We start from the raw sequence: 57,671 nt of genomic DNA, 5'->3' as shown, positions 1-57,671 counted from the left end.
GTAAGGATTTCCAGCTCATAAAGGATTTTAAAATTGCATCTCCCGGAATTTTTCCACTGGCAATTGGGGTTAAAACACCAATGGTTAAAATGATGATGCCAATATTTAAACCGTGTTGCTGCAAGTAAGGGAAAAATTCACTCAGCGGGGTAATGCGAAAGACAATTAAAACACCAGCGGCAATCGTGACTGCACTATTATGACTAAAGATACCGCAAGCCAATAAAACCAGCAGAACGATCAGATTTAAATCTAAATTGGACATTACTTTAAGGAAGAGTGGGAAAAATAACACCTATTGTATCGGGTTTTGAGTATAGATTTACTTTAAAGGGTATGAACAATAAAATTAGCCTGCATTTCAGTATAGAATGCGCCTTTCGTGATAGTTATAGGGTGAGGTTTATGTTTTTGGAAAAGATGTTGCAATCGCAAGGTTTCGGTTCGCGTAAACATTGCCAGCAGCTCATTAAAAATGGAGCGATTGCCATCCAAGGTGAAGTCATCACCAATGCAAAACATAAACTGGATTTAAATAATTTAAGTTTTTCCGTGTATGGCGAAAGTTTTGCTTATCGTGAAAAGGTTTATATCGCTTTAAACAAGCCGCAAGATTATGAATGTTCCCATCAAGCCACTCATCATTTTAGTGTGTTTGACCTTTTTGATGATGTGTTGATGAACCGTGGTTTGCAATGTGTAGGACGTTTAGATCAGGACACCAGTGGGCTTTTATTGCTTACAGATGATGGTCAGTTTCTGCAGGCCTTAACCCATCCAAAAAAACACGTGGCTAAAGTCTATCAAATGCAAACCGCCGATCCGGTGACAGAGCAACAGATTCAGCAATTGCAGCAGGGTGTAGAATTACGCAATGAATCAGGTGTTTTTGCAGCGACAGATGTGATTCAACTTGCAGAAAATGAATTACAGCTGACCATTCATCAAGGTGTTTATCATCAGGTGAAACGGATGTTGGCTGCTGTGGGAAATAAAGTTGAACGATTACATCGTCGGCAAATTGGTGCTTTAGTACTTCCTGAATTAGAGCAAGGGAAGTGGATTTATTTAACGGAACAACAAGTAGAGCTTGCCAAGACACGCATGGTTATTTAAGGAAACAATGATAGATTTTAAATTCATCATCTTTCACAAAACCCATTTGTTCATAGAGTTTATGTGACTGGTAATTGCTTTTTTGAGTTTCCAGGCTAATGCGTAGTGCATTTTCATGGCGTGCAAATAAAATGGCGGTATCAATCAGTTGTTTTGCTGAACCCTGACGTCGAAATGTTGGGGTGACATAAACATCATCTAAAATATAATAGATAGAGCAAGCTACAGAAGAAAAACCTAAATAAAGTAAAATAAAACCGGTAAAGACATCGTCTTTGATATGAATAAAAATCACACTTTCCTGATTTTCAAAGCGTTTTTTTAAGAATTGATAAGATAAATTTATGTTGGAAGAAGCACCATAAAATTGGCGATATTCATCGAATAAAACTGCAAGTGGATGTAAATCTTCTAGAGTTGCGCGTCTTACGATCATTCTATACTCCATGCTTTTTTTATCTTCGCATGAAGCATAACTAATTTTTTATATTCAGTTTTTTAAAATTTGTTTGTAAATGCAACACTGTTAAGTTTTGTCACTTTCGCCCAGAATAGCATTCAGCTCTTCAAACAAATCTAAATGATCATCATCTAAAATAAATTCTTCGTCAGCATCAACCACTTGTTCTGCATCGCCATTTAAAGTGCTTTGCTGTTGCTTTAATTTACGGATTTTATACAGTTGTTCAAGGTTAATACTTTGATTTTCAATTGAAAATGGGATTGATTTGGTTAGAACGACTTGTTTGAAAAAAAGTCGAACCGCTTGTGCTGGCGTAATCCCCAATTGTTTAAACACCGCAAAAGCATGTTTTTTTTCTTGGGAGTCAAGTCTTATTTGATAAACTTCTGTTTTTCTCATGATTTTTTGAATACATCTAATTACTTAACTTTTCAGCATTTATTTTAATCAAATCTAATGTAATTTCAATATTCATACACTATATTTACGAAAATAAATTGTAATGACAAGCATATTACAATGTCAATTCAAACCTGGATGAAAATTCCATCTCTTGAAAAGTGACTGGATCATTGAAACGAATATGCTTTGCTAAAAGTTGCAGGGGTGCTGAAAAATCATCTTCCCTTTTATGCTGTACTTCTGGATAAAAAGGATCGTTTTTGATGGCAATGCCTAAACTGTTCAAGTGAACACGCAACTGATGTTGCTTACCGGTGATCGGTTTAAGTTCATATTTTGCCCAGGCAGAGTCATGTTCAATTAAATGAATTTCCGTTTCACTATTTATTTTTCCTTCAATCACTTGCATCGTATAAAAGGGTTCACCTTTTTCCATTCGATAGCGTGTATAACAGGGGAATGTTAAATCTGCGTGAAAAGGTGCAATGGCATGATAGATTTTTTTAACCTGGCGTTGTGCAAACATTTCTTGATAGATCGCTCGACTAGACACCTGTTTCGAGAATAAAACCACACCTGCTGTTTCACGATCGAGCCGATGAATCGGGGTTAAAAACTCATTTCCTGTCTGTTTTTTTAGTCGTACCAGTAGTGTTTCTTGTACGTACTGACCGGTTGGGCTGATGGTTAAAAAGTGTGGTTTATCGATGACTAACAAGTATTCATTTTCAAATAAAATTTCATGTTCAAAGGGAACGTGAATTTCATGTGCTAGAAAACGGTAGTAAAAGACATGGCTATTTTCAATATAATTAGAATCAAAACTTAAGATATTTCCCAAGGCATCATAAATTAAACCCTCCGCAAAGCGTTGCTGCCATTCATCGGCTGCAATATGCGGAAACTGCTGACACAGATACTGATAGACAGTTGTTGGTGCAGGTTTTATTTTAGGAAGGAATACTTTACTTGCGCTTACGCCATTAATCATTGGCGGAATAAATTCAGAGCTGGTCATGTGGTTTGTCGTGGATCAATCTGTCGTTCATAGAAATTAATGATATTTACAATGAAATGTAAGAAAAGTTACACATTTGGAAGTGTGAGCATGGGCAATAAAGCGGTGCGATGCTATCATAATTAGTCTTTGGAATCATGTCGTGAGTCATATGCAGTATTCATTTAATTTAGCCTTGAACAATGAAGACGATACCCAAAATTTAGCACAGGTTTTGGCGCAGCATTTTAGCACGGGCGTGGTTTATTTAATTGGTGATTTAGGTGCGGGAAAAACCACACTGACACGCTATTTTTTGCAAAGTTTAGGGCACAAAGGTGCGGTAAAAAGCCCTACTTACACTTTGGTTGAACCCTATAATATCAATGGTAAAGACATCTTTCATTTCGATTTATACCGTTTAAATGATCCTTATGAACTCGAGTTGATGGGTATTCGCGATTATTTAGAAACACCGAATGCGCTATTTTTATTTGAATGGCCTTCAAAAGGTGGCGATGAAATTCCACAAGCTGACCTGATTATTAATATTGAAAAGTCCGAAGATGAACTGACGCGTACTGCGAGTTTAAGTTTCTCATCGGCAGCATTAAAACAAGCATTAGAGAGTCAATTGAACAATGCGTGATGATTTAAGTCTACGTCGTATTCATACCCTTAATCCTGCACTGGCGAACCAAATTGCTGCCGGTGAGGTGATTGAGCGTCCAGCATCGGTGGTGAAAGAATTATTAGAAAATTCAATTGATGCAGGTGCGACTGAACTTATTATTCGCGTTGAACAGGGTGGCAGCACCTTAATTGAAATCATAGACAATGGTCATGGTGTTCATCCGGATGATTTGGCTTTGGCAGTGATGCGTCATGCCACCAGTAAAATTCAAACTGCGGATGATTTACAGGCCATTGTCAGTTTGGGGTTTCGTGGTGAAGCCTTGGCCTCTATTGCTGCGGTTTCACGTTTAACCCTGATCAGTAGTCAAAATGATGAAGGAATAGGTTATCAGGTTGAAGTAAACGGAACCGCTTTTGATCATCAGGAAATTCAAGCGGTCGCGACTCAAAAAGGCACCCATATCCGGATACAGGATCTGTTTTTTAATGTGCCGGCTCGTCGCAAGTTCTTAAAAAAGCAGGGCACTGAATTTGGTCATATTGAAGAAATTGTCCGTCGTCTGGCACTCACCCATTTTGATATCCGTTTTGTTTTAGAACATAACAATAATATTCGTTTGAATCTGCCAGTGGCTGATAGTGGCGAGCTCCGTTTCCAACGTGTTCAACAATTATTGGGGCGCCAATTTACTGAAAATGCTTATTGGATCGATGCTGATAGTATCAGCATGCGTTTATCTGGCTGGCTCGGACATCCATCCGATGCGCGTTCACAAGCGGATTTGCAGTATGTCTACGTGAATGGGCGGATTGTGAAAGATAAAACCATTTCACATGCCTTGCGTATGGCTTACGATGGGATTTTGCATGGTCATCAACATGCGGCGTATTTACTGTTTTTAGAAGTTGATCCTGAAAATATTGATGTCAACGTGCACCCAACCAAACATGAAATTCGTTTTTTAAATCAACGTGAAGTACATGAATTTGTGCGTCATTTTGCCAAAGAAACCTTATCTCAGTTCCAAACGGCAAGTGCTGACTTGGCTCAGGTCATGAAAACGCAAGAGGAAACTGTTCATCAACCTCAAATGCAACATCCGCGTTATCAGGAGCAGTTTCAACTCCATCGTGCTGTTGAAACTGCGCAGCCGGTAATGTCAGTTGAGTCATCTCCTGAATTATTAACTGATTTTAATGCTAGTAGTCCACAAACCGTTCAATATTCGTCACAGCCTTCACAAAGTCGTTATACGGGTTCACAGCAGTTGAATAATGCGTTACAAAGCTATTTAGCGCCATTACGTGAATCAACCTCACCGATGGCAGATGCAGCGTTGAATCAATTTGAACAAAGTGCAGCCGTTCATGTTGATGAACATCCACTCGGTATTGCAATTGCACAATTGCATGGCATTTATATTCTGGCTCAGAACACTGAAGGTCTGATTATTGTCGATATGCATGCGGCGCATGAGCGGATTGTATTGCAACAGATGAAAGCTGCGTGGGATAAACCTGAATTCTGGACATCACAACAGCTGCTTATTCCTAAAGTCATCAGTATTAGTCGTATGCAAGCCATGCGGGTAGACGAGCTGAAAGATCAGCTGGCGCGTTTAGGTCTTGAAATTGACCAATATGGGGATGAACAAGTAATTGTACGTGGCGTGCCTGCCATTTTACATAAGGCCGATTTTGAAGCTTTGGTGCCAGAATTACTGAATGATTTAGACCCAGGTGATGAAGCGCAAGGGTTGCTGCAAAAGCGTGACCAAATTTTGGCGGGAATGGCGTGTCATGGCGCAGTTCGTGCGCATCGTATTCTCAGTCTTTCTGAAATGAATGCGTTGCTCCGTCAAATGGAACAAACTGAATTTGCCAGTCAGTGTAATCATGGACGTCCAACCTGGCGTGCATTTCCACTTTCACAATTAGATAAACTTTTTGCTCGAGGAGAGTAGTTGTACATGTCAAATCAACTGCCGGTCATCAATTTAATGGGACCAACTGCAAGTGGTAAAACCGCTTTGGCATGTGAACTTTATGAGCAAGGCCGTTTTGAGCTGATCTCTGTCGATTCTGCGCTGGTTTATAAGGATATGGATATTGGTACAGCCAAACCGACAAAAGAAGAGCAGGCGCGCTATCCGCATCATTTGATTGATATTATTACTCCCCTAGAAGTGTATTCGGCAGCCAATTTTGTCGAAGATGCCTGTGTATTGATTGATGATATTCATGCACGCGGTAAAACACCGATTTTGGTGGGGGGAACCATGCTTTATTTCAAGGCTTTGCTGGAAGGCTTATCCAGTAATTTACCCGGTGCAGATCATGCTATTCGGGCTGAAATCGAAGCGCAAGCCGAGCAGCAAGGCTGGGAGGCGGTGTATGCAGAATTGTGTCGTGTTGATGCTTTAGCGGGGCAGAAATTCAAGATCAGTGATAAGCAACGAATCATCCGTGCATTGGAAGTATTTAAGCTTACAGGGCAGCCGATTACAAAACTACAAGCTGAACAACCTAAAAATGTACCCTATCGTTACACTTTTCATAATCATGCTTTATTGCCCGATCGTGTAGAATTACATAAACGTATTGAACAGCGGCTTAAAACTATGTGGGATATCGGATTTTTACATGAAGTGAAAGGTCTGATTGAAAAATACGATTTAAATGATAATTTACCCTCAATGCGCTCTGTCGGTTATCGTCAAACTTTAGAATTCTTGCAAAAAAGTGATCAAAGTAACGAAAAACGGCAAGAAATGGAGGATAAGTCTTTGTTTGCAACACGACAACTGGCAAAACGTCAATATACCTGGTTAAGATCTTTGCAAGAATCGCATAATTTTAAAACATATTTGACGATAACGCAGGCTCAAGAAGACTTGCGAAACTGTTACGGATAAAGCAAAATTTAGTAACTATCTTTTTATAATTTTTATTTGAATAATAAAGATAGTTTTTTGCGCTGATTTTTAAATTTTTTGGAGTTATAACATGTCTAAAGGTCAAACTTTACAAGATCCGTTCTTGAATTCTCTCCGTAAGGAACGCATCCCTGTTTCTATCTTCCTTGTTAACGGTATTAAATTACAAGGTCATATTGAATCTTTTGACCAATATGTCGTTTTATTAAAAAATACTGTAAGCCAAATGGTTTACAAACATGCGATTTCTACAGTAGTTCCTGCACGTAACCCACGTCCTGCTGGTGCTCCTGCTGGTGCTCAAGGCGCTCCTGGTGGCTTTGGTGCTCAAGGCGGTCAAGGCGGATTCGGCGGTCAAACTGGCGGCTTCGGTGGTCAAGGCGGCTTCGGCGGTCAAGGTGGCTTCGGCGGTCAAGGTGGCTTCGGCGGTCAAACTGGTGGCTTCGGTGGTCAAGGTGGCTTCGGTGGTCAACAAGGTGGCTTCGGTGGTCAAGGCGGCTTCGGTGGTCAATCAACCCCTGGTTTTGAAGGCGAAACAAAATTTGAAGATTCTCAAGACGACGAAAATAATCGTTAATTGTTGATGCTTAAAAACCTCTCCTTGTGAGAGGTTTTTTTATTTCAAAATTTATAGTTTTAAAATGAATGAGGCTGCGAAATTCTTATGTAGAGCTGTGCTATATTTTGATGAAATAAAAAAACCAGTTGCTCATCACAACCGGTTTTTTAAGAATTAAATAAACCAAGTTTATTTATTTTTTTTACGATCCAGACTCGGATCCTTAATCTCCACAAAAGCATTGCTACGAATTTCACGTAACCAGCTATCTAACTCCGCATCAAATTGGCGTTCACCTAGAATTTGACGCGCCATGCGTTCTTGATATTCACGCGTCATGTCTTGTTGGCGAGTATCCATTACTTGAAGAATGTGCCAACCAAATTGTGTCTGGAAGGGGGCACTGGTTTGACCTACAGGTGTGCTTTTCATCTGTTTTTCAAACTCAGGAACCATAACACCCGGGCTAACCCAGCCCAAGCTACCGCCATCGCGAGCAGAACCTGGATCATTAGAGAAAGTTGCAGCCAGTACTGCAAAATCCTCACCAGCTTTTAAGCGATTATAAATACTGTCAATTTGCTGTTTTGCATTTTCAGGACTCACCACTTCAGAAGGTTGAATCAAGATATGGCGTGTTTTATATTGAGAAACAATGGCTTTTTGCTCTGCACCTTTACGGTCTAATAGTTTTAAAACATGTATTCCATCTTGTGCAGGTATGAGGTCAGTTGTTTGTCCTGCTTGTAGAGGGCTTACACGTGCTGCAAGTTCGCCTGGAAGGTTAGATAGATTACGAAAGCCCGTATCTGCACTTTCTACTTTTACACCATTGGCGGTGAATTTTTTATCAATTGCACTAATATCATTACTGTCTTTTAGCGCAGCCTTTACTTGTTCTGCAACTTTTTCAATATTTTTATCACCCGAAATACGAACATGCAGGACATGAACTTGCTGGCCTAATGCTGCTTGACCTTGCGGGGTTTTTAGAAAATTTCCCACATCTTGATCACTAATTTTAATACGTGACATCACCACTTGTTGACGTAGACGATTGATCGCTAAATCTTCTGCAATACGGTTACGCAACGATTCATAAGTTCCGGGCGCAATCCCATCCAGTTTTTGCTGAAACGCTTCTAAGCTTTTGCTGCCAGACTGCGCAGCAACTTTAAGCACAGCTTCATTAAGCTCTTTTTCATTTGGTTTAATGTTATAGCGTTTGACTTGCTCAAGCTGTGCTTGGCGAATAATTAGCTGGTCAAGTGCTTGTTGTTGCAAATATTGCGCTGGGGGAATGGTTTTTTTTTGAGCTTCAAGTTGATGTTTTATTTCTGCAATACTTTGATCTAAATCACTTTTTAAAATAACACTGTTGTCTACCAAAGCAACCACTTCGTCTGTTGGTTGTGCGAATGTAGCCATTGATGAAGAAAGGGCTAAAGCAAGAGCAGTCGCTTTAAAAAAATGTTTTAACTGTATTGTCTTCATTAACGTTCTGTCCAAGATTGATTAATTTTATTAAAACCTAGAATACGATTTTCTAGTAATGATGAAAGCTTTTTGTTGAAACCGCCTAAACCTTTCAGGCTGACTTCAGCCATAATGGCGCGTTTTGCATTTACGCCTTCCGCATTTACATCGTCTAGGTCATTATAATAAGAGCGTCCATACACCGAAATGCCCCAGCAACACGCTTCATAATTTACACCCAATAGATATTCACGCGCGACGTTGTTGTCTATGTCGTATTGAGCATGTCCCATAATGCGCCAGTTGTTAGATACGGGCTGAATGAAGGATGCAACGACTTGGTCATACTGGTCTTGACGGTTGGGAATGTCTTTACGGTAGAAGTAACCTAGATTATAGAGATTACCTTGATCACCGGTGTAATAGAGCTGCAAGTCACGTTGAGCATTGTCGCCGTTCGACATCCATGCCGAGTTTGCACCAATGGTGAAATTTTGGGAAAGCTGGCTCGATACACTGAGAACAGGACCCGTATGACGTTCAGTATCAAACTCATCAGGTTCATTATCTAGTTTTACACGGCGATCTTCGAAGTAAAAGCTTTGTCCAACACTGGTTTTTAAACGTTCCAGACCAATTTCATCAAATAAGCTATAACTTAGACCTAAAGATAAGAAATTGTTGTCTTCTAAACGGTCATGACCATAAAAGCGACGTGGGCTGAACAATTGATCATAGTTGATTGATGCCGTTGCTGAGTCAAAGTTTGGATAGCCATCCTGGTTTTTATACGGTGCATAGGCATAAAATGCACGTGGAGTCAGGGTTTGGAGGTATTTACCTTCTTTTTCAAAGGTCAGGCCGGTATCTAAAGTGAATTGCGGGACAGTTACCGATTGATTTTCATTAGAAGAATTAGTGTTCTGGTTGGCATTAATGGTGTCTTGATCGTAGAATGTATTAATGTTACGAATCGACACTTCTGGAATGACAAATGACCACGGATTACGGTAGTTGTAACGAACAGCAAAGTCATTGTAAATACGTGTACCGCTTGGCTCAAATGAACCCATATTTGTTGAATCTGGAATACTGATGTCTTTTTTAAAGTAGGCAGTATCGTTATTGAATTCGTATTGTAAACCCAGTGGGTTACCCATCTTATAATTTAACAGGAACTGGGGTAAACGGGCATAGGGGCGGTCTTCATCAGAAACAGACTGATCCAATGTTTGGAAATCTTCAACCTTGATCTGTGCTGATAATCCAGGAATTCCATTGGTGTAATTGAGTTGCCAAGCACGGCGCAAGTTTAATGTAGTTTTTGAGCTTGGGTTATTATTTAAATCGGCAAAATAATCTTTATCTGATACATAATTATATTCAATATTGGTGGAAAACTGATTGTTAATTTGCCAATTATGTAATAATTGCAAACCCTTACGGTCTTGGCCCTCATATTGGTCATCCGAAGCTAAATAACCGCCCCAAATCATACCTGAGCCGAAATTTTCTGTTAAATAACGGAATTCGCTTTCAAGCATTGATCCGCGATCAGCAATATATCGCGGAGTAACCGTGGCATCGTAATTCGGTGCCAGATTTAAATAAACTGGAACAGCAAGTTCCATACCACCATCATTGGTAAAGCCGAAACTTGGTGTCAAAATACCGGTGGTGCGGCGGTCATCAATCGGGAAGTTAAAGTAAGGAACCGCTAAAACTGGAACATCTTTAACATACAGCTTGGTTCCGCGAGTTTCGCCGCGACCTGTTTCCTGATTTAAAGTGATTTTATTGGCTTGGATTTTCCAGGTTGGCGTTTCATCCGGCGGGCAGGTGCTGTAAGTTGCATTGTTCATCACCACAACATTTTCAGAGGTGCGGGCAATTTTTTCTGCATGCCCATGTGCATGCTGTTCTTCTGAAATATAGAAACTGTTGTTTAAATCGCCTTGCTGGGTTTTTAAGTTGTAATTGATTTGGTCACTTTGTGCGAGTAATCCGGCTTGCGCCATTTGCACACGACCTTCTGCATTGGCAAAAGTTTGGGTCTGGTCAATGGTAATTTTATCGGCACGAATTTGACGGCCTTGTTGATCAATCAAGACGTTGCCTTGAAGAACTGAATCACCATTAGGATCGTAATGACCATAATCGGCAGTGACGATAGACGTGGCTTTAGCTGCTTCTACGGCTTTGGTTTCTGGGCTAATCGGGGTAACCCAGGCGCCTTGACAATAGGCAGAACTTAAATATTGTCCTTTACGTTGTTGCGCTTCAGGCGATGATTTATCAACGTAATATTGTTCAAAAAATTGTTGTCCAGGATAAGCTTCCTGAAGGCTGTCCTTCATTTTTTGGTTGTCGACAGTCGAAGCTGGAAGTGTGGACTCAGCATAGCTTGAAATCGAGCTGCCACATAAAAGGGTCAAGATAGCAGTCGCTAAAGGATTAAATTTGAACTGATGCTTCATTTGTATCATTAACCAAGTATGCTTAATCGCAATTAATTATTCTCGCATCATAGAGAAAAAGTTGATAAGTGGCTACACTTAGTACTTTAAAAACTCAGCCTGTTTTAGAATTTATCGCAAATGAAAACACAACGTGAACAAATCATACATATATGGATTAAATCTGTACTTGATTCAGATCAATTTGAAATTAATTTTTTGCCAGGCGATGCAAGCTTCCGTCGTTATGCACGAATCAAGCTGAATAATAAAACATTTATGCTCATGGATGCACCACCAGAAAAAGAAGATTGTGTGCCTTTTGTGACGATTGACCAGTTTTTCGATACACATGGTGTTCGAGTACCCCATATCGTTGCTCAAGATTTGCAGCAAGGCTTTTTGTTGTTGGAAGATTTTGGTGATGTTTTGCTCTCAACTTTGCTTAACGATGACACGGTTGATGGCTATTATGCGCAAAGTTTTAAGCAGTTAATTGAATTGCAGGCAATTGATGGGACACAAAAATTTCCGGCTTATTCCTATGAAAAACTCATTTCTGAAATGGAATTGCTTACCGACTGGATGCTGCCTTCATTACAGATTCAACCTACTCAAGATGAGCAAGCCTTAATTAAACGTACTTTTGCGATTTTGGCCAATGCAGCACTGGCGCAACCGCAAGTGATTGTACATCGTGATTTTCATAGTCGTAACTTGATGAAAATTGAAGGTGAGACTGATCTTGGGGTGATTGATTTTCAGGATGCCGTGATTGGTGCGGATACTTACGACCTGATTTCAATCACGCGTGATGCTTATGTGCAGTGGAATGCAGAACGTGTTTATGAATGGTTTAAAGTTTTCTATGATTTGTTGCCTGAAGCGGCAAAACAAGATCGCGATTTTGAACAGTTTAAAAAAGATGCCGACATGATGGCGATTCAACGTCATATTAAAATTTTGGGTATCTTTGTGCGTTTATTTGAACGTGATGGAAAAACAGGTTACTTGAAAGATTTGCCACGTGTGATGTGGTATTTACTTGAAGAAAGTAAAGATTATGCAGAGCTGCAACCCTTTATGCAGTTTATCCAAGCGAAAGTGATGCCGAAATTTGAAGTCAAATATGGCACATATGAGGTTGCTGCATAATGAAAGCGATGATTCTTGCTGCGGGAATGGGAAACCGTATGCGTCCACTGACGCTACATAAACCAAAGCCTTTGCTTGAAGTGGGTGGTAAGCCACTTATTGTTTGGCATATTGAAAAATTACAAGAAATCGGTGTGACTGAAATTGTCATTAATACCGCGTGGTTGGGTGAAAAACTGGCTACAGCTTTAGGTGATGGTTCAGAGTTTGGCGTAAAAATTCTGTGGTCGCATGAAGGCGAAGGCCTGGAAACAGCGGGCGGTATTATCAATGCCTTGGCGTTGTTGGGTACAGAGCCGTTTATTTTGGTCAATGGCGATGTCTGGACCACCATGGATTTTAGTTCTTTATTGAATGTGCAGCTTGCAGAAGATTTAGCACATCTGGTATTTGTAACCAATCCAGAACAGCATCCGAAGGGTGATTTTACCTTGTCGAATGGTCGTGCCTATACCTTTGAACAACAACAGCAGGGTGAATCGCTCACTTATAGCGGTGTGGCGGTGATTCATCCTAAAATGTTTGATGGTCTGGAAGGCGGTAAACGCCCGTTGGCACCCTTGCTGAAACAAGGCATGCTTGAGCAGAAAATATCTGCTTCGAAGATGCATGCGATTTGGGTAGATGTTGGCACTCCGGAACGATTAAATGTACTGGATCAACAAATTAAGCAAGGCTTGTACGCTTAAGTGCGTATTCACTAAGCACTCGCTACTGTGACTTCATGTATAAATCGGTATACTTCACCTAACTTTTTCGAGACGTTAATTGTATATGCATACGTTTTTTCAAGAACTCAAGCAGGGTAGTCAGGCTTTGGGTTTAGAGCTCAGCGATGAGGCTTTAAATTTATTACTCAAATACCAAGATGCTTTGGTATTGTGGAACAAAGCATATAATTTGACTGCAATTCGTGATCCAAAGGAAATGCTAGTTAAGCATTTGCTGGATAGCTTAAGTATTTTAAAAGATTTGCCGCAAGGACGTCTGCTGGATATTGGTACCGGTGGAGGTATGCCGGGCATGATCATTGCATTGTGTCAGCCAGAACGTGAATGTGTTTTGTTGGATTCAAACGGCAAAAAAATTCGTTTCTTGAAGCAATTTATTGCGGATTTAAAACTAAAAAATGTGATTGCAGTACAAACGCGTGTCGAAAATGAAGACAGCATTAATGACTTGGGGCAATTCGATGTCATTACCAGTCGTGCCTTTGCATCATTAACCGACTTTGTTGCTGCGTCGAAACCTTATATGCATGAAAATAGTATTATTGCGTCAATGAAAGGCTTAATTCCTGAAGAAGAAGTAGCCGCCATTAAGCAAGAATTTAGCTGTGACATCATTGCGTTAAAGGTTCCGCGATTGGATGAACAACGTCATCTGCTTTTGTTAAAACGTATTTAATTATTTTCGAAGGATTGGGGTTACCATGGCACAAATTATTGCGATTGCGAACCAAAAAGGTGGTGTAGGCAAAACCACAACCGCAGTAAATTTGGCAGCATCGTTAGCTGTGTTAAAGAAGCGCGTTTTACTTGTGGATATGGATTCGCAGGGGAATGCCACGATGGGGTCTGGTATCCAAAAAAATGATCTTTTGTATTCGGTCACTGATGTTTTGTTGGGTGAAGTTCCCATTGAAACAGCAATTAGCAAAGCGGAAGTCGGTTATAAAGTTTTAGGGGCTAACCGTGATTTGGCGGGTGTAGAGCTTGCGATTGCAGAACAGGATGGTCGTGAGTTTATTTTACGTGAAGCATTAAAAGAAATTGAAGATTCTTTTGATTATATTATTGTGGACTGTGCACCAAGTTTAAGCTTGATTACGGTCAATGCCTTGGCGGCGGTCGATAGTGTGCTGATTCCGATGCAATGTGAATATTATGCACTGGAAGGCTTGGCGGATTTAACTCAAACCATTGACCGTATTCAACAGGCACTCAATCCGGATTTGCAAATTGTAGGTGTCTTGCGCACTATGTATGATGCACGGAATGCATTGACACGTGATGTTTCGGAAGAACTTGAACAATACTTTGGCAAGAAGCTGTATGACACTGTAATTCCGCGTAATGTGCGCCTGGCTGAAGCGCCTGCACATGGTTTGCCGATTATCTATTTTGAGAAAAATTCAAAAGGTGCAGTTGCTTACTTAAATTTAGCAGCTGAAGTATTAAAGAAAAGTAAAGTGAAAAAAGGAATTAAAGCATGACCACAAAAAAACGCGGATTAGCTAAAGGTCGTGGTTTGGATGCCTTGCTTGGTTCAATCCAAAAAGAAAAATTACAGATGGAAGCTCAAGGTTTAGATCATGGGCAGTTGAAACAGATCGATGTTCACTTGCTTAAACGTGGTGAATATCAACCGCGTCGTTTTATTCATGAACCCGATCTTCAAGAACTCGCGGCTTCTATTGAAAAACATGGTGTGATGCAGCCCATCGTCATTCGTCCAATCGATGATGAAAAATTTCCCTATGAAATTATTGCCGGTGAACGTCGTTGGCGTGCTGCACAACTCGCGGGCTTAACTGAAATCCCGGCAATTGTGCGTGATTTGACCGATCAGGTTGCGATTGCATTAGCCTTAATTGAAAACATTCAACGTCAAGATTTGAATCCAATTGATCAAGCGATGGCATTACAGCGTTTTCATGAAGAATTTGGTTTAAGTCACCAGGAAATTGCGGACACCGTCGGTAAGGCACGTACGACTATAAGTAATTTATTGCGTCTTTTGACTTTGGCTGATTCAGTCAAGGACTTCATGCAGCAAGGTCTGCTTGATATGGGGCATGCACGCGCCATCTTAACTTTAAAAGCCAAAGATCAGCTTAAAGTTGCAGAGCATGTGATTGAAAAGAGTTTGTCGGTACGTCAAACCGAGCAACTGGTGCGTGATTTAAACACGCCTAAACAAGAAAAAGCCAAAGTGGATGTTGCACCAGATATCCAACAGTTGACGCAGCGTTTAGCCGAGCGTTTTAGTGCAGATGTAAAAATTGATCATAATAAGCAAGGTAAAGGGAAACTTGTCATTCAATATCATTCACTGGATGAATTGGATGGTATTTTGAATATTTGTTTCGCAGAATAATTTTTTGTTGGTTTTATTGGGGAAAAACAGATGTGGGAATTAGTCAAAGCAGGTGGGTGGCTGATGCTTCCCCTTGTTTTATGTTCGATTTTTACAGTAGCAATAACCATTGAGCGTTTTATTCGATTAAAAAAAACAATGATTTTGCCTAAAGCATTGTTAATAAATCAAACTCAAAATGCCGATGTTGTCATGCAACAATTGCAACAAGATAAAGCGTTGCAAAGTAGTACCTTGGGTCGCATCTTTGCTGCCGGATATCAAAGTAAAAATAAAAATGAACAGTATGCTCGCGCACAAATGGAAACCACTGCATCTCAAGAAATTGGTTATTTAGAAAAAAATATTAATTTCTTGGGTACATTAAGTGCGGTAGCCCCGCTTTTGGGTTTGCTGGGTACAGTTCTGGGGATTATTGAGTCATTTTTGGTGATTGATTTAGGAACCAACAGTAATCCAACATTGATGATTCCGGGGATCTCAAAAGCGTTGATTACGACTGCAGCGGGTATGTTTATTGCTATTCCTGCATTGTTTGCCTACCGTTATTTTCAGCGTTTGGTGCAAGAGTATGTTGCTGAACTTGAGCAACAATCGACCTTATTCCATGCAGCACTTTTCTATCAAAATTCTACAGATGAAGAACAAGATATTAGAAAAGCAGGTTAGGGTGGAAAATGAAATTCAAACGCACACAAGTTGAAGATATTCATATTAATTTGACACCCATGATCGACTGCTTATTGTTTATCCTGGTTTTCTTATTGTTATCCACCACATTTAACCAGTTTAGTCGTATGAATTTGACCTTGCCTGACGCGCAAGGTGTCCCGCCTAAACAATATGATCATAAAATTGAAGTGGTTGTTGATGCTTCAGGGCATTATTCAATTAACGGGCAATCACTTGCAAGTAAAGAAGTTGCAGATTTAAATACTGCAATTAAACAGATTTCTAATGATCGCCGTGATTTAATGTTTGTGATTGCCGCGGATGCCAAATCTACTCATCAGGATGTTATTCGGGTGATGGATGTTGCAGGTCAACTGGGTTTTGTTAATATCAATATTAGTACTAAAGTTCCGTCTAGAGGTTATTAGTGAAGCAAGATTTTAAAGTCTATCTCCGTCTTTTGGGCTATTTGAAGCCTTTTTGGGGTGTGGCGATATTGGTTTTTATCGGTTTTGCAATTAGTGCTGCCACAGAAGTATCTATTGCAAAGCTGTTAGAAAAAATCATTACCGCAATCCAGCATAGAGACCAAGGCTTTACTTCGATATTTCCTTTCCTGGTTATTTTGCTGATGTTTTTCCGTGGAGTAGGTTCCTTTATTGGGGGGTATTTCACGGCAGTAATCTCTCGGAATCTAGTCTTTAATATTCGTCAGGAAGTTTTTTCAAAACTATTAAAGCTTCCATCTCAGTATTATTTGGATAATACCAGCGGTCATATCACCGCTAAAATTATGTACAATGTGGAGCAGTTAACTGCTGCTTCATCAGAATCCCTCAAAACCATTGTGCAACAAGGTCTGATTACCCTTGGATTGCTCGGCTACTTGTTATATAGCAATTGGCGACTAACCCTGATTATTCTGATTTTTGCGCCGCTGATGGGCTTTCTGGTTCGTCAAGCATCAAAACGTATGCGTAAATTATCTTTGCAAGTTCAGGACACCATGGGCGATGTGAATCATGTGGTGCAAGAAACGGTAAATGGCAATTTAGTGGTCAAGGGTTTTGGTGGGCAAGAGTATGAGCAAACCCGTTTTAAAGATCACTCGCTTAGAAATTTAAAACGTGGTTTGAAAATGGTGGTGGTGCAGCAGCTCAATAGCCCTGTTGTACAATTCATTATGTCGATTGCAATGGGGATTATTATCTGGATTGCGTTACGACCAGAAATTTTACGTGATACCAGTGCAGGTGAGTTTGTTGCATACATTACAGCCGCAGGTATGTTAAGCAAACCAATCAAAGCCTTAACCGATGTAAATGAAAAATTACAACGCGGTATGGCGGCAGCACATTCAGTTTTTGAATTGCTCGATTTACCTGAAGAGCAAAATATAGGAACTTTAACTCCGGTACTTAAAGGTAATATTCAATTCCAAAATGTGAATCTAATTTATTCAGATGGTCATCAAGCGATTCACGATTTTAACTTGAATGTTAAAGCAGGTGAAACCGTTGCACTGGTTGGGCGTTCGGGCGCAGGCAAAACATCTTTAGTGAATCTGCTGGTGCGTTTTCAAGAAGCGAGTTCAGGTCATATTTATTTGGATCAGCACGATATTCGAGATCTGGATATGAATACCTTACGAACTCAGATTGCAATGGTGAATCAGCAAGTGGTGCTATTTAATCGTACTGTGCGCGAAAATATTGCCTATGGGCAGCTTGAAGGTGCAACTGATGCAGAAATTATTGCTGCCGCAAAAGCTGCTTATGCGCACGACTTTATTATGGCTTTACCGCAAGGTTACAATACGCCATTAGGTGCACAGGGTTTGAACTTATCAGGTGGTCAGCGTCAGCGTATTGCCATTGCACGTGCAATTTTGAAAAATGCACCCATCTTGATTCTTGATGAGGCGACCAGTGCACTCGATAACGAGTCGGAATACTTTATTCAACAGGCCTTTGATACAGCAATGCAAGATCGTACAACCATTGTGATTGCGCATCGTTTATCGACCATTGAAAATGCAGATCGTATTGTGGTGATGGATAAAGGTACAATTGTTGAACAAGGTACACATGTGGAATTGATTGCCAAGCATGGGGCTTATTACCAATTGCATCAGCGTAATTTCGAGGAAAATTGATTTATGTCAATTGCACAATTTATTCAGGATGCTTGGAACAAACAGGCCAAGTGGTTAATTGTGCTTCGACCTTTGACATGGATTTATCGTGGTGGTTTTTTATTAAATAAAAAACTTTACCAAATCGGTATTAAATCAAGCTATCAAGCACCCGTCCCGGTGATGGTGATTGGTAATATCACAGTGGGTGGCAGTGGAAAAACACCACTCTTAATCCAACTGGTGAATTATCTACACAGTCAAAATGTTCGGGTGGGCGTGATTAGCCGTGGTTATGGTGGGAAAGGCCCTTTTCCAGCCTATGTCGATTTGGAATCTGTGCCGGAAATTGTCGGTGATGAACCCTGTTTGATTGTTCAGTCCACTGGGGTTCCCATGGTCGTGGGTTCAAATCGACAGCATAGTATTGAGTATTTATTATCCAAACACGATCTAGATTTAATTATTAGTGATGATGGTTTGCAGCATTGGGCTTTAGAACGTCAAATTGAGTGGATTGTACTGGATCGGAATCGTGGCTTAGGTAATCAAAAGTTATTGCCTGAAGGATATTTGCGAGAGCCTCCAAGTCGGTTAAACACAGGCACAGTCATTGAGCATGCCGCAGAACCTGCATCTGTTTTAAATATGCATTTAGAAGTGGCTACTCCGTATTTGCTCAATGCTGTAGAAGAAAAACCATTCAATCCAGCTGATAATTTTTATGCAGTTGTGGGCATTGGTTTTCCGCAGCGATTTTATCAAACTTTAGATTCAATCGGGATTGATCAATTTCAATGTCATGAATTTCCTGATCATTATGATTATGAAATCACCGATCTTCAATTTGAAGATGGAAATCCAATTATCACCACCGAAAAAGATGCAGTGAAACTTTTGCCATTATTAAAGCAAAATCCAGATTTCAATCGGGAAATTTGGGTGGTTCCGGTTGAGGCTGTACTTTCACCAGCCTGTTATGAAGTCTTACATCAGCAATTACAGCAATTCGGTATTCAAATTTCTTAAGGTTCATTGTTTATGAAACATATTGTTATCCCCGCACGTTTTGCAAGCTCACGTTTACCTGGCAAACCATTATTGGAAATTCATGGTCGTCCCATGATTTTACGGGTGGTTGATCAGGCGAAAAAAGTCGCGGGTTTTGATGATTTATGTGTTGCAACCGATGATGAGCGTATTGCTGAAGTTTGCCGTGCAGAAGGTGTGGATGTTGTCATCACAAGTGCAGATCATCCATCAGGAACGGATCGTTTAAGTGAAGTTGCCCGGATTAAAGGTTGGGCCAGTGAAGATATTATTGTCAATGTACAAGGCGATGAACCTTTGCTTCCTGCTCAATTGGTACTACAGGTTGCACAACTATTAGAATCACAACCTGAATCTTCAATGTCGACCTTGTGTGAGCCGATTCACAGTCTGGACGAATTCCAACGCGACAGTATTGTGAAAGTGGTGATGTCTAAATACAACCAGGCTTTGTATTTTAGTCGTGCGACCATTCCTTATGATCGTGATGGTGCGAAACAAGAGGTACAAAAATTACATTCGCAGGCTTATCGTCACTTGGGTTTATATGCCTATCGTGTGAATTTACTTCAAGAATATGTGTCTTGGGATATGGGTGTATTGGAACAACTGGAAAGCTTGGAACAATTACGTGTACTTGAAAATGGACATCGTATTGCGATTGCTGTTGCAGAAGCGAATTTACCCCCGGGTGTAGATACGCAAGCAGATTTAGATCGTCTCAATGAAATGGATGTTTCCTGCTTTGAGTAAAATTTGGGATAAGGTTGGGCTTTAATTCAATGCAAAATGATGTGGTCGCACACGTTTATCCATGGCAACAAACCGTTTGGGATACGCTAACAGGGCGTTTCCCCAAACTTGGGCATGGCTTGCTTTTTTATGGCAAAAAAGGCTGTGGCAAAGAAGCCTTTGCGCAATATTTTTTGGCTTGGGTCTTATGTGTCAATCGTCATGCCAATAATGCACCTTGTGGGGAATGTGGCAGTTGTTTATGGTTGAAATCGGATACGCATCCGAACTATGTGCATATCAGCACAGATGAAGAAAATAAAAAGCAAAACGCTAAAATTAAAATCGAAAAAATTCGTGATTTATTACCCTTTGTGCAACAAACGGTAGATGGTTGGCGGGTGATTGTGATTGAGCCGGCAGAAGCGTTAAATATTGCTTCTGCGAATGCGTTACTCAAAACACTTGAAGAACCCGGTGATCGTGTTGTTATTATTTTATTGGCTGATCATTATCTAAAACTTCCTGCGACGATTCGCAGTCGTTTGCAACATTTTGCTTTGGATCGGATCTCTGAAGCTCAAGCAGGTGAATATTTATCTCAACATTTACCTGATTTAGATCAAACACAAAAACAATTGTTGCTGAACTTGTCCAATCAAATGCCTTTACAAGCCATGCAATTGGCACAAGCTGAATGGCTAAATAAACGCCAAGAATTTTTGGGGGATTGGCTGAAATTAGTCACTCAAAAAAATATGCCGATGGCAATTGCGACCAAGTGGAACAAAGCCTTAGGTTTTAGTGACTTTTCGCACATGTTTGAATACTTGTTGTCCGATTTAATTTGTGTCAAGCTCAATCAGCAAGTTAAAAATCCGGATTTGGATTTAAGTGAATTATCAAAACAATATTCATTGGAATTTTTATTTACGATTTATTCCGACTTGCAACAATCTAAACAGTTTATCGAGCAGAATGTACAAAGTAATTTGGTGCTTGATCAATTGTGTATAAAACTTATGAACATTTGAATATTTAAAAGGGGAAGATGATGCAACCACGTATGGGCGGTATTATTCAGGCGAATATCCCGGATAAAGACACTTTGTATGCCAGCTACATGCCTTATGTTGTCGGCGGTGGATTATTTGTTCCGACCAAGCAACCGGTAAAAATTGGTGAAGAGGTCTTTGTATTGGCCACTTTGCCTGATCAATCACAAAAAATTCCTTTGACCGGTAAAGTGGTCTGGATTTCTCAAAAACAAAATGGCATCAAATTACAAGGCTTTGGTATGCAGTTGACGGGGGAAAAAGGCGTTTATTACAAATCAGAAGCCGAAAAGTTGCTTGTAGGTATTAAGTCTGAGGGGCGAACTAGTTACACTATGTAACTGTTTAACCGATTTAGGATCTCACCGTGTTTGTAGATACTCACTGCCATTTAACCATGCTGGATTTAACGCCTTATGATGGCAACTTAGATTTAGCATTAGCACAGGCGCGTGAAGCGGGTGTATCCAAATTCATGAGTATCTCGGTTGATCTGGATGACCATATCGAGCTGGCTAAAATTGCAGCACGTCATGTGGATGTTGGATACAGTGTTGGGGTTCATCCCTGTGAAGATTCTGCGACCATGGCGCGCGCAACCACGGATTATTTAATTGAACTGGCGCAGCCTGAACAGGTTTGGGCGATTGGTGAAACAGGCTTGGATTATTTTCATAGCACTGATTTTATTACTGAACAAAAACAATGTTTTGCCCGTCATATTCATGCCTCGCAGGCGGTGAAAAAACCTGTAGTGGTGCATACCCGCTCAGCCAAGCACGATACAGTGGATATCATTCGTGCTGAAAAGTCGACCCATGGTATTTTGCATTGCTTTACTGAAGACTGGGAAACCGCCAAGGCAGTGCTGGATTGTGGTTATTACGTTTCATTTTCCGGAATTGTGTCTTTTAAAAATGCGCAAGACTTGCGTGATGTGGCGAAGCAGGTTCCACTTGATCGCGTACTGATTGAGACGGATAGTCCTTATCTGGCACCGATGCCCTATAGAGGAAAGTCTAATGAACCAAAATACGTTCCTTATGTAGCCAAAGCCTTAAGTGATGTATATGATAAGTCCGTTGAGGAAATCGCTTTCATTACCATGCAAAACTTTGAAAACCTCCTCAATTTAAAGTAAATAATTCGAATTGATACAAGCGCATAAGAGAGTTACAGGGTGAAGATGGATCGTCAGGCTCAGTTTCGAGCAAGAGAAGCGTTAATTTTTCAGGTTGCAGAGCAACTGTTATTAGAAAATGGCGAATCAGGGATGACGCTTGATGCGTTGGCCGCAGAACTCGATCTAGCGAAAGGGACTCTATATAAACATTTCCAAAGTAAAGATGAACTCTACATGCTTCTCATTATTCGTAATGAGAAGATGTTGCTGGAGATGATTAAGGATGCAGAGAAAGCCTTTCCAGAACATTTGGCTTTCTTTATGTTGCATCATTTACATCATCCGGAACGTACCGTGCTATTTCATCAAATTGAAGAACGTCTTTCAACCACGGGTGTAGGCATTCATCATCTGTTTAGTGAACTGTATCAGGTGAGAAAACAGCGCTTACGGATTATTTTTCGTATGACTGAAAGCTATTTAGAAAGCATTCAAAGTAGCATGTCGGTACGGGATTATTTGGCTTCAATCTGGGCGCTAACCCACGGTGCAGCGGCAATCCTGAATTCCAGTTTTTATCAGCGTTATTTAGGTTCACGAGATACATTGCGTGTGGCTTATATTGACCAAGCCTTGGCGATGCCGAAACAAACCCGTTCTACGGAACAATTTGCCTAAAGGTATGCCATGAAGCACACAGCATCATCATCAATTCGTGGTTTTACTCTTATAGAATTGATGGTGGTGATTGTGATTATGGCGATCATGGCCTCTTTAATTTTAACCAATATCAATGGTGTTGATCAGCGTAAAGCCATGCAGGCACGTGAAGTGTTTATTATGGATTTACGCAGGATGAATCGTGAAGCGAATGATCAGGCACGCATTTTTGCCCTTGATGTTCAAACTGCCACAGATGTATCGCCATTTCGTTATGGTGTTGTTGAATATTTGGTTCCATCCCTGCAAGCTACACAAAATTCAGTACTTAATGAAAATAAAAAATGGCAAGACTATTCAGAATTTACCAAGCGCGCTTTACCCGAGCATGTTTCCTTCAATGTGCAATCACTCGATTATGCATATGAAAATGCCAATAATGGTGATTTGCTGAGTGCAAATGCACCGAAATTACTGTGGTTAGGCAATGGCGAAGCGAAACCTGTGCGGATTCAATTTTATTTCGAGCAACGTCCGATTGGGGAAGAAATCGAGATTGATCATTTGGGTAAAATCAATGAAAGCTAGATCCTCCAAGCATAGGTCTTGGTCTTGCGCAGCGGTGAAACAGCGTTTCACTCATCGCTGCTCAGGTTTTACCCTACTAGAAGTGATGGTTGCTTTAGCAATTTTTGCCACGGCTGCAATCGCTTTCACCAAAGTGGCGATGCAATATACCCAAGCGACATCGAATGCAATTTTACGTACCAAAGCACAATTTGTGGCTTTAAACGAAGTTGCGGTGATGGAAATTAACCAAGAGTGGTTGCAAGGTACTCAATCGAAACAGATTAGCCAGCAAGGTGAAACTTGGCAAATTGATAAATCTGCACAATCGACGATTAGTCCAAATGTACAGCGTATTGAAGTGCAGGTTAGTTTGTTTAATGCTGAATCAGGTAAGGTTGAGTCGGGCATTACGAATTTGGTTTTCTTTAACTATAAGGCCAAAGTTTGATGCAAATGAAAAATAAACAAAATCAAACTCTACATTCACAGCATCGCTCAGGATTTACCTTAGTTGAATTATTGGTGGCGATTGCCATATTTGCGGTACTTTCGGCATTGGGCTGGAAAGTTTTTGATTATCTGATCAAAGTCAAAGAGCGTAATACTGAACATGAAGTGAATTTGGGGCAATTACAAGAAGCCTATCAACAAATTTTGCGTGATACCGTTCAGGCTGTGCCACTCAATGCGAATATCAATAACGATATTCAGCCTGCTTTGGTTCTACAAAATGGTCGCTTTAATTTTAGTAAAACTGGCGTAACGGATCCTTTGCAGCAGGGTATTTCCCCGGATGAACGTGTTGAATACCAATATCGTGCAGATGAAAAAAAACTCTATCGTTTGAAATATCGTAATTTAAACAGCAGCGGACGTGATCAACCCGAATCCAGTGTGTTGTTAAATGATGTTGATCAGTTTGAAGTTGTGGTGCTGAATCCGAGTGAGTCAACTTCGTGGCCGGATGGGCAAGTAGATTTAAATGATGCCACGCAAAAACAAATCTTGCCCAAAGGGATTAAAATTAAATTAACCGTGAAAGATGTTGCTTATGAATGGATTTTTAGTCTATTAAACACGGACTACTTAAAACAGCAGAACAATAATCAAAATAACAATTCAAATAATCTACCATAAACAATTCTAAAGAGATTGAGCATGAAGCAGCAACAGGGTATTGCCTTAATTACGATCTTGGTGATGGTCGCATTAGCAACGATTCTTGCTGCGACGATTGCCAAACGTCAGGCCAATACTGCTGAAAATACCGCATATCTGATGCGTCAAAATCAATCCTTGCTATATGCAAAAAGCGCAGAAGCCTTTTTTTCAGAGCTTTTGGTGGATGATGCTGAAAATGCAGGTGATGTCGATCATCTGCAAGAAAATTGGGCGAAACCGATGCCGGCATTTCCGGTAGAAGATGGCTTTGTATCGGGAACGTTGCAGGATGAATCCGGTAAATTTAATTTAAATAGTTTAGTTAATAATGACGGCACGCCAAATCCTCAAGCAAAAGTCTGGTTTGAAAAACTTTTAGTACGTGTCGGTTTGCCTGAAAAGTTGAGCGAGGCGGTGATTGATTGGCAAGATGCTGATGATGAAACCATTGGTGCGATGGGAGCAGAGGCTAGCTACTATCAAGGCTTGCCACAAGGTTATTTAGCGCCAAACAGTAAATTTCATAGCGTTGATGAACTTAAATTAGTACGTGGCTTTGAAGGTCAAAAATATCTGCAAATTGCAGATTATGTCAGTGCTGCGCCTACATCAGACAGCAAAGTTAATATCAATACAGCGCCAGCAATGCTGCTTGCAAGTCTTGATCCCCAGTTGGATATCAATGCAGTTCAACAAGCGTTGCAGCAACGTCAGGCAAAGTTAGAGTATTTTTCAAATATTAATGATCTTTGGACTATTGAGCCTTTTACTCAAGTCAATACGGATGTCCGTAATGAAGTGAATGATTTGCTGGGTGTGCAATCTAATTATTTCAAAGCCAAGATTGAAGTGTTGTTAAGTGAGCGTAAACGTCAGTTTAGTAGTGATTTGGTGCGTAAAGATAATATGGTGTATGTGGCATATCGCAGTATGGCGCCATTTTAATCATATAAACCAATAAGCTGAAATATAATCCATCTCACTATCTTGTTTAACTTGCATATGTTTTACCAATTGCTTTGAACAGTAAAATTAATGCCCAGACTTTCACTTTTGCTTTATAATCAGATTCAATTCACATATTTTTGATTGCATCACGGCACATGTTAATTCGTAAGTTATTTAAGTTTGAAAATGCCCATATTGTGCGGAATTGCACATCGGATCGCTGTAAGCGTTCGATTCATGGCCATAGTTATAAAGTTGAATTATTGCTTAAAGCTTCGAAGCTAGATCATGGTCAAATGGTGTATGACTTTGGATTGTTGAAGGGCGTAATCAAGGACATTTTTGACAGTTTTGATCATGCCATTTGTTTTTGGCAGCATGATGATGCTGAATATATTGAAGCCTGCAAAAAATTTAGTGCACGTTGGGTATCTTTACCGGTTTCTCCTTCAGCGGAACAATTTTCACGTATTTTCTTTTACTTAGCACAACAAGTACTTGCCTCAACCGAAACCCAAAATGGGGAAGGTGATGTAGAGGTTTACTCGGTGATTGTGCATGAAACAGATACCGGTTATGCACAAAGCTTTATCGAAGATATCGAAAATGAGCAAATGGGTGTACTAAGTCTTGAACAAATTGTGTTCTCTGAACAAGTTCAAGCTGAATGGACTGACCTCGCTATGTATGAAAAATTACAACAAGGAATTAAATTCCAAAACCCGAGTGTTGATCTACAGGTACACATCTAAAGATCATTGAATCACGTGGTAGGTTTTCAAAAAGGATTAGGAAGCAGTTATGTCTTTAACGGAACAACAGCAAGCTCAACTAGATAAAATTCAGTTAGATGCGAGTTGGAAAGGTGTCTTGAGCGATTTTTTGCTCAGCCCAAGAATGGATGACTTAAGGCAGTTTCTGATTGCTGAAAAACAAGCAGATAAAGTGATCTATCCCCCAAGTTCACTGATTTTTAATGCGTTAAATAAAACCCCATTAAATCAGGTAAAAGTCGTTATTTTGGGGCAAGATCCTTATCATGGCCCCAACCAAGCACATGGATTAAGTTTTTCAGTGCAAAAGGGACTTGCATTACCGCCATCTTTACGTAATATCTTCCATGAGTTGAATGCCGATCTGGGTATTCCTATTCCGAAACACGGTGATTTAACCCGTTGGGCTGAACAAGGTGTGTTATTGCTGAATGCAGTTTTAACTGTTGAAGCGGGTCAGCCCACTTCGCATCAAAAACAGGGTTGGGAGGATTTTACCGATCATATTATTGATGTGTTAAATGAGCAGTGTGAGCATATTGTTTTTATCCTATGGGGCGCCTATGCGCAACGTAAAGGTCAACGGATTGATCCGAATAAACACCTGATTTTAAAAGCTGCACATCCTTCGCCATTGGCAGCAAACCGTGGTGGTTTTTTTGGCTGTAAAGTATTTTCAAAAGCAAATAATTATCTGAAACAAAATGGCATTGAGCCGATAAATTGGCAGCTGGACGCATGACACAATCTCCTGAATTAAAAAATTATCATCCCGATCTTATTGTAGAAGAAGCAAAAAACGGCTGGCGCATTGTTCGTCTGAACCGTCCGAAATCTCTGCATGCTCTGGATGAATCCATCGTTACTGCACTTTTAGAAGTGTTCCAAGATTTTCAGCATGATGATGCTGTTAAAGCCATTTGGTTGGATTCAACTACACCCAAAGCATTCTGTGCAGGTGGTGATGTTCGTAAACTTCGTCAATTGGTCATTAATAATGAAGTAGAAACAGCAAATAAATTCTTTGAACAAGAATATGCTTTAGATTTACTGTTGCATAACTATGCTAAGCCCGTGCTGATTTGGGGTGAAGGTTATGTAATGGGTGGTGGTCTAGGGCTATTCATGGCTGCACCATTCCGTTTAGTCACGCCTTATTCACGTTTGGCGATGCCTGAAATTAATATCGGTTTATATCCGGATGTCGGCGCGACCCGTTTCTTGGCGGATCGTGGTGCTATAGGCTTATTTACGGGCTTAACCGGTTCGATCATGACTGCAGCCGGTGCCTATGGTATTGGCTGGGCGACGCATATTTGTGATGCGCAGCGTGATAATGTGTTGGAAAAAGTCATCAATATTGATTGGGGACATTACCCAGCCGGCGATTTTCGTGCCATTGATGACACTCTAAATGGTATGCACCGTCCAGTGGGTCCAGGTCCGTTGCAAAACTCGTTAGATGTAATTCACAGTGTTTGCCGTGGTGTGAACTTTGAGCATGACTATGAATCGATTATTGGTTTAAGTGATGCACGTAGTGACTGGTTACGTCAGGCAAGTGAAAATTTGCAAAAAGGTTCACCTACAACCGCTGCTTTAACCTGGTTATTGTGGCAGTGGGGTAAGCAGATACATTCCTGGAATGAGATTTTTGAACTGGAAATTCAAATTTCAGACTGGAAAATCCGCCATCATGACTTTGTTGAAGGTGTGCGAGCGCGTCTGGTCGACAAAGACCTCTCTCCTGAGTGGAAAAAGGGTACAGCTATGAGCTTAAAAGGGATTCTCTCTGAGAATCCTCCGGTCACCACAATTGAAAGCTGGAATAATCTGTTGAAACACTATGGTGTGATCGGTTAAGAATGACTGATGCAACACAATTGACAGATGAATACTGGATGCAGTTTGCTTATGAGCAAGCTGCGATTGCAGCATCGAAACAGGAAATTCCTGTCGGTGCAATTATTGTCAGTCAAAATCAAATTATTGGCGCAGGGTATAATGCGCCAATTTCTTTGAATGATCCGACTGCACATGCAGAAGTTCAAGCACTGCGTCAAGCCTGTACAAATCTTAATAATTACCGACTTCCGGAAGATTCAGTTCTTTATGTGACTTTAGAGCCTTGCACCATGTGTGTCGGGGCTTTGATTCATGCACGAATCTCCAAAGTGGTTTTTGGGGCAACCGAGCCCAAGGCAGGGTCCTTGATCAGCGCGAGAAAGTTATTTGAAACAGGGTATTATAATCATCAGTTTGATGTTGAGGCTGGATGTTTGAATGAACAATGTTCCAAACAACTCAGTGATTTTTTTAAGATGCGTCGTGAGCAAAAACGACTGCAGAGATTACAAGAAAAATCCTTAAATGATCAGAATCATAATTCAAACTATGTAAAATAGAATGACAATAAGTATTGTCAATTAAAATGTAGGATAAATCATGAATTCCATTCAGGTAAAAAAAGAATTTAATGCACCCCTCGAGAAGGTTTTTGATTTGTTATCAAAACACTCAACTTATAATGTTGCCTTCGCACCGATTCAGGTAGAACGAATTAAAGACTCTGTAGAGCCTGAACGTCCAGATGGAGTGGGTTCAGTGCGTCGTATGGGGTTTGGTCCAGTCAAGCCGCTGCAAGAACAAATTACCTTGCTGGAGCTTAATGAACGCATTGAATACCAAATTATTAAAAATCCTTTGGTGAAACATCATTTAGGGGTTATTGAGTTTGAAGCAAAAGATGCTGACACAACTTTAGTGACTTACACCATTGAATTGCAGGCACGGGCACCATTTGTAAGTAAATTAATTCTTGCACAGCTTAAATCTGCGATTAAACTAGGTTTTTCAAAATTAGCTAAAACTGTATAGCGTAAAGTGGAAAATTAATGACAGTTCAAATTATTACTATCGATGGTCCAAGTGGTTCTGGAAAGGGTACACTTGCGGCTAAACTGGCAGCGCACTATCAATTTCATTTGCTGGATTCTGGTGCTTTATATCGCTTGCTGGGGCTGTCATTACATCAACAAGACTTGCTGGATTGCCTGGCTTCAGAACTTGATCAATGCATTAAAATTGCAACAAATTTAGACATAAAATTTGTTACAACTGAAACTGGAACTCAGGTTCAACTTGATGGTGAAGATGTGACTCAAACCATTCGTACTGAACGTGTGGGTGAATTTGCTTCAAAAGTTGCTGCAATTCCTGAACTTAGAACTGCACTATTAGAGCGTCAACGTGCTTTTGCGCAAGAACCAGGTTTGGTTGCGGATGGTCGTGATATGGCCACTTCTATTTTTCCTCAGGCTCAAGCCAAGATTTACCTGACTGCTTCGGCTGAATCCCGAGCGGCGCGACGTGTAAAGCAGTTGCAGGGTATGGGGCTAGATGTTAAAATAAACGACATTTTAGCTAATATACAAGCTCGAGACAAACGAGACATGGAGCGCACAGTAGCTCCACTCAAGCCGGCAGCAGATGCATATATCATTGATAGTTCAGAATTGGGCATCGATGAAGTATTCAAGTTGATGACCAACTTTGTCGAAAAGCAATTAGCAAATTAACGAATTTTCAGCCAAAGCATAGCTAGATCAGTTTATTACGGACTATGTGGAAGCTTTATTAAACCGGCCTTGTCTGATCCAAGACCGCTGAACTTTATCAGGTATATCATGACCGAATCTTTTGCAGCCCTCTTTGAAGAAAGCGAATTAAACCTCAACGTTGAAAAGGGTGCTGTCATCCAAGGCGTTGTCGTAAGCATCGACTCTGACTGGGTAACAGTTGACACTGGCCTTAAATCAGAAGGTATTGTTGACCGCGCTGAATTCTTAAACGACCAACGTGAACTTGAAGTTCAAGTTGGTGATACTGTTGATGTTGTTGTTGAAGCTCTTGACAACGGTATGGGTCAAACAGTTCTTTCACGCGAAAAAGCAAAACGCGCTGAAACTTGGACTAAACTTGAAAAAATCTTTGAAGACGGCGAAATCGTTACTGGTGTTATCTCTGGTAAGGTTAAAGGCGGTTTCACTGTTGACATCGGTCCAGTTCGTGCGTTCCTTCCAGGTTCTTTAGTTGATACTCGTCCTATTCGTGATACTACTCACTTAGAAGGCAAAGAGTTAGAATTCAAAGTAATCAAACTTGACGCTAAACGTAACAACGTTGTTGTTTCACGTCGTGCTGTTATGGAAGCTGAATCTTCAGCTGACCGTGAAGCTCTTCTTGCTCAGCTTGAAGAAGGTCAAACAGTTACAGGTACAATCAAGAACCTTACTGACTACGGCGCATTCGTTGACCTTGGCGGTATCGATGGTCTTCTTCACATAACTGACATGGCTTGGAAACGTATCAAGCACCCTTCAGAAGTTGTTGAAGTTGGTCAAGAAGTTACTGTTAAAGTACTTAAATTTGACCGTGAACGTAACCGCGTATCTTTAGGCCTTAAACAATTAGGCGAAGATCCATGGTTAGCGATCATGAACCGTTACCCTAAAGGTTCAATCGTTAAAGCTCGCGTAACTAACCTTACTGATTACGGTTGTTTCGCTGAAATTGCTGAAGGCGTTGAAGGTTTAGTACACGTTTCAGAAATGGATCACACTAACAAAAACATCCACCCATCTAAAGTTGTTCAGATTGGTGACGAAGTTGATGTTATGGTTCTTGAAGTTGATGAAGAACGTCGTCGTATTTCTCTTGGTATCAAACAAACTCGTGCTAACCCATGGGAAGAGTTTGCTAAAGACCACGACAAAGGCGAAAAAGTTTCTGGTACTATCAAATCTATCACTGACTTCGGTATCTTCATCGGTTTACCAGGCGGTATCGATGGTCTAGTTCACTTGTCTGATATTTCTTGGAACGAACAAGGCGAAGAAGCTATCCGTCGTTACAAGAAAGGTGACACTGTTGAAGCGGTTATCTTGTCTGTAGATGCTGAAGGCAACCGTATCAGCCTTGGTATCAAACAAATGAACAACGATCCGTTCAACGATTTCTTGGCGACTAACGAACGCGGTGCTTTGGTTAAAGGTACTGTGACTGCTGTTGATGCTAAAGGCGCAACTATTAAGTTAGCTGACGAAGTTGAAGCGTCTCTTAAAGCTTCTGAAATCAACCGCGATCGCGTTGAAGATGCAACTAAGTTCCTTGAAGTTGGTCAAGAAGTTGAAGCTAAAATCATCAACGTAGATCGCAAATCACGCTCTATCAACTTGTCTATCAAAGCGAAAGACGAAGCTGAAGAGAAAGAAGCAGTTGCTAACTTGAAAACAGCAACAACTACTTCAGAAAATGGTCCTAAGACTATTGGTGATTTGATCAAAGCTCAAATGGGCAACTAAGTAGGCGTTAAAATGTATTGTTAATGTAAATTAACTAATACTTTTTACAGAAATACTGTAAACGGTAGCGTAGTATTAACTTATTGCGCTACCGTTTTGTATTTAAACACGTTATTATCGGATCATCTACAAAGTAGCTTGATAATTAAAGAGGTCGCAGATGACTACGGAAGCACTTAATAAGTCTGACTTAATAGAGCGAATTTCCCTTAAAAATCCACACTTAGCAGAGCCTTTAGTTGAAGAAGCTGTTAAAATTATGATTGATCAAATGATAGCCGCTTTATCATCTGATAATCGTATTGAAATTCGTGGTTTTGGCAGTTTTGCTTTGCATCACCGTGATCCACGTGTGGGGCGTAATCCTAAAACAGGAAAGTCTGTTGAAGTGGCTGCAAAAGCAGTTCCACACTTTAAACCTGGTAAGGCGTTACGTGATGCAGTAAACGAATCTGCACAGTAATAAAGAATTCCAAAAGGGGTATTTATGCGTTACGTACTGGTCGCTTTGCTCGTTGTGCTGTTTGGCTATTCATTGGCTTTGGTTTTACAAAATGGTACTGAGTTAAGCGTAGATCTGCTATTTACTCAAGTTCCTGCTATGCGTTTAGGCTTGTTGTTATTGCTAACTTTAGCTTTGGGTGTGGTGTTGGGTTTATTGCTGGGTGTGCAAATTTTCCGAGTATTTCAAAATAATTGGGAAATTAAACGACTGCGTAAAGACATTGAATATCTCCGGAAAGAGCAAATTCAAACTGCCCAATTGGCGGCTGCTGAAGCTGCAGCCCATACTAGGCATGAAAAAACTGTATTAGATATTACCAACGAAAATAAAAGCCCATTATAATGGGCTTTCTTTTTGTCTGACTGAAGGTAAATTCTCTTGAGTATCATTGTTGCACTGGATGCTAAAAGCCAATATGACGCGTTAACCATTGCAGAGCAATTAGATCCTGCATTATGTCGAGTAAAAGTTGGTAAAGAGTTATTTACCCATGAAGGTCCAAGTGTAGTTAAAGCATTGCATGACAAAGGCTTTGAGGTTTTCCTGGATTTAAAATTCCATGATATTCCAAATACAACGGCTCAAGCAGTATGTGCGGCGGCTGATCTTGGTGTATGGATGGTGAATGTACACGCATCAGGTGGTCGTAAGATGATGGAAACCTGTGTGGAGCGCTTAAAAGCAGGCAACTATACCACTCAACTGATTGCTGTGACTGTGTTGACTTCAATGGGTCGTGAGGACTTAAAAGATATCGGTTTGGATATTGAACCATTTGAACAAGTAGAACGCCTTGCTAAGCTTACTCAAGACAGTGGTCTGGATGGTGTGGTCTGTTCTGCTCAAGAAGCCAAAATGCTCCGTGAAACATTAGGTCAGGATTTTGCTCTAGTTACTCCAGGTATTCGCCCGGCGGGTTCTAATGCAGATGATCAAAAACGGATTGTGACACCAAAGCAAGCGATGCTTGATGGTTCAACGCATTTGGTGATTGGTCGTCCGATTACTCAATCAGAAAACCCAAGTCAAACCTTGCGTGATATTTTAGCGACAATTTAATCTGAATTTGATGTATTTAAAAGCCGACTTAATGTCGGCTTTTTTGTTTTAATACTTTTAAATCCAGCCTAATCCTCCTTTGAAAAAGGAGGATATAATCCCTAAATGGAAGTGAATAATCGAGTCAGATTATTTATAAAGCTGCTAATACACTCACTGCAATCGGTGCAAGCACAGAAAGAATAAAACCACTGACCATGGCATGCGGAATAAATGCATTGCCACAGGCTTGTTTAACCATAGGTAAGGTGACATCCATGGCGGTTGCTGCAGCGGATGAAATGGCTGAGCGTGGATAACGCCAACCAATGCTATACATCAAAAGAATCGCAATAATTTCTCTAAATAAATCATTCATCAGTGCAATGCTGCCAAGCTCGGCATTTTTTAGTTCAGTCACCACAATGCCTGTCATGGAATAAAAACCATAACCTTGCGACAGCATAATCAGGTCTTTGAGGCTAATATCTTTCACAATTGCTGCGCTAAAAAAAGCACCCGCTAATGAACCGACAATACAACCGATCGGTACCAGCATAATTTTCCAGTTCAGCCATGAGCGGTCGAGTGGGGAATACGCTAAATCTAAGCCAATCAAGAACATGAAGATGAGCAGTAGATTCCATGTGCTCACATGCAAACTGTAATCAAAATGATTAAACATTTCAGCAAGTCCATATCCTAATGCGAGTGCAATAAAAGCATAACTAATATTAAGTAGCGATTTAACCAATAACTCTGCGGATACTTTACCTTGCGTCGGTTGGTAGCCAATACTTTTAAACAGGATATAGCAGCAGAGAAAAGCACCCAGTGATGTTGCAATAGAGAGTGTTAGTGCATTGGATAAAATTTGCAGCGGACTGTTTATGCTGTGGAGTGTTTGAGAAAATTCAATCGCGATGGCAATTAGCAGTATGTAAGTAAAATAGGGTAAAACTTTAAAGGCTAGATTTTCTAACCAGCGAGGAAGTTTACGTGCAAGAACAAATCCAAGGAATAAACAGAGAAGAAGCTGGATGATCAACCAGAGCGATTGCATACAAAAAGTCGGCAGGTGAAAAGACACTTGCTTATTATGATCATTAAGTATTTAGGCTGCACGACTTCCAGATGTTTTATTTAGCAAGCAGTCATCTGCGGGATTAAGTTTTTTGGTTTTTAACCCATATTTCCATGTATAAGTAGGCCAAAGTGTAAAGTTTTTGCCCTGATCTTGCTGATACCAGTTCACACATCCAAATTGCCAAACAGTTCCCTTAAGAAGGTCTTGCATCTCTGCATTGAATTGAACTTGGACTTTCACCACAATTGTATGGCTATGGGTGTGTTTAACCCGCTGAATCAATTATAAGATGTAATGGGTTTGTGACTCAATCATAAAGATAACCGAGTTGTGCGCCAAAACGGTATTGGGTCCTAATCATTGGAATAAATTTGGAAAATGTTTGGTGCAAATTTCTAAAAACTTTCTGCACCATCATGTCAGACCTTTCGTAAATCAAGACCATTTTCTCCGGTACATTTAAATGATACAAAAAAAATTGATAGATTCGGCAATTTGCAAGAGTGAAATTTTATAGTAAAAAATGGTCATATTCTTTTAATTAGAAAATGCTATGAAACGATCAATTCTTGGCTTGATGTATTTAATTCAAGGCATGCGTAAAGCTGGGATTGCAGTTGATCAAAAACTTCAAAGTATTGGGCTGCGTGCTGAGGCATTGGATCCAAGTTCAACTATTCATCCCAGTCTGGAATGGGATATTCTAAAAGTTATTGGGCAAGATGTTTCGCCTGAAAAAGGATTATTTATTGGGCAACATTATGCGCTTGCTGGTTATGGCCCTTTACTCATGTTGTTGGTCAGCAGTGAAAATGTGCGTACAGCTTGGGAACAAGGCATTCAGTATCAGTCTTTAACCCATCTAATTGGGGCTTTAAGCCTGAAATATACCGAGCGAAAAGTTGCTTTATGCTATGAGCCACAAGATTTAAACAGTGATCTCGGGTTGTTGCGCGCTCAATGTGAAATTTCAGGAACCTATAAGTTTATTCAAGATATTTATAAAATGATGGGCTTGCACATGCCTCAAATTCGGATTGAATTACCATTTGCGCAACCAGAAAACCAAGATTTTTTAACAACCTATCATGATTACTATGGTTCAGAGTTACAGTTTGGTTCAAAGTGTGCAGAATTTTGGTTTGATAATACAGTACTGAATGTTCAGATTCCTTCTGCAGATAAAATGAGTTTTAAGATCTATGAAAGTAAATGTATTGCTGAATTAGAGCGCTTAAGAATAGATGAGCAAGTGCCATCTTTGGTGCAACGCGTGCAAAATTATTTAGAGTTACAGCAAGGGGTAATGCCAACGATGGCGGAAACGGCACAAGCTTTGCAAATTCCAGAGCGAACCTTGCGCCATCAATTGCAGCAACTCCAAAGCAGTTATAAACAAATACGTGAAAAACTGATTAAAGATAAAGCATTAAGGCTAATAGAATATAAAGAGTATTCTATTGAAATGATTGCAGAGTTACTGGGCTATTCAGAGCCGGCGGCTTTTAATCATGCCTTTAAACGATGGTTTGGGTACAGTCCACGCCAGTACTTTAAATAGCCTAAGTCTTTTATTAATGCCAAAGTGTTATATATATTCCATCCCCAACTTCGCTATACTTTCAATAGCCTAAAATAGTATTCAATCATATGTCAGACTTAAATTCTAAGCACAGCACCGCCTTTATTCCTTTGTCACCTGCAGAACGTTATGCGCAAGCGATCTCTTCTGGTCAGTTCATGCCGGATGATGCACAGGCGCAAGCTGTCCATGAATTGGATCGTGTTTGGCAAGAACTGCTGCTGCGTTTTAAGGCATCAAAAAAAGCCTTTCGTCGTTTCCGTCGTCAAACATCTCCTAAAGGCGTGTATATGTGGGGCGGTGTAGGGCGCGGAAAAACCTGGCTGATGGATCAATTTTTTGATTCGATTCCTTTTCGCCGAAAAATGCGTATGCATTTCCATCATTTTATGCAGCATGTGCATCGTGAATTGAACAAATTATCGGGACAGCGTAATCCACTTGAGTTGGTTGCTGACCAGATTTACCAACAAGCCGTGGTCATCTGTTTTGATGAATTCTTTGTATCGAATGTTACAGATGCGATGATTTTAAGCGAACTGTTCCAAAAATTATTTGAACGTGGGATTACACTGGTTGCAACATCGAATATTGCCCCAGATGGTCTGTATAAAAATGGCATTCACCGTGACCGTTTTATCCCAACGATTGAGATGGTGAAAAAGAACTGTGTCGTGCTGAATGTGGATGCAGGCGTGGATTATCGTCTGCGTGTGCTCAAACAAGCGCAATTGTTTAAATCACCATTGACTCATGATCATAGAAACTGGATCGCACAGCGTTTTACTGCTTTGACCCAAACTCAAAAAATTTCCCAAGAGCCGATTATTATCAATAACCGTATTGTGGAAACAGTTGGGCATACTGAAGATGTTTTATGGTGTGAATTTTCAGATTTGTGCTTTAAGCCGCGTAGTCCAGCAGATTTTATTGAGATCGCCAATATTTACAATACCGTGCTGGTGAGTAATGTTCCGCATTTAACCGACTATTTGTCGGAAGGTGCACGTCGTTTTATTTATCTGGTCGATGAATTTTATGATCGTGGGGTAAAATTGTTGTTGACCTCTGAAGATTCAATTATTGATATCTATCAAGGTGAAAAACTAGCCTTTGAAATTGAACGCACGCGTTCACGTTTACTGGAAATGCAGTCCGATGAGTATCTGAATGCAGAGCATAAACAAATCCAGAAAACAGAATCCCAAGCGAATTAAAATCAAGCGCCAGAAATGGCGCTTTTTTTATTGCTAGAAAATGTGTATTTAATCGACATTTAAGGCTGGTTATTGTTTAATCTTTGCTCTATAACTATACCAATGTCGGGTTTAAGTGCTGTTTTATCTATAAATCTGAACTTAAGTCTAATTTCGACATTTCAAAAACTTTATAAACTGTAAAAAGGTATTCAAGTTGATGATGACATCGCATTGGTGAGCAGTATTTTATTTAATAATGTGCATATTTATTTTATAAAAAATGATCACTATTTAGCATTGTGATAGTACTATTCAGCTAGATTTAAATCGGTATACTAGAATCTCTTGTTATAAAAAGTAGCAATATCAGGAAAGACAATGACTGCACGTATTCAAAAAGGCAAGTTAGCGATTGCTAAAGAACTTTACGATTTCATCGAAAATGAAGCATTACCAGGTTCTGGTTTAGACAGCGAAACATACTGGAAAAACTTCGAGCAAGTCGTTGTTGATCTTAGTCCTAAGAATAAGGCGCTTTTAGCTAAGCGTGATGATCTTCAGGCTAAAATTGATGAATGGCACCGCAACAACAAATTTGAATTAGAAGCTTACAAAGCTTTCCTTACAGAAATTGGCTACTTATTACCAGAAGTAGAAGATTTCAAAATCAGCACAGAAAATGTCGACGAAGAAATCGCACTTTTGGCTGGTCCACAACTTGTAGTACCTGTACGTAATGCACGTTATTGCTTGAACGCGGCAAATGCGCGTTGGGGTTCTTTATACGATGCACTTTACGGTTTCGACGTGATCCCTGAAGAAGGTGGCGCGGAAAAAGGTAAGGGCTATAACCCAGTCCGTGGCGAAAAAGTCATTGCATTCGCGAAAAAATTCTTAAATGAAACTTTCCCGTTGGTGAATGGTTCGCATGCAGATGCAACAAAATACACAGTAGAGCACAATGCACTGGTTGTGACTTTAAAAGATGGTTCTACCACTACTTTAGTGCATCAAGCACAATTCGTTGGTTATAACGGCGAAGCTGCTGCACCGACTGAAATCGTATTTAAAAATAATGGATTGCATGTAATTGTTGAAATTGATGCAAGCAGCACGATTGGTCAAACAGATGCAGCTGGCGTTAAAGATTTAGTACTTGAAGCTGCTGTAACGACCATCCAGGATTTAGAAGATTCGATTGCTGCGGTTGATGCAGAAGAAAAAGTTGAAGGCTACCGTAACTGGCTAGGCTTAATGCGCGGTACTTTGGAAGAATCAATCGAGAAAAATGGTAAAACTGTTACTCGTGCATTGAACAAAGATCGCACTCATAAAAACCTGATTGGTGGCGTGACATCTATTCACGGTCGCTCACTTATGTTACTTCGTAATGTTGGACACTTGATGACCAATCCAGCCATCCTTGTAGATGGTGCAGAAATTTATGAAGGCATCATGGATGCTTTGGTTACACCATTGTTGACTTTCGCGGACATCAAGGGTGAAAATGAAATCAAGAACTCGCGTAAAGGTTCGATGTATATCGTTAAACCAAAAATGCATGGTCCTGAAGAAGTTGCTTTTGCCGTTGAATTGTTTGAGCGTGCTGAGCAAGCATTAGGTTTACCGGCTAAAACGCTTAAAATCGGTATCATGGATGAAGAACGTCGTACATCTGTAAACTTGAAAAACTGTATTGCTCAAGCGAAAGACCGTACTATCTTCATTAATACGGGTTTCATGGATCGTACTGGTGATGAAATTCACACCTTCATGGAAGCTGGTCCTTTCGTTCGTAAAGGTGAAGTGAAATCTCAAATCTGGTTCCCAGCTTATGAGAACCGTAACGTGATGATCGGCCTTCAGGCTGGTTTACGTGGTAAGGCACAAATTGGTAAAGGCATGTGGCCAAAACCAGATATGTTGCTCGACATGTACAAGACCAAAACTGAACATCCAGAAGCGGGTGCAAGCTGTGCATGGGTGCCATCACCAACAGGTGCGGTGATTCACGCGATTCACTACCATCAAATCAATGTAGCAAACCGTCAGCAAGAATTATTGGGTACTGAAGCATTATCACTTGATGATTTGTTGACTCCACCATTGGCTAAAGACACCAACTGGTCTGAGGAAGAAAAAACCAAAGAACTTGAAAATAACTGTCAGGGTATCCTCGGTTATGTGGTTCGTTGGGTTGATTTGGGTGTAGGTTGTTCTAAAGTTCTTGATATCAACAACGTTGGTTTGATGGAAGACCGTGCTACTTTACGTATTTCTTCTCAACATGTTGCGAACTGGTTACGTCACGGTATCGTAACGCGTGCGCAAGTTGAAGAAGTGATGCAGCGTATGGCGAAAATTGTGGATGAGCAAAATGCTAATGATCCACTTTATACGCCAATGTCTACTGACTTTGAAAACAACATTGCTTTCCAGGCAGCTTCTGACTTGATCTTTAAAGGTGGTGAACAACCATCGGGTTATACAGAGCCTCTATTGCATGCAGCACGTTTGAAATTAAAAGGTTATACAGGTGATTAATCCTGTGAACTGAATAAAAAAGCCTCCTTGTGAGGCTTTTTTTGTATAGGATCGGCAGATAATAATGGAGTATAAATCATGTATTTTTGGCGCACCGATCAACTGATTGATGATTTAAAACAAAATAGCATCGCCCAAGCCGATTTTAAAAATTATTATCTCGTCAGCGGTATTTTGCTTTTATTGAGCTTTTTTGCTTTAAGTCAGACTGGGGTTGAGGAACTTAAAATCAGTTTGGCTGGATTTGTCATTAATTTAGGTTTATTGATCAGTTGGATCAATGCTGCTGTTAAAGCCAATGGTGGAGAAAAAGGTCATGCATTTTTAAATCGCTTCATTGCACTGTATTTACCGATTACCATCAAAATTACTATTTTTTCCATTGTGGGAATGATCTGTTTTGAACTGATTTTTAACGTTTTTAAAGGTCAGTTTGATGAAGTTCAACTTGAGCATATCGATGCAATTAAAAGTGCTGTGGTGGACATAGTAACTTCATTTTTAATTTACTGGCGCATATATGTTGCCATCAAAAAAGTGAACAGTTGATTTTGATCAGCAAATCATAAAATCCCGCTTCGGGATATCGCTCCCAGTTCTTCTTCTTGATTACATTGGCAGATCAAGCTAATGCTTCATTTAGTGAAGTGATAAGAAAAACTCCAGTTTAGAATGTTTTTAATGGGTCATGGATTCTAGAAGTTTCGATTTATACATTGGCTGACGATTCCTAACGACCTAACACAGTCACATTAATACAGTTAAGGATATAATCGAATAAGTTTAATTTAATACCTATGCTATGTGCGCAAACTTCAAACCATTGACTCTCAAACAATTGCAGGATTTAAAGCTACCGGATATTCCTTTTGAGTATCCGGAAGAAGTCTATCCGGGTTATGACTTGCCTTTATTGTTTAAATCACAACAAGGTCTTGAGTGGCGTAAAGTGATGTTTGGTCTCGTGCCGAAATGGGCAGAAGATAAAACAATTGCATCTAAAACTTATAACGCCCGCAGTGAGACCTTGATTCAGAAACCTACTTTTAATAATGCTGTGATGAAATATAAATTTGGTGTCATTCCGGTGGCTGAGTTTTACGAGTCCAAATATTTTGATCATAAGCCACAACGTTGGGGTGTACGTCGGAAAGATGGTCAAGCTATTTTTATTGCAGCACTTTATGAAATCTGTAAGATCGGGGATGAAGTGGTTCGTTCAGCCACCATGATCACGATGGATGCAATAGATCATCCCATGATGAAAGAATTTCATGAGCCTGGAAATGTTAAACGCTCAGTGATCGTTATTCCTCACGAGCGTTTAAATGAATGGCTAAGTTGGAAATCTCCGGATATCCGATCATTTGTAGAAGGGTTTCCTGAAGATGAATTTGAGTGCTCACATGTACCTAAAGCAAAAATCAAAAAAATAACGCCTCAACTGAATTTTTTCGATTAAGCTTGGCTTAACGTGCTAAATTTTTGAAAATATGCTTCAGGCTTTCCATCATTTTGTCTATTTGTAATGGGGTCAAGCCATCAAAAGATTGTTCCAAAACCACATTGGTGAGGTCATTAATCTTTTGGGTCATTTGTTGTCCTTTCTCTGTTAAAAAAACACGGGTAATTCGGGCATCATCTTCACATGAGTAAGTATCAACTAATCCTTCATCTTTTAGGCGATAGACAATTTTGGTGGTTGTCGACATTTTAGAAATAATCATTTCAGATAAGTCTGAAACGCTTGCGTGCGATTTCGCTTTCAATGCAAGTAAAATACGGCGACGAGAATTATCTAAACCATATTTTTTCAACGCATGATCTACGTTTTGTACATGTTGAGCGTGTACTTGGGTAACCCAATAAAATGGAAAATTATCTAAACTAAAATCGTCAACACAAGGTAAAAATTTACTATATTTTTTTGTCATGGATTTTTCTCCTATTTTTTAATTGTTGTAATTGTATTTTATTATTGTAACGATTTTGTGAAAAATTGAATAAAACTTATTGAATAACATATCTTGTAGCTAAAGCAAAAAAGTAACTCCTGATTAAATTTTTTAAATTAAACTTAAATTAGTGCGCTAGATTTTTGAAAATATGTTTAAGGCTTTCCATCATTTTTTCAATTTGTAAGGGGGTTAATCCTTCAAAAGATTGTTCCAGAACCACATTGGTGAGGTCATTAATCTTCTGAGTCATTTGTTGTCCTTTTTCCGTTAAGACTACACGGGTAATTCGGGCATCATCTTCACATGAGTAAGTATCAACTAATCCTTCATCTTTTAAACGATAAACAATTTTAGTGGTCGTTGACATCTTGGATACCACCATTTCGGAAAGATCAGACACACTTGCATTCGGTTTTGATTTTAACGCGAGTAAAATCCGGCGACGAGAATTATCTAAACCATATTTTTTTAATACGTGATCGACATTCTGAACGTATTGAGCATGGACTTGGGTAACCCAATAATATGGAAAATTTTCTAAGCTAAAACTTTCCGGAGAAGGTAAAAATTTACTGTATTTTTTAGTCATGGTAGGCAACCACCTAATTCATTGTTGTAATTGTAATTTTTCATCGAAAGCATTCTAATCTAAAGCTATTTTGCTTCGCAATACATATTAAATTATTTTTATTGCTTATTAATATATATTAAGTTTTTTATAATGCAATAAGGCAACTTATCTTTATAAGCTTCCTTATACGAATCAAAATTAAGCGTGCTCGTTTAGAAGAGACAGAGTGTAACTGTCTTTATCTTGATGAAATCCGACAATACTCTGGGCAAACTTCAACACTTCTTCTTGGACTTCAGAATATTGATAAGGCTCTGAAGCTAACGTTGCCGTAGGAGTACCGTGTTGTAAAATGACCGACATAAGCATTTCAAACTTTTGGTTATTATGTGTGACCATTACCTTAACTTGATGCTGATCAAATGATGAATCTAAATTAAGATATGCACCTTCATAGCGAGTATTAGCAATCGTTTTCGACGTTTTATTGAAGGTTAATGCTTTTTCATTTGTCATAGTAAATAATCCCTGTAAATTTTTTTGATTGGATTAGAGACTTGCGCATCTAAGTTTAGCTATCGATTATTGAGTTAAAAAATCTTGACTGTATTTTATTCTAGTGAAAAAAACAGCTTTGGGAACTGATCTTTTTAACAAAAAATTTCTGATATTTGGATCGTATGCCTAATAAATTGCTGTATTTGTCAAGTAAGTATTGTAATAAAATTCATAAAAACAATAACTTGTATTATCATCTTTTGGTTTTTTTAAATTTTTTAGTGGTTGTAACTGTTAGATCCATTATATTTCCAAAGCAAAAAATCAGACGAATAGATGAAATAAGTCACAAAAATGAGTATGTATTTTATACAGGTTGGCATTTTTGTGATTGAAAATGAAAAAAATCTAATTACAAACTTTATAGTTTGTGCATAATTAATTTATCTATTGTTGAACAGGTCACCTCTATGGATCCGTCGCCGTGCAGGTCTACATTTAATTTTAACCAAATTCATAAAATCGGAGATTTAAACTAATGGAGTTTTTATTAGATCCGGGAATTTGGATTGGTTTACTTACCCTTATTGTTTTAGAAATTGTCTTAGGTATTGATAACCTGGTTTTTATTGCCATTTTGGCAGAAAAACTCCCTCCAGAACAGCGTGATAAAGCGCGTGTAGTGGGTCTTTCCCTCGCTTTGTTTATGCGCTTGGGCTTATTGTTTGCTATCTCTTGGTTAGTCACTTTGACCAAACCGCTTATTACGGTCTTTGATTGGACCTTCTCAGGTCGAGATTTGATTCTTTTATTTGGCGGTTTATTCTTGGTCTATAAAGCTGTGACCGAACTGCATGAAAAGATTGAAGGCAAACCTGAAGTTAACGTGACTACCAATATTGTGTATGCAAGTTTTGCTGCTGTTGTTGCACAAATTGTGGTGTTAGATGCCGTATTCTCTTTAGATTCGGTGATTACCGCAGTTGGCATGGTCGACAACATCTATGTGATGATGACGGCAATGATAGTTGCCATGGCTGTAATGTTACTGGCCTCCAAATCATTAACTGCTTTTGTAAACCGACATCCGACCGTTGTGATTTTGTGTCTAAGCTTCTTATTGTTAATTGGGATTAGCTTGATTGCAGAAGGTTTTGGTTTTCATATTCCGAAAGGCTATATCTATTCAGGTATTGGGGTTGCGATTGCAATTGAGGCATTTAACCAATTTGGTCAGCGCAATATAGCCAAACATGAATCTAAAATTCCACTGCGTCACCGTACAGCAGATTCCATCTTGAAATTGATGGGTGGCAAAATGGAGACGGTGGCGAATAGCGCGCAACACTTCGAAGCTCAAGAAGCGTTTGCCGATGAAGAACGTTATATGATTGGCGGGGTATTAACCCTGGCAGAAAGATCTGTTGCCTCGATCATGACACCGCGTAGCCAGATTTCTTGGGTAGATATTGAAGATAGTCCTGAACAGATTCGTGAACAGGTGTTATCTGTGCCGCATAGCTTGTTTCCGGTGTGTCGTGGAAGTCTGGATAAGGTGATCAGTGTTGTTCGTGCTAAAGAGTTGCTTGATGTGATTGATGATGAGGAACAACTGAAAGCTTTAATCAAACGCCATCGTCCGATCTATATTTTCGCGAAAATGAAAGTGATTGATGCCATTAATACTTTGCGTACCTCGAAAGGTTCATTGGTTCTGGTGAGTGATGAGTTTGGAAATGTACAAGGTTTAATTTCTCCACTAGATGTGTTTGAAGCCATTGCCGGAGAATTTCCTGATGCGGATGAACAGCTGGATTTAGTGAAAATTGATGATCACACCTGGAAAGCATCGGGCATGCTGGATGTGTACCAGCTTGAATTAGAGCTTGGTATGATGGATCTGGTCGAAGAAGATGCCGGTTATATCAGTGTTGCAGGTCTAATTTTAGAAAAAACGCACGGAGAAGTGACCTTAGGTACTCATTTGGAGTATCACGGTGTTCACTTTGAGGTGACGGAACTGGATGATAATCGAATTAAATCGGTTTTAATTATGCACCGCTAAAAGGTAATTGGGGACACTATAAAAAGATAATGAATATCTCAAATTAGTTTCCTTTTCAATCGCTTTAAAAACCCAATAGACAGGTGCTATTGGGTTTTTTATCATTTTGATTTATCTTGAAATGATTAGAAAATAGATGAATTTTGACCTGCTGCTTTAAAATGGAGAGAGCAAACAGGTTAATCCGTCCTAAAATAGCTATTTCTAGGGATATTGAATATTAATAAAGTGATGAATAATAAAAGTATAAAAACAAGGGTTAAATGGGTCTAATGCGTATTACAGAAAGGATTGTAGATTTTACAAAACTTGCATCTGAACAAAAACATCGTTTTTTTGAAATGATATGTGAATTTGATCAGCAAATTTTTCCAAATTCGACCGCAAATGAAATTTATGATTTTGTCTATGATCAGGACGCTGTTTCAGTTCTGGTGGTTCATTATTATCATAAAGATACGCTAGTTGGACAAAATATTATTCCTGTGCTTAAGCTTTCTCTAGAGGGTCATCCTGTCTTTGTGGTGAGCTCCCGGGCGAGTATTTTACCGGTTTATCGTAAAGGCAACAGAACACTTAAAACTGCAATCCGGGTTGCGATTAATCACCGGATTCGGAATCCCACTATTCCCTTATGGTTTGTACCTACAGTCATACAGCCTAAAATTTATACCTATTTTGCATCTCGTTCACAAAATTTCTTCCCACGTACAGGTAAAGAAACTCCTCAAGAGTATTTAAAAGTTCTGGAGATGATGCAGCAGCGTAAGCATGATATATGCAAGCGCCGAGACGATATTTTTGTCTATCCTTATGTAATGCCGCAAACTACATCCGAACACATTCAACGTTTAAGAACTAGGGCAACGCCACATATCAATTTTTTTATGCAGCATGTGCCTGACTATTTTGATGGTATGGGCTTGCTGTGTATCTGTAAATTGGATTTAAAAACGATTTTTGAAACCATATTGAATTTATTTTTAGATCGGAAAGTGTATTAAATTTTATTCTCTAGAGATGGGCTGAATTATCTACTTTAAATTTCTCGGATTGTATAAATAAAGCATAGGCAAAAAATGCTCATCACGTTTAAAAATATTAAAATGCTTTGAGTTTCTATAGCTCAGATGCATATCGCTATAGTTAGTTTTGATAGTTTTTAAATAATCTCGACATTTTCCTTATAGTTGAATAAAAGCAAATCCAAGCATTTGGATGAGTAGATTGAAGTGATTTAAATAAGGAAACGGGATGTTGAATCAGTCTTTTGATACGGATGTTGTGGTGATTGGGACCGGCCCGGCAGGTGCAACGACGGCTTTGGCCTTAGCCACTTACGGTATTTCAGTCCGTTTTTATACCCAGTTTAATGGCTTGGCAAATTCGCCACGAGCGCACATTACCAATCAACGTGCAGTAGAAGTATTGCGTGAATTTGGGTTGGAAGAAGAAGCCAAAAATATGGCGACCCCATGGCAACACATGGGGGAAAGCATGATCACTACCAGTTTGATTGGCGAAGAAATTGCCCGTATCCAGGCGTGGGGAACCGGTGATTTACGTCATGGTGATTATGTAAAGGGAAGTCCTTCACCTTTATTCGATTTAGTGCAACCAGAAATGGAAGCACTACTGGTTAAACATGCGGTTGCGCGCGGTGCAAATCTATTTTACAACACCGAATATCTAGATCATGAACAAGATGATGATGGCGTTACAGTCTGGTTTTTAGACCTATTGGAAAATCGCAAATATTCGGTACGTGCCAAGTATCTGGTGGGTATGGATGGGGCACGCTCTAAAATTGTTGAAAAAATTGGTCTTCCGATTGAAGGTCATATGGCACGTGCGGGCACGACTTATGTCCGTTTCAAAGCCGACTTGACTAAGTATGTGCAACATCGCCCAAGCATTTTGCATTGGATTGTGAATCCTGCTGCGGGCTTTGGCGAAATTGGCATGGGCTTGTTGCGTGCTATTTCTCCGTGGAATGACTGGATTGCCGGTTGGGGTTTCGATATTGCACAAGGTGAGCCGCAATATACCCAAGAACAAATCATCCAACGTATTCATACTTTTATTGGTACGGACGATGTCGATATTGAAGTTCAAAATGTATCGGCATGGTATGTGAATCAGGCGTTTGCCAAGCATTATTCAGTCGGTCGGGTTTTCTGCGGTGGAGATGCCGTACATCGTCATCCACCATCCAGTGGTTTAGGTTCAAATACCTGTATTCAAGATGCATTTAACTTGGCATGGAAACTGGCTTTCGTCATTAAAGATTGGGCGAAAGCAGATTTATTAACCTCTTATAGTGATGAGCGTGTGCCAGTGGGACAGCAAATTGTGGCACGTGCCAACCAGTCTCGCATGGACTACAAGCACCTGAAAGATGTTTTCGGTTTTGATCAAGGTATTGAAACCACCCAACAATTGTTGGATCGATTGAATGCACCAACAGCAGACGCGGCTGAATTGCGTACTCAGCTGAATCATGCTTTGGAAATTAAAAACTTTGAGTTCAATGCGCAAGGGGTGGAGCTGAATCAGCGTTATCAATCCGTTGTCGTGGTTTTGGAGGATGAAAATGAAGAGCAATGGCAAGTTGATCCGCAATTGTATTTACAAGCAACTTCACGTCCCGGGGCAAAAATTCCACATTGCTGGTTAATTGATGCGAAAAATGGTCAAAAGGTTTCCACTCTGGATATCGTCGGAAATGGAAAACTTACTTTAGTGACTGGTTTATCCGGTACAGCCTGGAAAAAGGCAGCTGAACAATTAGATTTAGCTTATCTAGATGTTGTGACCATTGGGCAAGAAGTTAAAGATGTTTACGGCATCTGGCAAAAAACCTGTGAAATTGCTGAAGCAGGGATGTTACTGGTTCGTCCGGATGGCTATGTAGCATGGCGCCATCAAGAAGCATTGTATGACGATGCCGAAGCCTTGCAGAAACTCAGTCATGTACTGCAACAAATGCAGTATCAAATCGCTTAATTCAGATTTTTAAAAGTTATTCTGAAACTTGTTGTTGAACAGATTGCTGAATGATTTTTGCGGTAAATTGCAAAACTGGATTTTCAGCATCTGTTCGATAACTGGCATACAGCGGTAAAGTCGGCAAGTCTTGTTTCAGTTCAATCGCCTGTACATTGGGATTCAGCAATTGCCGTGCATATTCAGGTATAAAGCTCCAGCCCAAACCCATATTGATGAGATTTATATGTTGCAGGGCATTGGTGACTTGATATTTATATTGCAGTTTCAAATTTTCTTTTTCAGTGAACTGTTGAATTTGTTGATAGAACACTGGTGAAAAGAGCTGGTCGCAGACAATAAAGTCATCATTTTGAATTTGTCTTAAGTCCTGAATCTTACGTTTGGAAATATAATTTTGATGGGCAACACATAATAATTTTTCTTCAAACAGCATCGTGCTGCTGTAAACTGGATCATCCATACACACGCGACTAAAAATTAAATCCAGCTCGGAATTTTTCAATGCTTGGATCTGTTCGCTACAGGATAAACTTCTGATTTTAAGATCGACTTGTGGAAATTGAGCACGAACCTGTTGAATGACTTGAGGGATGATGGTCATTTCCGCAACGTGCAATACGCCAATAAACAGCTGTTGCTGACCTTGATTGGCGATTTGACGTGCATGAGCGACTGCAAGTTCTGCGTATTTAATCGATTCCAGGGCATATTTTAGAAAGCCTTGACCTTCTGCAGTCAAGGCTATTTTTCGTGCACTGCGGTCAATGAGTTGTACACCGACTTCTTCTTCAAGATCTTTAATTTGCTGGCTGAGGGAAGGTTGTACGGTACAGAGTTTTTGTGCAGCACGGGTAAAATTGAGTTCTTCAGCCAGCGCCACAAAGTAACGTAAATGTCTAAGTTCCATTGAGTATGTCCTGCTGAAAAACGGTTTTACGCTGCTGTTTAAAAACTAAAATAAAGATCTATGCAGAGTCATCAACATGGATAATTTTTTAGATTTCAAGAATTTTGATATCGGCATATTGCTGAATTAGATCTGGATTTAAACTGTGGATGTAATCCATGAATGCAACATTAAACTGACCAATCGTTTGCGCCTTTTCAAATGCCAATTTTCCTGCAATGGCAAAATGCGTATGTGCCGCAACGGTGGCAATAGTCGGTGTAGTTACCGCACAGTAAGCCGCGATTAGAGCACCGAGCGCACAGCCTGTTGCGGTGACTTTCGGCTGTAAATAAGAGCCACCATTGACCTGAATCACGGCATCAAGTTCTTTGCTTAAAATAAAATCCGATTCACCCGAAATGGCAATGCATTCAGCATGTGCTAACAGTACTTTGGCCTGGCTATAAACATCTGCGCTATCCAGTGTGCTATCCACGCCTTTGGAGAGCACCTGATTGCCTGCAAGGGTGCTAATTTCTGAAGCATTACCCCGAATAACCGTTGGATGGTATTGCAGTAACTCATCCACCATATCCGAGCGCCATTTTAAAACGGGACCATAACCGACTGGATCGAGTACCCAAGGCGTATCAGTTCGTTGCGCCGTTTGTGCAGAAATTTGCATCGCCTGCATTTGTTCATTGGTGGGCGTACCCAGATTAATGCTCAGTGCAGCGGAAATACTGGTAAAACTTTCGGCTTCGAATGGATTGTCAATCATCGCAGGTGAAGCGCCGGCAGCCAGCAAAACATTGGCTGCATAATTGGCTGCAACGCTATTGGTAATACATTGCACCAAAGGCTGCTCCGTTTGCAGCTGTGTCCATGCTTCAACAATATGCTCGATCAATGTTGAAGTTTGATCCATGGGATTATTCCTTAAGTTATACATGGGATTGGAGAGATTAGACATATGGCTCACCATCTATTGGGTGAAATTTTATTGGGTAAAATAGTGGTCTTGATGCTTACAGGTGCGACAATAGAGTGTCACATAATTTTCAGCATCATAATCCACAGTAAGCTCATTGGAACCGCAATACATACAGCGTTTTTGTGAATAGAAGCTTAAGCGGGGTTCAATCTTTTTCCAGATCCGCCAAATCGGCTGGAAAAATATACTTTCATCATAGCCTAGAAAGCGGAAAAACAGGATTTCACTCATCTTGCTAAACGGAATATTGTGAGGACGCGGCAGGGTGGATGTTTCCCATTTTTCGGTTATGGCACGGTCACGATATTGCTGCAAGGTTTTCTTTAGCAAGTTGGTATTAATAAAGTTTTCATTCCGTACTTGCAGGGCTTTCTGTTGATGCAAATATTCCAAAGCGGTTTGCACCAGATAATAAATTTGCCCCACCGCCAATGAATCCATCAGGCGATAACAAAAGGTCTGAAAACTGTTGTTGCCGGCAATTTGGATCCCCCAAGTTCGGCAATAAAACTGGGCAAACTGAATAATTTCCTGATACAGCACTAAATAAAGTACATTTTTAACTTCATCGGCATTTTTAAAGGGCACGCCCATGGTTAAATTTTCATAAAACCAGTTGCGAAGTTGCTGGGTGATGCTAAACAGACTTGGTTCAGAATAACCATCTAAACGCACATTGACATAGTAATGATGTGCCTCAGTGGCAAAATCTTTGGCAATCAGGATTTGTTCTTTAACCAGTTGCTTGACCAAATAATTTTGGAATAAATAATTCGGGGTAATGGAATGGTATTTAATGCTTTCCCAATCAATATATTCATGATGCGTGGTATGTTCCTGAACCTGATTGTCCAGAATACTCAGTAAAAACAATTTATTAAGAAAGCTGATCTGGTCTAGTTGATATTCGACATTATCTTTATTTTTCGATTTGATTTTGCGCTGCTCTTGCAGACGCGTTTCGGTGAGCATTTTTTTTCGATTGACCAGGCATTTGTCACAATGACAGTTGGTGCGCCCATCCTGAAAGACCCGATGCTGGCAGTGACTACATTCATGAAAATTAAGTGCTTGATCGTACTGTTCTGCTTCAATCCAGAACATGGATGCCTGACACAAAGGGCATGATGTACTTTCATCTAACTGTTTTTGCAGAATCTGAAGGAGCATGGAAAGAGTCAATCACAAGTCTGGTTAATCATTCAAACGATTATACACATCTCTTTTATTGTAACGTGATTGAATAGCGCTGAATGAACAATAAATGCAAGCAGGAAAATATAAGCGAACTTTGCGCTAGAAAAATAGCCTAAGTATTTATTGTTCCTTGATGTGGAGATGAAGCGGCCGGTCTTCCATCTCCACAAAAGCAGGGACTGTCTGAGGGGGGGAATTCTTTAATTAATATGAAGCAGGGCAAGGTAATGACTCATCCTCCTCGCCTAGTTGCTTTGCATTGATTAACGCCTGAACCTTTTTAGATGGAATTTTTTTGCTGCCTAATGAATCGTAATTGTTCAAAATTGCGCAAATATCGGGCGATTGCATTGGAATACCTTCACAGCTCATAAACATGGCAATCACTTTATGGTCGATTCCGGCAGCGTCGAGAGTTTGCATGGTCTTGATATTTTCCACACGGACAATATGGTCTTTTAAATACATGGAACACCTCTTCTAATTTTGATCTGATTTTATAGTGCGCTTTACACAAATATATACAAGCAAGAAACGTGCTCAAAATGTATTCATCTTGAAAATATCTGTCACTTTGAGTTATGCCAGTTTATAAGCCAGCTAAATCTTGCTCAAATAATATAAACAGATATCAAAATACAGAGATTTTCTACTTACATTTCTGAAAGACGTTGGAGTTATGGCGCATGATTTTTAACTGTACGTATGATAAGTAAGCAACTGAAATATTAATTGTACCGATGTTCAGACAACGAATTGAAAATTGTGAGCAATGCGCCCATATATAACTCAAATCAATCGCACAGACAGATTGTGAAAGTTGTCGTATGATCGAAGCATTCACACAAAACAAAGTCTTGGCTCAAGAACTACAGGATTAGGACATTATATGAATATCGCGGCAAACCCAGTGGTTGAAGCAGACCAAACTGTTTATTTAAAAGACTATCAAAAACCCTCTTTTTTGGTTGATTCAATCAACTTGGATATTCAGGTTCATACAGATCATACCGATGTAAACGCAACATTGGTGATGAAGCGCCAGACTGCAGGGGATTTGGTCCTGTTGGGTCGTGACCTGGAATTAAAATCCATTACTTTAAACGGTAAGCGATTAACCGAAGCAGACTACACACTGGATGCTGAACAGCTGGTGATTGCCAATGCACCAAATGAAGTCATTCTTGAAACTGCAGTGGTGATTCATCCTGAAAGCAACACGCAACTTGAAGGTTTGTACCAAGCTGGCGACGATTTATTTGTTACTCAAAACGAACCTGAAGGTTTCCGTAAAATTACCTTTTATCCAGACCGTCCGGATGTCCTGTCTGTCTTTACCACACGCGTAGAAGCCGATAAAAAATTCCCGGTACTTTTGGCTAATGGTAACTTGATGGAAGCGGGTGAGGCAGGCGAAGGTCGTCACTATACCATTTGGGAAGATCCGACCAAGAAACCAAGCTATTTGTTTGCCTGCGTGATTGGTGATTTGGCTGTATTGAAAGATTCTTATGTGACTTCGGAAGGTCGCAATGTTTCTTTAGAAATTTATGCGGTAGAAAAAGATATTCCAAAATGTCACATTGCCATGGAAGCGCTGAAACATTCTATGCAATGGGATGAAGAACATTATGGTCGTCCGTATGATCTTGACAACTATATGATTGTGGCAACCAGCGCATTCAATATGGGTGCCATGGAAAATAAAGGTTTAAATATCTTTAATACGTCTTGTGTGCTTGCCGATGAAGAATTCACCACTGATGCCGCAATTATGCGGGTACAGTCTGTAATTGCACATGAATACTTCCATAACTGGACCGGTAACCGGATTACTTGCCGGGACTGGTTCCAGCTGTGCTTAAAAGAAGGCTTGACGGTATTCCGTGATCAGTCATTCTCGGAAGATTTACAATCGGCAGCGGTACAGCGTATTGATGATGTTGCCGTGTTGAAAGCACATCAATTCCCTGAAGATTCAGGTCCGTTATCGCATCCGCCACGTCCAGATCACTTTGTCGAAATTAATAACTTCTATACCGCAACTGTGTATGAAAAAGGTGCGGAAATTAACCGCATGATGGCAACCTTGCTTGGTAAAGAAAAATTCCGTCAAGGCACCGACGAATACTTCCGCCGTCATGACGGTCAGGCAGTGACGGTTGAAGACTGGGTTTCAGCATTGACTGTGGGTTCTGGTGTTGATTTATCTGCCTTCCTGATTTGGTACAATCAACCCGGCACACCAAAACTGGAAGCCAAAGGCGAGTACGATGCTGCAACTCAAACCTACCGTTTAAGCTTTAAACAAAGTTTAAAAGCCAATGCAAAATATCCAAACCTAAAAGCTGTACCCATCCCGGTAGCTTTGGCACTCTTTAATGCAGAAACAGGTGAGCAATATACCCTGCAATTTGAAGCACTATTTGAAAATGGGGTTAAGGATGGTGTGTATTTATTTGATCAAAATGAGGCAACCATTGAATTTACCGGCGTAACCGCAAAACCTGTGGTGTCATTACTGCGTAATTTCTCTGCACCGGTCAATCTGGACTTTAACTATTCCGATGAAGAACTGGCTTTCTTGATGCAATATGAAACCAACGGTTTCAACCAATGGCAAGCCACTCAAACTTTGCTGGAACGTATTTTATTAAATGGTCATGATGCTGATATTTATATTCAAGCCATGAAAAATACTTTGCCGGAAGTCATTCAAAAAGATCCACTGCTGGCATCACGCTTGTTTGATGTCCCTACAGAAGGCTATTTGGGTAGCCGGATCGACAGTGAGTATCGTCCTGAAGTGGTTCAAGAACAGCGTAATGCTTTGCTAGACACATTGGCACGTGAATTGGGTGCCTTCTGCAAAGAGACTTACCTGGAATTAGATCCAGATATGCAAAGTGAATTCTCTCAAGCGATGGGTGTTCGTGCACTCAGAAATATCATGCTCAGTATGATTGCACGTCAGGGGGATGCCTTTGCTTTTGATCTGGCTTATGAGCAGTATCACACAGGCAACATGTCTGAACGTTTGGGTGCGCTTAAAGTCTTGGTTTGGAATGATGCACCACAAGCCAAAGAAGCTTTGGCAGACTTCTATAGCCGCTTTGAAGATGAAGCTTTGTCTTTAGATCAATGGTTTATGGTTCAGGCAGCACATCCGAAAGCAAATGCAGAAACCATCAAATACTTAACCTCGCATCCTGATTATGATTTGGGTACACCAAACCGTATTCGTTCAGTGAGCGGTGGTTTAAATGCTAATCCAGTCAATACATGGAGCTTTGGTGTTCAGCATTTTATTGATCTGGCTAAATATCTGGATGAGAAAAACCCGATTGTCGGTTCGCGTTTACTGCAAGTGCTTTCTCGCTGGTACACCTTGGCAGAGCCACAACGTACAGAAGTCAAAACTGCACTGGAAGCTTTAAAACCACAAGTGAAATCTAAAAACGTTTCAGAAACTTTAAATAGTATGTTGAGTATCTAACTTAACATTCATTAAATGACTAAAAAGCCTTTTCTTGATTAAAACCGAGAAAAGGCTTTTTATTTTTAGAGTGCAGTTTAATGAAAGAATAAATGATTTGATATTTAGAATAACTAAATTAAAAAATAAAATCATAAGACATATTTTCTATTGAATGATCATTTTAAAAGTGTCGATTAAATCACATTTATGGTGTAAAATTATAATATTAAAGCTCATATTAAGATGGGCTTTTGTTTATTTAGCAGACTTTCATTGGATTAAGCCTGTCGTTTTATTAAGTAGACTGGAGGTTGGTTTTGTTAGTTAAAATTGAAGATGGTTTTTATTTAAACTCTCAACATATTATTGCTATTCGAGTTTCAAAAAGTACCAGTGATGGACATTTTATTGTAGTGATTGAATATACGCCGAATAATATTCAGGCGATGGGAACGTACCAAAAAACTTTTGACAACAAAATTGAAGCAGAAACTTATCTACAAACTTTGCATCAGTACATTTCCAAATAAATCCTGTGCATTGTCATTAAGGTTGCAACTTAAACTGATTGAGAAAATTATTCTTTAGTTAGAATAAGTTTAGGTGATACAAATCTAAATAAAAGGCTTACTGATCATTATGGGTGAATTGATTATTTTATAGTTAGACTGGTACTAGAAAATGTATGAGGGATGACTATGATTAAAACAATATTTAGGTTAACCATCAGCTTAAGCATGTTAATGAGTTTATCAGCATGTCAAAAGAGTGATGGTGATCATGATCCAGATAAAAAAGTTGCTCCCCATGCCTTGGATAAAGACAGTTAGATTTATGGAATTTAAAAGATAGACTCTTTTATTACTGATCAAATAAAAAGTCCCTAAATTTAGGGACTTTTTTGATGGTTAAACTTTTACAATTAATACCGGTATTGGTGATTGGGTGAGTACGGCTTGTGCCACACTACCTAACATTAATTTTTTGAATCCTGTACGGCCATGCGAGCCCATAATAATTAAATCAGCACCGACTTCATCAGCCACATGAATGATTCCTTCAGCAGGCGATACACCTCGAATAATTTTGGTATCCACATCAATGCTATCTCGAATGAATGATTGCTTGATCTCAGCCAAGCGCAACTGCGCATTCTTTTCAGCTTGTATAAAGTAATCTGTAATTCCAGGTGCGACTTTATAAAAGTCCACACCCACAAATGGATCTATCGCAATCACACTTGTAATGGTGACTTGACAATGAAGTGCATTGGCTAAGGATAATGCCTGTTCAACAGCTGCATAAGAAATAGGAGATTCATCTACTGGAACTAAAATATGTTTATAAGTCATGAAATTATCCTTATGAATATAGCTGAATTGGAAAGATTTTTAATTGTGACAGTCAGTCATTATGACAAATGAGAGGATCATTAAACGACCCAAATAAACCCCACATCAATTGTAGGGTTTATTGATCAATACTTATTCTTTAACAATTAAAACCGGAAGTTTTGTGCCTTTTAACACATCTTGAGCAAAGCTGCCCAACAAGAACTTTTGAAAACCTTTGCGACCATGCGAACCCATAACAATCAGATCAATTTTCAATTTTTCTGCGGTTTCAATAATGCTCTCTTCAGAAACATTCCCTTTCACGATTTGAGTGTTGGCAGAAATACCATTTTCGCTGGCAATGGCTTGAGCCTGTTTCAATGCTTTTTCAGCATTGGCATATGCCTGAACGAAATATTCTTTCATAATGGGAGACGGATAGTAAAAGTCTGCATCAGAAAACGGGTCTTCAGTGACTAAACTGATTAATGTTAATTGGCCACCAAAAGCTTGGGCAATCTGAGCCGCATTTTTAACTGCAGATAATGAAATGTCAGAACCGTCAACTGGAACTAAAATATTTTGATAAGACATAAGACTTGTTCCTTGGTGTTTATTATGTAGCTATCAATTATAGATAGCACATTGTCTTTAAATGATCAATTTAGTCTGTGAAAAATGATTTAAAATTCATTAAATTATATAAATATCATGGATATAAGTGTGTTCTGTTTTGCATTTAAATCTGAGTGAAAAGCTCAACATTCGCATAAGTATTTCTAAATGTTTAAACAGGGATTAAAATGCCCAAAAATGTGACCGTCTCCAGCAAATTGCAGGCGAAATAAGTTCAATAAGGGAAGCCTGTGTATTCAAAATTTTTAAGTTTAAGTCTGTGTCTAATTGCTGTTCTACACAGTAGTGGTTGTCAGAATACACAAAGTAATACCAAGGTGATTGCGAGTGTTTTTAATGCTTCCACCAATGTGCAAAAAAAGATGATCGATAAATATGCACCACAAGAGATTTTGGTACAGAAAAATATAATGTATATGCAGGAAGCATCATTAACTTTGGATGTGTATCAGCCCAAAAATGTGATGCAGCTTGAGCCGCGTCCAACCGTAGTCTGGATTCATGGCGGTGGATGGGTTTCAGGTTCTAAAGAGCACGCGCGAGGTTACTTTAAACTTTTGGCTGATCAAGGTTATAACGTGGTTTCAGTGCAATATCAATTTGCACCCAAAGTGATTTATCCAAATCAGCTGCTACAAATTAATCAGGCTTTAAAATTTATAACCGAGCATGCGCAGGAATATCATATTAATGCTAATCAAATTTATTTGGCGGGTGATTCTGCAGGTGCGAATTTAGCCAGTCATTATGCAGCGTTAATCAGTAATCCTGATTTTGCGCGGCAGTCTAATATTACGCCATTGATTCAACGCGACCAGATTAAAGGCTTGATTTTACATTGCGGTATTTATGATATGAATGCTTTTATCAATACTGCACCCAATGAACTGAAATTAATTGAATGGGGCGTATTTAACTTGGTTCAAGCCTATACAGGCAATAAAAAAGACGATGCGGAATTTTTAAAAAGTATTTCTCCGATTCAATATTTAACAGCAAATTATCCGCCGGTATTTATTAGTGGTGGAAATAAAGACTTCTTAACCAAAACCCAATCGGTTCCTTTTGTACAAGCCTTGATGAACCAGAAAATACCCGTAACCGACGTATTTTATCCAGACTCCAAAGAGTTTTTGGTACATGAATATCAATTCATGATGAGTAAAAAGGCAAGTCAGCAAACATTTGAACAAACCATTCAATTTATTCAAAAATATAGTCCTGCATTTTTTTAAAAAGTGCTTGGTGTCATTTTACATTTGAAAGATTGAATACATATTTTTGGGGGGTAAATCTGAAGGTTTTACTCAAGTTGGTCCAAGCCTTTTAGTTCTCGTATTTTATGTGATTTCTTTTTATATAACCCTAGTTACGGATAAGCTAAATTTCTAACGACATGAATTTTTGGCTTATTCTTCTGACAGAGTTGATAGGCACATAGAGAAGAAAATATGCCTGCTAGGAAACCGGAAATAGCCCGATGTTTACTGCTTACTAAATGGTATTTTTCTTTCAATAAGCCAATTAAAGTTTCAATTCTTTTCCGCTGTC

The 57,671-nt window shown here is 39.7% G+C and carries 60 protein-coding genes and 2 pseudogenes (1 of these 62 running past the window's edge); 44 read left to right on the top strand and 18 right to left on the bottom strand.

Annotation, left to right across the window (positions count from 1 at the left end; translation table 11 throughout):
* Positions 1-265, bottom strand: partial view of a DUF441 domain-containing protein gene (locus tag E0409_RS04310; protein WP_086192808.1) — the 5' portion only. Its footprint begins 188 nt before the window's first position; only the first 265 of its 453 coding nucleotides appear in the window; its start codon is at positions 263-265; its stop codon lies off the left edge, out of view.
* Between the two features lie 140 nt (positions 266-405).
* Here E0409_RS04310 and E0409_RS04305 point away from each other — a divergent pair, with 140 nt between their 5' ends.
* A complete protein-coding gene (locus tag E0409_RS04305) occupies positions 406-1,116 on the top strand; it encodes a pseudouridine synthase (protein ID WP_131288081.1) in 711 nt (236 codons plus the stop codon).
* Here the strand turns inward: E0409_RS04305 and E0409_RS04300 are convergent.
* From E0409_RS04300 to E0409_RS04290, 3 genes are all read right to left on the bottom strand, one after another.
* Positions 1,109-1,552 carry a GNAT family N-acetyltransferase gene (locus E0409_RS04300; protein ID WP_131288078.1) on the bottom strand — a complete coding sequence of 148 codons (444 nt, stop codon included), beginning with the start codon at positions 1,550-1,552 and terminating at the stop codon, positions 1,109-1,111. The genes E0409_RS04305 and E0409_RS04300 overlap by 8 nt on opposite strands.
* Before the next feature lie 90 nt (positions 1,553-1,642).
* Positions 1,643-1,978: a type II toxin-antitoxin system RelB/DinJ family antitoxin gene (locus E0409_RS04295; protein WP_131288075.1), complete on the bottom strand. Its 336-nt coding sequence runs from the start codon at positions 1,976-1,978 to the stop codon at positions 1,643-1,645.
* Between the two features lie 115 nt (positions 1,979-2,093).
* A complete protein-coding gene (locus E0409_RS04290) occupies positions 2,094-2,999 on the bottom strand; it encodes a pseudouridine synthase (protein ID WP_131288072.1) in 906 nt (301 codons plus the stop codon).
* Positions 3,000-3,150: 151 nt separating this feature from the next.
* On the opposite strand from E0409_RS04290, the gene tsaE reads away from it, so the two are divergent.
* From tsaE to hfq, 4 genes are all read left to right on the top strand, one after another.
* Positions 3,151-3,627, top strand: coding sequence for a tRNA (adenosine(37)-N6)-threonylcarbamoyltransferase complex ATPase subunit type 1 TsaE (tsaE, locus tag E0409_RS04285; protein ID WP_131288252.1), 477 nt, complete (start codon positions 3,151-3,153; stop codon positions 3,625-3,627).
* Positions 3,620-5,578, top strand: a complete 1,959-nt coding sequence (mutL, locus tag E0409_RS04280; RefSeq protein ID WP_131288069.1) for a DNA mismatch repair endonuclease MutL — start codon at positions 3,620-3,622, stop codon at positions 5,576-5,578. Before tsaE ends, mutL begins: the two co-directional genes overlap by 8 nt.
* Before the next feature lie 6 nt (positions 5,579-5,584).
* Positions 5,585-6,529 carry a tRNA (adenosine(37)-N6)-dimethylallyltransferase MiaA gene (miaA, locus tag E0409_RS04275; RefSeq protein WP_131288066.1) on the top strand — a complete coding sequence of 315 codons (945 nt, stop codon included), beginning with the start codon at positions 5,585-5,587 and terminating at the stop codon, positions 6,527-6,529.
* A 91-nt stretch (positions 6,530-6,620) separates the two neighbouring features.
* A complete protein-coding gene (gene hfq / locus E0409_RS04270) occupies positions 6,621-7,127 on the top strand; it encodes an RNA chaperone Hfq (RefSeq protein WP_131288063.1) in 507 nt (168 codons plus the stop codon).
* Between the two features lie 171 nt (positions 7,128-7,298).
* Here hfq and E0409_RS04265 read toward each other — a convergent pair whose 3' ends face one another.
* Both E0409_RS04265 and E0409_RS04260 read right to left on the bottom strand, forming a co-directional pair.
* Complete coding sequence (locus E0409_RS04265) at positions 7,299-8,603, bottom strand: peptidylprolyl isomerase (protein ID WP_131288060.1); 1,305 nt, start codon at positions 8,601-8,603, stop codon at positions 7,299-7,301.
* A complete protein-coding gene (locus E0409_RS04260; protein WP_131288056.1) occupies positions 8,603-11,062 on the bottom strand; it encodes an LPS-assembly protein LptD in 2,460 nt (819 codons plus the stop codon). The genes E0409_RS04265 and E0409_RS04260 overlap by 1 nt, the downstream gene beginning before the upstream one ends.
* Before the next feature lie 120 nt (positions 11,063-11,182).
* Here E0409_RS04260 and E0409_RS04255 point away from each other — a divergent pair, with 120 nt between their 5' ends.
* The 28 genes from E0409_RS04255 to pyrF all read left to right on the top strand — a co-directional run bounded on the left by E0409_RS04255 (position 11,183) and on the right by pyrF (position 33,100).
* Positions 11,183-12,196: an aminoglycoside phosphotransferase family protein gene (locus E0409_RS04255; RefSeq protein ID WP_131288053.1), complete on the top strand. Its 1,014-nt coding sequence runs from the start codon at positions 11,183-11,185 to the stop codon at positions 12,194-12,196.
* Entirely contained in the window at positions 12,196-12,885 is a 690-nt protein-coding gene (gene murU, locus E0409_RS04250) for an N-acetylmuramate alpha-1-phosphate uridylyltransferase MurU (protein WP_131288050.1), read from the top strand. Before E0409_RS04255 ends, murU begins: the two co-directional genes overlap by 1 nt.
* Before the next feature lie 85 nt (positions 12,886-12,970).
* On the top strand, positions 12,971-13,603 hold the full coding sequence (rsmG, locus tag E0409_RS04245; RefSeq protein WP_131288047.1) for a 16S rRNA (guanine(527)-N(7))-methyltransferase RsmG: 633 nt from the start codon (positions 12,971-12,973) through the stop codon (positions 13,601-13,603).
* A gap of 25 nt (positions 13,604-13,628) precedes the next feature.
* Entirely contained in the window at positions 13,629-14,411 is a 783-nt protein-coding gene (locus E0409_RS04240) for a ParA family protein (RefSeq protein WP_131288044.1), read from the top strand.
* Positions 14,408-15,295, top strand: coding sequence for a ParB/RepB/Spo0J family partition protein (locus tag E0409_RS04235; RefSeq protein ID WP_131288041.1), 888 nt, complete (start codon positions 14,408-14,410; stop codon positions 15,293-15,295). The genes E0409_RS04240 and E0409_RS04235 overlap by 4 nt, the downstream gene beginning before the upstream one ends.
* Positions 15,296-15,325: 30 nt before the next feature.
* Positions 15,326-15,964, top strand: a complete 639-nt coding sequence (locus E0409_RS04230) for a MotA/TolQ/ExbB proton channel family protein (protein WP_131288038.1) — start codon at positions 15,326-15,328, stop codon at positions 15,962-15,964.
* 8 nt (positions 15,965-15,972) lie between these two features.
* A complete protein-coding gene (locus tag E0409_RS04225) occupies positions 15,973-16,395 on the top strand; it encodes an ExbD/TolR family protein (RefSeq protein ID WP_131288035.1) in 423 nt (140 codons plus the stop codon).
* Complete coding sequence (gene msbA / locus E0409_RS04220) at positions 16,395-18,122, top strand: lipid A export permease/ATP-binding protein MsbA (protein WP_131288032.1); 1,728 nt, start codon at positions 16,395-16,397, stop codon at positions 18,120-18,122. The genes E0409_RS04225 and msbA overlap by 1 nt, the downstream gene beginning before the upstream one ends.
* A 3-nt stretch (positions 18,123-18,125) precedes the next feature.
* Positions 18,126-19,130, top strand: coding sequence for a tetraacyldisaccharide 4'-kinase (gene lpxK, locus E0409_RS04215; protein WP_131288029.1), 1,005 nt, complete (start codon positions 18,126-18,128; stop codon positions 19,128-19,130).
* Positions 19,131-19,142: 12 nt separating this feature from the next.
* Positions 19,143-19,904, top strand: a complete 762-nt coding sequence (kdsB, locus tag E0409_RS04210; RefSeq protein ID WP_131288026.1) for a 3-deoxy-manno-octulosonate cytidylyltransferase — start codon at positions 19,143-19,145, stop codon at positions 19,902-19,904.
* 29 nt (positions 19,905-19,933) lie between these two features.
* A complete protein-coding gene (locus tag E0409_RS04205; RefSeq protein WP_131288023.1) occupies positions 19,934-20,917 on the top strand; it encodes a DNA polymerase III delta subunit-related protein in 984 nt (327 codons plus the stop codon).
* Positions 20,918-20,937: 20 nt separating this feature from the next.
* A complete protein-coding gene (locus E0409_RS04200; RefSeq protein WP_131288249.1) occupies positions 20,938-21,279 on the top strand; it encodes a PilZ domain-containing protein in 342 nt (113 codons plus the stop codon).
* 26 nt (positions 21,280-21,305) lie between these two features.
* The gene (locus E0409_RS04195) at positions 21,306-22,079 is read left to right on the top strand and encodes a TatD family hydrolase (protein WP_131288020.1); all 774 of its coding nucleotides are present in this window, start codon (positions 21,306-21,308) and stop codon (positions 22,077-22,079) included.
* Between the two features lie 45 nt (positions 22,080-22,124).
* The gene (locus E0409_RS04190) at positions 22,125-22,739 is read left to right on the top strand and encodes a TetR/AcrR family transcriptional regulator (RefSeq protein WP_086192787.1); all 615 of its coding nucleotides are present in this window, start codon (positions 22,125-22,127) and stop codon (positions 22,737-22,739) included.
* A gap of 9 nt (positions 22,740-22,748) precedes the next feature.
* Positions 22,749-23,309, top strand: a complete 561-nt coding sequence (locus tag E0409_RS04185) for a type II secretion system protein (RefSeq protein ID WP_131288017.1) — start codon at positions 22,749-22,751, stop codon at positions 23,307-23,309.
* Positions 23,299-23,739: a type II secretion system minor pseudopilin GspI gene (gene gspI, locus E0409_RS04180; RefSeq protein ID WP_131288014.1), complete on the top strand. Its 441-nt coding sequence runs from the start codon at positions 23,299-23,301 to the stop codon at positions 23,737-23,739. Before E0409_RS04185 ends, gspI begins: the two co-directional genes overlap by 11 nt.
* Positions 23,739-24,428 carry a type II secretion system minor pseudopilin GspJ gene (gene gspJ / locus E0409_RS04175; protein WP_131288011.1) on the top strand — a complete coding sequence of 230 codons (690 nt, stop codon included), beginning with the start codon at positions 23,739-23,741 and terminating at the stop codon, positions 24,426-24,428. Before gspI ends, gspJ begins: the two co-directional genes overlap by 1 nt.
* A gap of 21 nt (positions 24,429-24,449) precedes the next feature.
* Positions 24,450-25,397 (top strand): type II secretion system minor pseudopilin GspK, encoded by a 948-nt coding sequence (gene gspK / locus E0409_RS04170; RefSeq protein ID WP_131288008.1) that lies wholly within the window; start codon positions 24,450-24,452, stop codon positions 25,395-25,397.
* Between the two features lie 158 nt (positions 25,398-25,555).
* Positions 25,556-26,152: a 6-pyruvoyl trahydropterin synthase family protein gene (locus E0409_RS04165; protein ID WP_131288005.1), complete on the top strand. Its 597-nt coding sequence runs from the start codon at positions 25,556-25,558 to the stop codon at positions 26,150-26,152.
* A 49-nt stretch (positions 26,153-26,201) separates the two neighbouring features.
* On the top strand, positions 26,202-26,915 hold the full coding sequence (gene ung, locus E0409_RS04160) for a uracil-DNA glycosylase (protein ID WP_131288001.1): 714 nt from the start codon (positions 26,202-26,204) through the stop codon (positions 26,913-26,915).
* The gene (locus E0409_RS04155; RefSeq protein ID WP_131287998.1) at positions 26,912-28,036 is read left to right on the top strand and encodes an enoyl-CoA hydratase/isomerase family protein; all 1,125 of its coding nucleotides are present in this window, start codon (positions 26,912-26,914) and stop codon (positions 28,034-28,036) included. Before ung ends, E0409_RS04155 begins: the two co-directional genes overlap by 4 nt.
* Before the next feature lie 2 nt (positions 28,037-28,038).
* Positions 28,039-28,578 carry a tRNA adenosine(34) deaminase TadA gene (gene tadA, locus E0409_RS04150; RefSeq protein ID WP_131287995.1) on the top strand — a complete coding sequence of 180 codons (540 nt, stop codon included), beginning with the start codon at positions 28,039-28,041 and terminating at the stop codon, positions 28,576-28,578.
* 40 nt (positions 28,579-28,618) lie between these two features.
* The gene (locus E0409_RS04145; protein WP_131287992.1) at positions 28,619-29,050 is read left to right on the top strand and encodes an SRPBCC family protein; all 432 of its coding nucleotides are present in this window, start codon (positions 28,619-28,621) and stop codon (positions 29,048-29,050) included.
* Between the two features lie 17 nt (positions 29,051-29,067).
* Positions 29,068-29,751 (top strand): (d)CMP kinase, encoded by a 684-nt coding sequence (cmk, locus tag E0409_RS04140; protein ID WP_131287988.1) that lies wholly within the window; start codon positions 29,068-29,070, stop codon positions 29,749-29,751.
* A gap of 108 nt (positions 29,752-29,859) precedes the next feature.
* Positions 29,860-31,536 (top strand): 30S ribosomal protein S1, encoded by a 1,677-nt coding sequence (rpsA, locus tag E0409_RS04135; protein WP_131287985.1) that lies wholly within the window; start codon positions 29,860-29,862, stop codon positions 31,534-31,536.
* A gap of 160 nt (positions 31,537-31,696) precedes the next feature.
* The gene (locus E0409_RS04130) at positions 31,697-31,999 is read left to right on the top strand and encodes an integration host factor subunit beta (RefSeq protein ID WP_067726064.1); all 303 of its coding nucleotides are present in this window, start codon (positions 31,697-31,699) and stop codon (positions 31,997-31,999) included.
* Positions 32,000-32,023: 24 nt separating this feature from the next.
* The gene (locus E0409_RS04125) at positions 32,024-32,383 is read left to right on the top strand and encodes a lipopolysaccharide assembly protein LapA domain-containing protein (RefSeq protein WP_131287981.1); all 360 of its coding nucleotides are present in this window, start codon (positions 32,024-32,026) and stop codon (positions 32,381-32,383) included.
* Between the two features lie 36 nt (positions 32,384-32,419).
* The gene (pyrF, locus tag E0409_RS04120; protein WP_131287978.1) at positions 32,420-33,100 is read left to right on the top strand and encodes an orotidine-5'-phosphate decarboxylase; all 681 of its coding nucleotides are present in this window, start codon (positions 32,420-32,422) and stop codon (positions 33,098-33,100) included.
* Positions 33,101-33,233: 133 nt separating this feature from the next.
* On the opposite strand, the gene E0409_RS04115 is transcribed toward pyrF, so the two are convergent.
* Together E0409_RS04115 and E0409_RS16665 are read right to left on the bottom strand one after the other, a co-directional pair.
* On the bottom strand, positions 33,234-34,142 hold the full coding sequence (locus E0409_RS04115) for a LysO family transporter (protein WP_131287975.1): 909 nt from the start codon (positions 34,140-34,142) through the stop codon (positions 33,234-33,236).
* Positions 34,143-34,193: 51 nt separating this feature from the next.
* A pseudogene (locus E0409_RS16665) lies at positions 34,194-34,645 on the bottom strand (flavin-containing monooxygenase); the annotation flags it as partial.
* Positions 34,646-34,719: 74 nt separating this feature from the next.
* Between E0409_RS16665 and E0409_RS04105 the strand changes: the two are divergent.
* From E0409_RS04105 to E0409_RS04085, 5 genes are all read left to right on the top strand, one after another.
* Positions 34,720-35,727 (top strand): AraC family transcriptional regulator, encoded by a 1,008-nt coding sequence (locus E0409_RS04105; RefSeq protein ID WP_131287972.1) that lies wholly within the window; start codon positions 34,720-34,722, stop codon positions 35,725-35,727.
* A gap of 89 nt (positions 35,728-35,816) precedes the next feature.
* Complete coding sequence (gene zapE / locus E0409_RS04100; RefSeq protein ID WP_131287969.1) at positions 35,817-36,965, top strand: cell division protein ZapE; 1,149 nt, start codon at positions 35,817-35,819, stop codon at positions 36,963-36,965.
* 360 nt (positions 36,966-37,325) lie between these two features.
* The gene (locus tag E0409_RS04095) at positions 37,326-39,491 is read left to right on the top strand and encodes a malate synthase G (RefSeq protein WP_131287966.1); all 2,166 of its coding nucleotides are present in this window, start codon (positions 37,326-37,328) and stop codon (positions 39,489-39,491) included.
* Positions 39,492-39,569: 78 nt separating this feature from the next.
* Positions 39,570-40,040, top strand: coding sequence for a hypothetical protein (locus E0409_RS04090; RefSeq protein WP_131287963.1), 471 nt, complete (start codon positions 39,570-39,572; stop codon positions 40,038-40,040).
* Between the two features lie 253 nt (positions 40,041-40,293).
* Complete coding sequence (locus E0409_RS04085) at positions 40,294-40,953, top strand: SOS response-associated peptidase (protein ID WP_131287960.1); 660 nt, start codon at positions 40,294-40,296, stop codon at positions 40,951-40,953.
* 7 nt (positions 40,954-40,960) lie between these two features.
* Here the strand turns inward: E0409_RS04085 and E0409_RS04080 are convergent, their stop codons facing one another.
* The 3 genes from E0409_RS04080 to E0409_RS04070 form a co-directional block, all read right to left on the bottom strand.
* A complete protein-coding gene (locus tag E0409_RS04080; RefSeq protein WP_131287957.1) occupies positions 40,961-41,425 on the bottom strand; it encodes a MarR family winged helix-turn-helix transcriptional regulator in 465 nt (154 codons plus the stop codon).
* 148 nt (positions 41,426-41,573) lie between these two features.
* Positions 41,574-42,038 (bottom strand): MarR family winged helix-turn-helix transcriptional regulator, encoded by a 465-nt coding sequence (locus tag E0409_RS04075; protein WP_131287953.1) that lies wholly within the window; start codon positions 42,036-42,038, stop codon positions 41,574-41,576.
* Between the two features lie 180 nt (positions 42,039-42,218).
* The gene (locus E0409_RS04070; RefSeq protein ID WP_131287950.1) at positions 42,219-42,536 is read right to left on the bottom strand and encodes a hypothetical protein; all 318 of its coding nucleotides are present in this window, start codon (positions 42,534-42,536) and stop codon (positions 42,219-42,221) included.
* Positions 42,537-43,056: 520 nt separating this feature from the next.
* On the opposite strand from E0409_RS04070, the gene E0409_RS04065 reads away from it, so the two are divergent.
* The 3 genes from E0409_RS04065 (at position 43,057) to E0409_RS04055 (ending at position 47,589) form a co-directional block, all read left to right on the top strand.
* Positions 43,057-44,583: a TerC family protein gene (locus E0409_RS04065; protein ID WP_131287947.1), complete on the top strand. Its 1,527-nt coding sequence runs from the start codon at positions 43,057-43,059 to the stop codon at positions 44,581-44,583.
* A 272-nt stretch (positions 44,584-44,855) separates the two neighbouring features.
* Entirely contained in the window at positions 44,856-45,587 is a 732-nt protein-coding gene (locus E0409_RS04060) for a hypothetical protein (RefSeq protein WP_131287944.1), read from the top strand.
* 253 nt (positions 45,588-45,840) lie between these two features.
* Positions 45,841-47,589: an FAD-dependent monooxygenase gene (locus E0409_RS04055; RefSeq protein ID WP_131288246.1), complete on the top strand. Its 1,749-nt coding sequence runs from the start codon at positions 45,841-45,843 to the stop codon at positions 47,587-47,589.
* A 16-nt stretch (positions 47,590-47,605) separates the two neighbouring features.
* Here E0409_RS04055 and E0409_RS04050 read toward each other — a convergent pair whose 3' ends face one another.
* The 4 genes from E0409_RS04050 to E0409_RS04035 form a co-directional block, all read right to left on the bottom strand.
* Positions 47,606-48,499 (bottom strand): LysR substrate-binding domain-containing protein, encoded by an 894-nt coding sequence (locus tag E0409_RS04050; protein WP_131287941.1) that lies wholly within the window; start codon positions 48,497-48,499, stop codon positions 47,606-47,608.
* A gap of 88 nt (positions 48,500-48,587) precedes the next feature.
* Positions 48,588-49,409, bottom strand: a complete 822-nt coding sequence (gene thiM / locus E0409_RS04045) for a hydroxyethylthiazole kinase (protein ID WP_131287938.1) — start codon at positions 49,407-49,409, stop codon at positions 48,588-48,590.
* A 72-nt stretch (positions 49,410-49,481) separates the two neighbouring features.
* A complete protein-coding gene (locus tag E0409_RS04040) occupies positions 49,482-50,645 on the bottom strand; it encodes a hypothetical protein (protein ID WP_131287936.1) in 1,164 nt (387 codons plus the stop codon).
* A 231-nt stretch (positions 50,646-50,876) separates the two neighbouring features.
* Entirely contained in the window at positions 50,877-51,140 is a 264-nt protein-coding gene (locus tag E0409_RS04035; protein ID WP_067726101.1) for a hypothetical protein, read from the bottom strand.
* A 421-nt stretch (positions 51,141-51,561) separates the two neighbouring features.
* On the opposite strand from E0409_RS04035, the gene pepN reads away from it, so the two are divergent.
* Positions 51,562-54,168 carry an aminopeptidase N gene (pepN, locus tag E0409_RS04030; RefSeq protein WP_131287933.1) on the top strand — a complete coding sequence of 869 codons (2,607 nt, stop codon included), beginning with the start codon at positions 51,562-51,564 and terminating at the stop codon, positions 54,166-54,168.
* 299 nt (positions 54,169-54,467) lie between these two features.
* Positions 54,468-54,680: a hypothetical protein gene (locus E0409_RS04025; protein WP_131287930.1), complete on the top strand. Its 213-nt coding sequence runs from the start codon at positions 54,468-54,470 to the stop codon at positions 54,678-54,680.
* 378 nt (positions 54,681-55,058) lie between these two features.
* Here E0409_RS04025 and E0409_RS04020 read toward each other — a convergent pair whose 3' ends face one another.
* Both E0409_RS04020 and E0409_RS04015 read right to left on the bottom strand, forming a co-directional pair.
* Entirely contained in the window at positions 55,059-55,502 is a 444-nt protein-coding gene (locus tag E0409_RS04020) for a universal stress protein (protein ID WP_131287927.1), read from the bottom strand.
* A 132-nt stretch (positions 55,503-55,634) separates the two neighbouring features.
* On the bottom strand, positions 55,635-56,078 hold the full coding sequence (locus E0409_RS04015; protein WP_131287924.1) for a universal stress protein: 444 nt from the start codon (positions 56,076-56,078) through the stop codon (positions 55,635-55,637).
* Positions 56,079-56,350: 272 nt separating this feature from the next.
* On the opposite strand from E0409_RS04015, the gene E0409_RS04010 reads away from it, so the two are divergent.
* Positions 56,351-57,355, top strand: a complete 1,005-nt coding sequence (locus E0409_RS04010; protein WP_131287921.1) for an alpha/beta hydrolase — start codon at positions 56,351-56,353, stop codon at positions 57,353-57,355.
* A 134-nt stretch (positions 57,356-57,489) separates the two neighbouring features.
* On the opposite strand, the pseudogene E0409_RS04005 reads toward E0409_RS04010, so the two are convergent.
* A pseudogene (locus E0409_RS04005) lies at positions 57,490-57,671 on the bottom strand (IS982 family transposase); the annotation flags it as partial.

This window comes from Acinetobacter sp. ANC 4862 (assembly GCF_004336635.1).
GTDB lineage: Bacteria > Pseudomonadota > Gammaproteobacteria > Pseudomonadales > Moraxellaceae > Acinetobacter.
The sequence above is the reverse complement of the archived record's forward strand: the minus strand, read 5'-3'. Positions and strand labels throughout refer to the sequence as shown.

What these genes read in the sequence shown, in the direction of transcription:
- E0409_RS04305 (WP_131288081.1), top strand. Translation starts at nt 406, where the DNA reads ATGTTTTTGGAAAAGATGTTGCAATCGCAAGGTTTCGGTTCGCGTAAA.
- E0409_RS04300 (WP_131288078.1), bottom strand. Translation starts at nt 1,552, where the DNA reads ATGATCGTAAGACGCGCAACTCTAGAAGATTTACATCCACTTGCAGTT.
- E0409_RS04295 (WP_131288075.1), bottom strand. Translation starts at nt 1,978, where the DNA reads ATGAGAAAAACAGAAGTTTATCAAATAAGACTTGACTCCCAAGAAAAA.
- E0409_RS04290 (WP_131288072.1), bottom strand. Translation starts at nt 2,999, where the DNA reads ATGACCAGCTCTGAATTTATTCCGCCAATGATTAATGGCGTAAGCGCA.
- tsaE (WP_131288252.1), top strand. Translation starts at nt 3,151, where the DNA reads ATGCAGTATTCATTTAATTTAGCCTTGAACAATGAAGACGATACCCAA.
- mutL (WP_131288069.1), top strand. Translation starts at nt 3,620, where the DNA reads ATGCGTGATGATTTAAGTCTACGTCGTATTCATACCCTTAATCCTGCA.
- miaA (WP_131288066.1), top strand. Translation starts at nt 5,585, where the DNA reads ATGTCAAATCAACTGCCGGTCATCAATTTAATGGGACCAACTGCAAGT.
- hfq (WP_131288063.1), top strand. Translation starts at nt 6,621, where the DNA reads ATGTCTAAAGGTCAAACTTTACAAGATCCGTTCTTGAATTCTCTCCGT.
- E0409_RS04265 (WP_131288060.1), bottom strand. Translation starts at nt 8,603, where the DNA reads ATGAAGACAATACAGTTAAAACATTTTTTTAAAGCGACTGCTCTTGCT.
- E0409_RS04260 (WP_131288056.1), bottom strand. Translation starts at nt 11,062, where the DNA reads ATGAAGCATCAGTTCAAATTTAATCCTTTAGCGACTGCTATCTTGACC.
- E0409_RS04255 (WP_131288053.1), top strand. Translation starts at nt 11,183, where the DNA reads ATGAAAACACAACGTGAACAAATCATACATATATGGATTAAATCTGTA.
- murU (WP_131288050.1), top strand. Translation starts at nt 12,196, where the DNA reads ATGAAAGCGATGATTCTTGCTGCGGGAATGGGAAACCGTATGCGTCCA.
- rsmG (WP_131288047.1), top strand. Translation starts at nt 12,971, where the DNA reads ATGCATACGTTTTTTCAAGAACTCAAGCAGGGTAGTCAGGCTTTGGGT.
- E0409_RS04240 (WP_131288044.1), top strand. Translation starts at nt 13,629, where the DNA reads ATGGCACAAATTATTGCGATTGCGAACCAAAAAGGTGGTGTAGGCAAA.
- E0409_RS04235 (WP_131288041.1), top strand. Translation starts at nt 14,408, where the DNA reads ATGACCACAAAAAAACGCGGATTAGCTAAAGGTCGTGGTTTGGATGCC.
- E0409_RS04230 (WP_131288038.1), top strand. Translation starts at nt 15,326, where the DNA reads ATGTGGGAATTAGTCAAAGCAGGTGGGTGGCTGATGCTTCCCCTTGTT.
- E0409_RS04225 (WP_131288035.1), top strand. Translation starts at nt 15,973, where the DNA reads ATGAAATTCAAACGCACACAAGTTGAAGATATTCATATTAATTTGACA.
- lpxK (WP_131288029.1), top strand. Translation starts at nt 18,126, where the DNA reads ATGTCAATTGCACAATTTATTCAGGATGCTTGGAACAAACAGGCCAAG.
- kdsB (WP_131288026.1), top strand. Translation starts at nt 19,143, where the DNA reads ATGAAACATATTGTTATCCCCGCACGTTTTGCAAGCTCACGTTTACCT.
- E0409_RS04205 (WP_131288023.1), top strand. Translation starts at nt 19,934, where the DNA reads ATGCAAAATGATGTGGTCGCACACGTTTATCCATGGCAACAAACCGTT.
- E0409_RS04200 (WP_131288249.1), top strand. Translation starts at nt 20,938, where the DNA reads ATGCAACCACGTATGGGCGGTATTATTCAGGCGAATATCCCGGATAAA.
- E0409_RS04190 (WP_086192787.1), top strand. Translation starts at nt 22,125, where the DNA reads ATGGATCGTCAGGCTCAGTTTCGAGCAAGAGAAGCGTTAATTTTTCAG.
- E0409_RS04185 (WP_131288017.1), top strand. Translation starts at nt 22,749, where the DNA reads ATGAAGCACACAGCATCATCATCAATTCGTGGTTTTACTCTTATAGAA.
- gspI (WP_131288014.1), top strand. Translation starts at nt 23,299, where the DNA reads ATGAAAGCTAGATCCTCCAAGCATAGGTCTTGGTCTTGCGCAGCGGTG.
- gspJ (WP_131288011.1), top strand. Translation starts at nt 23,739, where the DNA reads ATGCAAATGAAAAATAAACAAAATCAAACTCTACATTCACAGCATCGC.
- gspK (WP_131288008.1), top strand. Translation starts at nt 24,450, where the DNA reads ATGAAGCAGCAACAGGGTATTGCCTTAATTACGATCTTGGTGATGGTC.
- E0409_RS04165 (WP_131288005.1), top strand. Translation starts at nt 25,556, where the DNA reads ATGTTAATTCGTAAGTTATTTAAGTTTGAAAATGCCCATATTGTGCGG.
- ung (WP_131288001.1), top strand. Translation starts at nt 26,202, where the DNA reads ATGTCTTTAACGGAACAACAGCAAGCTCAACTAGATAAAATTCAGTTA.
- E0409_RS04155 (WP_131287998.1), top strand. Translation starts at nt 26,912, where the DNA reads ATGACACAATCTCCTGAATTAAAAAATTATCATCCCGATCTTATTGTA.
- tadA (WP_131287995.1), top strand. Translation starts at nt 28,039, where the DNA reads ATGACTGATGCAACACAATTGACAGATGAATACTGGATGCAGTTTGCT.
- E0409_RS04145 (WP_131287992.1), top strand. Translation starts at nt 28,619, where the DNA reads ATGAATTCCATTCAGGTAAAAAAAGAATTTAATGCACCCCTCGAGAAG.
- cmk (WP_131287988.1), top strand. Translation starts at nt 29,068, where the DNA reads ATGACAGTTCAAATTATTACTATCGATGGTCCAAGTGGTTCTGGAAAG.
- rpsA (WP_131287985.1), top strand. Translation starts at nt 29,860, where the DNA reads ATGACCGAATCTTTTGCAGCCCTCTTTGAAGAAAGCGAATTAAACCTC.
- E0409_RS04130 (WP_067726064.1), top strand. Translation starts at nt 31,697, where the DNA reads ATGACTACGGAAGCACTTAATAAGTCTGACTTAATAGAGCGAATTTCC.
- E0409_RS04125 (WP_131287981.1), top strand. Translation starts at nt 32,024, where the DNA reads ATGCGTTACGTACTGGTCGCTTTGCTCGTTGTGCTGTTTGGCTATTCA.
- E0409_RS04115 (WP_131287975.1), bottom strand. Translation starts at nt 34,142, where the DNA reads ATGCAATCGCTCTGGTTGATCATCCAGCTTCTTCTCTGTTTATTCCTT.
- E0409_RS04105 (WP_131287972.1), top strand. Translation starts at nt 34,720, where the DNA reads ATGAAACGATCAATTCTTGGCTTGATGTATTTAATTCAAGGCATGCGT.
- zapE (WP_131287969.1), top strand. Translation starts at nt 35,817, where the DNA reads ATGTCAGACTTAAATTCTAAGCACAGCACCGCCTTTATTCCTTTGTCA.
- E0409_RS04095 (WP_131287966.1), top strand. Translation starts at nt 37,326, where the DNA reads ATGACTGCACGTATTCAAAAAGGCAAGTTAGCGATTGCTAAAGAACTT.
- E0409_RS04090 (WP_131287963.1), top strand. Translation starts at nt 39,570, where the DNA reads ATGTATTTTTGGCGCACCGATCAACTGATTGATGATTTAAAACAAAAT.
- E0409_RS04085 (WP_131287960.1), top strand. Translation starts at nt 40,294, where the DNA reads ATGTGCGCAAACTTCAAACCATTGACTCTCAAACAATTGCAGGATTTA.
- E0409_RS04080 (WP_131287957.1), bottom strand. Translation starts at nt 41,425, where the DNA reads ATGACAAAAAAATATAGTAAATTTTTACCTTGTGTTGACGATTTTAGT.
- E0409_RS04075 (WP_131287953.1), bottom strand. Translation starts at nt 42,038, where the DNA reads ATGACTAAAAAATACAGTAAATTTTTACCTTCTCCGGAAAGTTTTAGC.
- E0409_RS04070 (WP_131287950.1), bottom strand. Translation starts at nt 42,536, where the DNA reads ATGACAAATGAAAAAGCATTAACCTTCAATAAAACGTCGAAAACGATT.
- E0409_RS04065 (WP_131287947.1), top strand. Translation starts at nt 43,057, where the DNA reads ATGGAGTTTTTATTAGATCCGGGAATTTGGATTGGTTTACTTACCCTT.
- E0409_RS04060 (WP_131287944.1), top strand. Translation starts at nt 44,856, where the DNA reads ATGCGTATTACAGAAAGGATTGTAGATTTTACAAAACTTGCATCTGAA.
- E0409_RS04050 (WP_131287941.1), bottom strand. Translation starts at nt 48,499, where the DNA reads ATGGAACTTAGACATTTACGTTACTTTGTGGCGCTGGCTGAAGAACTC.
- thiM (WP_131287938.1), bottom strand. Translation starts at nt 49,409, where the DNA reads ATGGATCAAACTTCAACATTGATCGAGCATATTGTTGAAGCATGGACA.
- E0409_RS04040 (WP_131287936.1), bottom strand. Translation starts at nt 50,645, where the DNA reads ATGCTCCTTCAGATTCTGCAAAAACAGTTAGATGAAAGTACATCATGC.
- E0409_RS04035 (WP_067726101.1), bottom strand. Translation starts at nt 51,140, where the DNA reads ATGTATTTAAAAGACCATATTGTCCGTGTGGAAAATATCAAGACCATG.
- pepN (WP_131287933.1), top strand. Translation starts at nt 51,562, where the DNA reads ATGAATATCGCGGCAAACCCAGTGGTTGAAGCAGACCAAACTGTTTAT.
- E0409_RS04020 (WP_131287927.1), bottom strand. Translation starts at nt 55,502, where the DNA reads ATGACTTATAAACATATTTTAGTTCCAGTAGATGAATCTCCTATTTCT.
- E0409_RS04015 (WP_131287924.1), bottom strand. Translation starts at nt 56,078, where the DNA reads ATGTCTTATCAAAATATTTTAGTTCCAGTTGACGGTTCTGACATTTCA.